This window comes from Burkholderia sp. 22PA0099 (genome assembly GCF_047497165.1).
Classification (GTDB): Bacteria; Pseudomonadota; Gammaproteobacteria; order Burkholderiales; family Burkholderiaceae; genus Burkholderia.
In genome coordinates this window covers 1,318,504-1,376,174 of record NZ_CP163164.1, presented here as the reverse complement: position 1 = coordinate 1,376,174, position 57,671 = coordinate 1,318,504, and the positions used below count along the sequence as shown (strand labels likewise).

Below are 57,671 nucleotides of genomic sequence, written 5' to 3'. Positions count from 1 at the left end.
GCCGGCTATCCGGCGGAACGAATCGCGCCCGCTCCGTTGACGCTTCACGTCAGCGGAATGACTTGCGGCGGCTGTGCCCGCCGTGTCGAGAAGGCACTCGCGCAAGTGCCGGGTGTGGCTCAGGCGACGGTCGATCTGGCCGCCTCGCAAGCCACGGTCGAACTGGCTCCCGGTGCTGAAACCGATATCCAAGCGCTGATCGATGCTGCAACCACGGCCGGCTATCCGGCGGAACGAATCGCGCCCGCTCCGTTGACGCTTCACGTCAGCGGAATGACTTGCGGCGGCTGTGCCCGCCGTGTCGAGAAGGCACTCGCGCAAGTACCGGGTGTGGCTCAGGCGACAGTCGATCTGGCTGCCTCGCAAGCCACGGTCGAACTGGCTCCCGGTGCTGAAACCGATATCCAAGCGCTGATCGACGCCGCAACCGCGGCCGGCTATCCGGCTGAACGAATCGACGCGGTCGGCGCGATCAAGGCAACGTCCGCCATCGAAGCCGAACCACCAAAGCCCGAACCCGCACCGGTTGCCGTCACGTTTGTACCGATGCCGAAACCGCGTCCGAAGAAGGTCGCGAACGTCGCACCGGAAGCCGAAGCACCTTCCACGAAGACAATCGAACTCGATATCGGCGGCATGACCTGCGCGTCCTGCTCCAGCCGCGTCGAGAAGGCGCTCGCGCAAGTACCCGGCGTGTCCCGCGCCTCGGTCAACCTCGCCACCGAACGCGCCAGCATCAGCGGCAACGCGTCGCTGTCGGCCGCGCAACTGGTCGCCGCCGTTGAAAAGGCCGGCTATCGCGCCACGCCCGACGAAACCGCCGAAGCGGCCCCAGGCACCGCCGCTGCACCTCAACCGATCGAACTCGATATCGGCGGCATGACCTGCGCGTCCTGCTCCAGCCGCGTCGAAAAGGCGCTCGCGCAAGTGCCCGGCGTGTCCCGCGCCTCGGTCAACCTCGCTACCGAACGCGCCAGCATCAGCGGCAACGCGTCGCTGTCGGCCGCGCAACTGATCGCCGCCGTCGAACAGGCCGGCTACCGCGCCACCGCGACGGCCGCCACCACGCCAGCCGACGCCCAGCCGTCGTCCGCGCCCCGCCCGAGTGGCGAAACACGCAAGGCCGCCGAGGCCCGCCGCGACCTGCTCCTGCTGATCGGCTCGGCCGTGCTGACCGCGCCGCTCGTCGCGCCGATGGTCGCGGCGCTGCTCGGCGCATCGCTGATGCTGCCCGCGCCGCTCGAATTCGCGCTCGCGGCGGTGGTGCAGTTCGGCTTCGGCGCGCGCTTCTACCGGGCCGCGTGGCACGCCGTGCGCGTCCGCGCCGGCAACATGGATTTGCTCGTCGCGCTCGGCACCTCGGCCGCGTTCGGCCTCAGCGTCTGGCAGCTCCTGCGCGCGCCGGGTCACGCCGAACATCTGTATTTCGAGGCGGCAGCGGTGATCGTCACGCTGGTGCGCTTCGGCAAATGGCTCGAAGCACGCGCGAAGCGCCAGACCACCGACGCGATCCGCGCCCTGAACGCGCTGCGCCCCGAGCGAGCACGGCTCGTCGAGCACGGCACGGAACGCGAGGTGCCGCTGGCCGCGCTGCGCGTCGGCTCGCGCGTCGCGGTGCGGCCCGGCGAGCGCTTCCCGGTGGACGGCACGATCGTCGAAGGCGCGTCACACGTGGACGAATCGCTGATCACGGGTGAAAGCCTGCCGGTCGCCAAATCGGCCGGCGACCGCGTGACGGCCGGCGCGATCAACGCCGAAGGCGCGCTGACGGTCGAAACCACGGCCGTGGGCGCGGAAACCACGCTGTCGCGCATCATCCGGCTGGTCGAATCGGCGCAGGCCGAAAAGGCGCCGATCCAGCGCCTGGTGGATCGCGTCAGCGCCGTGTTCGTGCCGACCATCCTCGCGCTCGCGCTGCTGACGTTCGCCGGCTGGCTGCTGGCCGGCGCGCCGGCCGAAACGGCGATCCTCAACGCCGTGGCGGTGCTGGTGATCGCCTGCCCGTGCGCGCTCGGGCTCGCCACGCCGGCCGCGATCATGGCCGGCACCGGCGTGGCCGCGAAGCACGGCGTGCTGATCCAGGACGCGCTCGCGCTCGAACTCGCGCAACGCATCGAGGTGGTGGCGTTCGACAAGACCGGCACACTGACCGAAGGCAAGCCGTCGGTCACCGCCTTCGAGGCGATCGGCACGGCGCGCGGCGACGCGCTCGCGATCGCCGCGGCGATCCAGCGGCGCAGCGATCATCCGCTGGCGCAAGCGCTGGTCGCGGCGTTCGACGCCGAAACGGCAACCGATCGCATCGACAACGCCGGCCACGTCAGCGACGCCAAAGCCGTGGCCGGACGCGGCGTCGAAGCCCGCGTCGACGGCACGCGCTACGCGATCGGCAGCGCACGCTGGCTGGCGGAACTGGAGATCGACGTGGCGGGCGCGGCCGGCGCACGCGCCGCCGAACTCGAAGCGGCCGGCAACACGGTGTCGTGGCTGATGCGGCTCGACGCGCCGCGCGCGGCGCTCGCGCTGATCGGTTTCGGCGACACGGTGAAGCCCGGCGCACGCGACGCGATCGCGCAGCTCCAGGCGCTCGGCATCCGCACGGTGCTGGTGACGGGCGACAACCGCGGCAGCGCGGCGGCCGTCGCGCGCGAACTCGGCATCGACGAAGTGCACAGCCAGGTGCTGCCGGACGACAAGGCGCGCGTGATCGGCGAACTGAAGGCCGCCACGCAGGGCGGCGTGGTGGCGATGGTGGGCGACGGCATCAACGACGCGCCGGCGCTGGCCGCCGCCGACATCGGCATCGCGATGGCCACCGGCACCGACGTGGCGATGAACACGGCCGGCATCACGCTGATGCGCGGCGATCCGGCGCTGGTGGCGGCCGCGATCGACATCTCGCGCCGCACCTATCGCAAGATCCGTCAGAACCTGTTCTGGGCGTTCGTCTACAACCTGGTGGGTGTGCCGCTCGCGGCGGCCGGGCTGCTGAACCCGATGATCGCGGGCGCGGCGATGGCGTTCTCGAGCGTGAGCGTGGTCACGAACGCGTTGCTGCTGAAGATGTGGAAGGGCGAAGCACGCTGAAACCGGCGCGCCGCCTGGCGCGCACCCATGCCAAGAAGCTCGCGCACCGTCATGCGGCGCGCGAGCTTCTTGGTTTTTCAGCGGGACGAATCGTGACGAATCGGGGACACGAATCGAACGTACGGCAGCAGGAATGCGGCGGAAATCAGCGGCGCAGCAGGCCGAAACGCGAGATGTGCGACTTGCGCTGACGCTCGGCTTCCGCGTGGCGGGCAGCGTACGAGTAGTCGCGATCGAGCGGCAGATGCGGCGAAACGAACAGATCGTCGATCTTTTGAAGCAGGGCGAAGATGAGGGTCATGTGCGGCTCCCGGCTGGGCAGTGGTGATCAGGGTTTTCCCTAGGAACGAATATTAAGGGTTTTCCCCAATCAAATCTAGTGCGCCGCAGCATTCTGTGCGGTAAACGCGACGCGACATGCCGACGCACAGCATGCCGCCCCGAATAAAAAAGCCGGCGCGTCGCAAGACGGCCGGCTTGATCATTTCAGGGTCGAAGCCCGTTGTACCTAGCGAGGACGGCGTTCGCGGCGGGCCGGTTGCGGGCGCAGAGCCACGGCGCTGCGATTGGTCAGGCGTTGCACCTGCACGCCGAGTTCGTCGGCACGCTGTTGCATCGCAGCAAGATTGGCCTGCTGGGTTTCCTGCGAGGAAGTCAGGCGATCGACCCGGCGTTGCAGTGCGTCGGCGTCGCGATGCGCGCTCGACAGCGCCGTCGTCTGCAGGCCCAGCGCCACGATCGCGATCAGCACCACCGCCGCGAGCGCGAGCAGCAGGCGGTTCACGCGACGCATCTCGCGGTCGGCCGCGCGGCGCAGGTCGACGGTTTCGAGCTGCAGCATGCGCAGGCGATCGGACAGCGGATTCAGTTGCGCGTCGAGATCGATAACAGGGGCCGCCTCGGCGGGCGTGGGCGCGGCTTCGGCGGCGAGGCTCGGGCTTGGATTCACGGCCGATGCCGGCTTGCGAATGGCCTCGGTGACCGGCGCGGGCGTCGCCGCGTTCGCGTCCACCGCCACGGCCGGCGCGGCCTTGCGCTTCGCCGCGCCCGATTCGGCGCGTCGGCCACCACCGCGCTTGCCGGCACCTGCCTTGGCTTGCGTGGCGGTGGCGTCGGGGGCCGAAGCGTCGGGGGCCGAAGCGCCCGAAGCCGCAACCACGTCGGCAGCCGCCAAACCCGCCACCGCCTCCTGCACCGCCGCGACCACTTCGGTCACATCGACGGCAGGTTCCGCTTCGTGCGCCATCGCCTCGGCAACGGCATCCGTATTCGCGATGGCTTGCGCGAGTGCGTCGCTCGCCGTCGACGAGGCGGTTGACGAAGCCGGCACAGCAACCGGAGCCGCCTGCCCCTCCACCGTCGCGGCTTCGGCAGGCAGATCGAAGCCATCGAAGCTGCCTTGCTGCGAACTCTGCGCCAAGGCCTCAACAGCCTCCATGGCGGCCTCGTGCTCGGCGGCCCCCGCCACCGCACTCCGCGCCTGCCCGTCGTGCCCACCGGCCGGCACTTCACCGAACAAGTCGATCGCGTGCTCGCTTTGCGCATCCGTCACCGCCGCCACCACCGTTTCATCCACCGCAGCAGACACGGAAGCCGGCACCGCCACGCCGTCACCCTCGACACGCAAGGTCGCGCGCGCGGGCGAATCGCCGCTCGCAGCCGCGGCGGCGCTGCGCCGGCGAGCCGGCTTCGTCGCACGGGAAGAGCGGGGGGAACGGGGACGGGATGGCACTCGGGATTCGATCATGGAGCAAGGGCCGCGGACATCGCGATCCGCGCCGCCCCGTCAGGCGCGACCACTCGATGTCGATCGCCTGCGAGCCGGCCCGGATGCCCGGCAACCAGCAGCCTCGGGGACGGAAAGGCCGCATTGTCGCACGGCCGCCCGCTCGTCCCGCGCGAAGTGCGGCGCGCCCGCAACGCGCCTTTGTTTCGCCTCATTCCGCGCCGGCCAAACCCTCCTGTTCCTTGAACAACTGCACGCCCGGCAGCTTGCGCAATTGCGTAGCGATCCGCTCGTATTCGAGCGACGAGACGCGCGCCAGCGAGATCGTCACGTCGTCGCATTCGGGCTGCTCCTCGCTCTGCTGCACGATGAATTGCTTGACGCGCGCGCTGTCGGTGCCGAGCGCCGCGTGCAGCGTCGAAAAGGTCAGCGAGCCGCGCTCGACCAGCAGCGCCATGTGCCGGCGCTGGCGCACGGTGATGTAGCGCTTTTCGAGCGGCTTGATGCCGGCCAGGATCACCAGCACGATCACGGTAGCCGCGATCGCGGCCACGTAGAGCCCGCCGCCCACTGCCAGCCCGACCGCCGCCACCGACCACAGGCTCGCGGCCGTGGTCAGGCCGCGCACGATCTCGCCGCGCATCAGGATCGAGCCCGCGCCGAGAAAGCCGATGCCCGACACGACCTGCGCGGCGATCCGCGACGGATCGAGCACGATCTGCGGCTTGCCGAGCACGTCGGCGAAACCGAACGCGGACACGATCATGATCAGCGCCGAGCCGACGCACACCAGCATGTGGGTGCGCAGGCCGGCGGCCCACGACAGCCGTTCGCGTTCGAAACCGACCACGCTGCCGAGTACGGCCGCGAGAACGAGCCGCATGATGAGTTCGAAGTTGTTGAGCATGCGTTCTCTCCTTCCTGTTATTGTGTCGGCGCAATGACGCCGGCCACGGGCGCTTCGCCCGGCCGCCGGCGCGCCGCCGCACCTTGATAGACCAACGAGTTTTGATGATGTCCGCTACCCGCCCCGCCATCGACCAGGCCGCCGACTTGCGCCGGCATTTCGCGGAAATCGTGCTGCCGCTGTGGCGCGGGCCAGGGTTCGACCCGTCGATGGGGCTTCCGTTCGAGGCCGTTGCGCCCGATACCCACGCCCCGCTGCCCGTCACGCGGTTCCGCGCGATGGCCTGCGCGCGCCAGTTGTTCGTGTTTGCGAACGCGGGCGACCTGGCTCATGCGGATACCCTGTTCGACGGATTGTGCCGGAACTTCCTCGATCGGCAACATGGCGGCTGGTACTACAGCGTCGATGCGCAAGGCGCGCCGCTCGACCGCAGCAAGGATCTCTACACCCACGCGTTCATCGTGTTCGCCTGCGCGGCGTATTTCGCCGCCACCGGCAATCGCGACGCGCGCCAGCGTGCCGAACACACCGCCGCGCTGATCGAGGATCGTTTCGCGCCTGCCCCCGGCGACGCCTGCCTCGACGCCGCGCGCGCCGAAAATTTCGCGCGACTCGACGGCCCGCCGCTGCAAAACCCGCTGATGCACCTGACCGAAGCATGGCTCGCGGCCGCCAGCGCGTTCGGCGACGCCGCCTTCGACGCGGCCCTGCTGCGCACGGCGCAGGCGGTCGAGCGGCGCTTCGTCGATCCGGGCACCGGCTGCGTCGCGGAACTGCCGCTGGGCAGCGCAGGCAACCGCTTCGAGCCGGGCCACCAGTTCGAATGGTTCTATCTGGTGCACGAGGCCGGCGCGCGGCTGGCCCCGACCGGGCTGGCCGACGCGCTCGAACGCGCGTACCGGTTCGCGGAGCGGCATGGCGTGGATACCGTCACGGGCGGCGTGTGCGCGGCCACCGACGCGCACGGCGCCTGCCTCGACGCCACCCAGCGGATCTGGGCGCAAACCGAATACCTGCGCGCGCTCGCCACGCGCGGCGCGCAACCCGGCTCGCCCGATCTGGCCGTGCAGACCGAACGCTTCGCGGCGCGCTTCCTGCATCCGCGCGGCTGGTTCGAATGCAAGACGGCCGACGGCGCGGTCGCGCGCGCCGACCTGCCGTCCACCACGCCCTACCACCTCGTCACCGCCTACGCGGCGCTGCCCGGCGCGCGTTGAGCGCGGGGCGCGCGTTGAGCGCGGGGCGCCCGTCAAGCAAGCCGCGTGCCGCGCGTGCGGTGCGGATAAGCGGCCATCGCGCCGCGAATCTCCTTGCGTATCGGCCGGGCGCTTCCTAGAGTGAAGCGCAAGCGCCGGCCCCCTGTCGGTTGCACGGGGCACGGCCCCGCCCACTGCCAAGGAAGGTCGATGACGGACATCGTGGATCACGCGCGCGGCGCGCTTCTCGCCCAGCCGTTCAGCATGCTGCTCGGTACGGAATTGATGACCATCGGCGGAGACGAAGTCGCGCTCAGCCTGTCGATCCGGGACGAGCTCAGGCAGCAGCACGGCTTCGTGCACGGCGGCGTGATCAGCTATCTGGCCGACAACGCCCTGACCTTCGCGGGCGCGCTCGCGCTCGGCCCGCGCGTGGTCACCGGCGAATACAAGATCAACTATCTGCGCCCGGCCACCAGCGGCCGCCTGCTGGCACGCGCGAAGCTGCTGCACGGCGGCCGCAATCAGGCCACCTGCCAATGTCATGTATTCGTGGTGAACGGCAAGGAGGAGCGGCTGGTGGCGGTGGCGCAGGGCACCATCAACCGGCTCGGGGACGACCGCGCCGAACTGGCGCAGGAAACGGCGGCCTGACACGCGGGCCGCACCGGATTCGGGCGGGGCGGGCAGCGCGCCCCGCGCCGTTCAAACATCGATCGACACCACTCAGAACACATCCCCCGGCACGCGCACCATGCCTTCCATCAGCACCCGCGCGCTGCGGCTCATGATCGCCTTGGTGACCACCCACTCGCCGCCATTCTGACTGGCCTGCGCGCCCACCCGCAGCGTGCCCGACGGATGCCCGAAGCGCACCGCCTCGCGCTCGCCGCCGCCGGCCGCCAGATTGACGAGCGTGCCCGGAATCGCGGCGGCGGTGCCGATCGCCACCGCCGCCGTGCCCATCATCGCGTGGTGCAGCTTGCCCATCGACATCGCGCGCACCAGCAGGTCCACATCCTTCGCGCCGACCGCCTTGCCGCTCGACGCCACGTAATCGGCCGGCGGCGCGACGAACGCGATCTTCGGCGTGTGCTGGCGTTGCGCGATCTCGTCGAGCGAGCGGATCAGGCCCATGCGCAGCGCGCCGTAGGCGCGGATCGTCTCGAAGCGCTGGAGCGCGGCGTCGTCGCCGTTGATCGCGCCCTGCAGTTCGGTGCCGGTGTAGCCGATCGCCTCGGCGTTGACGAAGATGGTCGGAATGCCGGCGTTGATCATGGTGGCCTTCAGCGTGCCGATGCCGGGCACCTCCAGGTCGTCCACCAGATGCCCGGTCGGGAACATCGCGCCGCCCGCGCCGTCTTCGTCGGCGGCCGGGTCCATGAATTCGAGCTGCACTTCGGCGGCCGGGAACGTCACGCCGTCGAGTTCGAAATCGCCGGTTTCCTGCACCTCGCCGTTCGTGATCGGCACATGCGCAACGATGGTCTTGCCGATGTTGGCCTGCCAGATGCGCACCACGGCCACGCCGTTTTCCGGCACCCGCGACGCCTCGACCAGCCCGCCGGAAATCGCGAACGGCCCGACCGCCGCCGACAGGTTGCCGCAGTTGCCGCTCCAGTCGATGAACGCCTTGTCGATCGCGACCTGGCCGAACAGGTAATCCACATCGTGACCGGGCCGCGTGCTGCGCGACACGATCACCGTCTTGCTGGTGCTGGAGGTGGCGCCGCCCATGCCGTCGGTCTGCTTGCCGTACGGGTCGGGGCTGCCGATCACGCGCAGCAGCAGCGCGTCGCGCGCCGCGCCGGGCGTGCGGGCGGCTTCCGGCAGGTCGTCCAGCCGGAAGAACACGCCCTTGCTGGTGCCGCCGCGCAAATAGGTGGCGGGAATCCGGATTTGGGGAACGTGGGCCATGGTGATGCTTCCTGAAATGACGAGGGCGGCGTGCGGGCCGCCCGAACGCGGAGCGGCCGCAGCCGCTCCGCCCGATGCAATGGGCCGACGCACGCGCCGGCCGCGACGCTCACGCCGCCTGCGACGATTCGAGGAAATCCTGCGCGAAGCGTTGCAGCACGCCGCCCGCCTCGTAGATCGACACTTCCTCGGCCGTGTCGAGCCGGCACGTGACCGGCACCTCCACGCGTGTGCCGTTGGCGCGGTGGATCACCAACGTCAGGTCGGCGCGCGGCTTGCGCTCGCCGATCACGTCGAAGGTTTCGGTGCCGTCGATGCCGAGCGTCAGGCGGTTCGCGTCGGGCTTGAATTCGAGCGGCAGCACGCCCATCCCGATCAGGTTGGTGCGGTGGATCCGCTCGAAGCCTTCCGCGACGATCGCCTCCACGCCCGCGAGCCGCACGCCCTTGGCCGCCCAGTCGCGCGACGAGCCCTGGCCGTAATCCGCGCCCGCCACCACGATCAGCGGCTGCTTGCGCGCCATGTAGGTTTCGATCGCCTCCCACATCCGCACCACTTTGCCTTCCGGCTCGATGCGCGCGAGCGAACCCTTCTTCACGGCGCCGTCCACCACCGCCATCTCGTTGACGAGCGTGGGGTTGGCGAACGTGGCGCGCTGCGCGGTCAGGTGATCGCCGCGATGGGTGGCGTAGGAATTGAAATCCTCCTCGGGCACGCCCATCTTCGCGAGATATTCGCCGGCCGCGCTATTGGCCATGATCGCGTTCGACGGCGACAGGTGATCGGTGGTGATGTTGTCGCCGAGCACGGCCAGCGCGCGCATCCCGGCCAGCGTGCGCTCGCCCGCCAGCGCGCCTTCCCAGTACGGCGGGCGGCGGATGTAGGTGCTTTGCGGCCGCCAGTCGTAGAGCGGCGCGACGCTGGCGCCCGCCTGCTCGGTGCGCGCGAACATCGGCTCGTACACCAGCCGGAACTGCTCGGGCTTGACGCTCGCGGCGACGATCGCGTCGATCTCGGCGTCGTCGGGCCAGATATCGGCGAGCTTGACCGGCTGGCCGCCGGCATCCTCGCCGAGCACGTCGTTCTCGATGTCGAAGCGGATCGTGCCGGCGATCGCGTAGGCCACCACCAGCGGCGGCGAGGCCAGGAACGCCTGCTTCGCGTACGGGTGGATGCGGCCGTCGAAGTTGCGGTTGCCGGACAGCACCGCCGTGGCGTACAGGTCGCGCGCGACGATTTCCTGCTGGATATCGGCGTCGAGCGCGCCCGACATGCCGTTGCAGGTGGTGCAGGCGAACGCGACGATGCCGAAACCGAGCGCTTCGAGATCGGCCAGCAGCCCCGCTTCCTTCAGGTAAAGCTCGACCGTTTTCGAGCCGGGCGCGAGCGAGCTTTTCACCCACGGCTTGCGGGCCAGGCCGCGCGCACGCGCGTTGCGCGCCAGCAGGCCGGCCGCGATCACGTTGCGCGGGTTGCTGGTGTTGGTGCAGCTCGTGATGGCGGCGATGATCACCGCGCCGTCGGGCATCTGCCCGGCGATGTCCTCGTGCGGCGCGGCGATGCCGCGCTCGGCCAGCTCGCGCGTCGGCAGCCGCTTGTGCGGGTTCGACGGGCCGGCCATGTTGCGCACCACCGTCGACAGGTCGAACGCGAGCGTGCGTTCGTACTGCGCGTTCGCGAGGCTGTCGGCCCACAGGCCGGCCGTCTTCGCGTAGGTTTCGACCAGCGCGACCTGCTCGTCGCTGCGGCCGGTCAGGCGCAGATAGTCGAGCGTGCGGCCATCGATGAAGAACATCGCGGCGGTGGCGCCGTATTCGGGCGCCATGTTCGAGATCGTCGCGCGGTCGCCGAGCGTCAGGCTGGCCGCGCCGGCGCCGCGGAATTCGAGGTACGCGCCCACCACCTTCTGCTGGCGCAGGAATTCCGTCAGCGCGAGCACGATGTCGGTGGCCGTGATGCCGGGCTGGCGCTCGCCGGTCAGCTCCACGCCGACGATGTCGGGCAGCCGCATCCACGACGCGCGGCCGAGCATCACGTTCTCGGCTTCGAGGCCGCCCACGCCGATCGCGATCACGCCGAGCGCATCCACGTGCGGCGTGTGGCTGTCGGTGCCGACGCAGGTATCGGGATAGGCCACGCCGTCCTGCGTGCCGATCACGGGCGACATCTTCTCCAGGTTGATCTGATGCATGATGCCGTTGCCGGGCGGGATCACGTCCACGTTCTCGAAGGCCGTCTTGGTCCAGTCGATGAAGTGGAAGCGATCCTCGTTGCGGCGATCCTCGATCGCGCGATTCTTGGCGAACGCATCGGGATCGAAGCCGCCGCATTCCACGGCCAGCGAGTGATCGACGATCAGTTGCACCGGCACCACCGGATTGACCTTGGCCGGATCGCCGCCGCCCGCCGCGATCGCGTCGCGCAGGCCGGCGAGATCGACCAGCGCGGTCTGGCCGAGGATGTCGTGGCAGACGACGCGCGCCGGGTACCACGGGAAGTCGCTGTCGCGGCGGCGTTCGATCAACTGGCGCAGCGCGTCGTCGAGCCGCGCGGGCTCGCAACGGCGCACCAGGTTCTCGGCCAGCACGCGCGAGGTGTAGGGCAGCGTGTCCCACGCGCCGGGCGCGAGGGCCTCGACGGCGGCGCGCGCGTCGAAATAATCCAGCCCGGTGCCGGGCAGCGGTTTGCGATTGGCGGTATTCATGTTCTGGGCTTGCGGGGAGTTCAACGAAGGGCGGCCCGTGGGCCGCCCAGGGCACGATCAGCGTTGCTCGATCGGCACGAACTTCAGGTCTTCCGGCCCGGTGTAGTTGGCGCTCGGTCGGATGATCTTGTTGTCGACGCGCTGCTCGATGATGTGCGCGCTCCAGCCGGAGGTGCGCGCGATCACGAACAGCGGCGTGAACATCGCGGTCGGCACGCCCATCTGGCGGTACGACACGGCGCTGAACCAGTCGAGGTTCGGGAACATCTTCTTGGCGTCCCACATGACCGATTCGAGCCGCTCGGCAATCTCGTACAGCCGCGTGTCGCCGGCCTCCTTCGACAGCTTGCGCGCCACTTCCTTGATGACCTTGTTGCGCGGGTCCGAGATCGTGTAGACCGGATGGCCGAAGCCGATCACGACTTCCTTGTTCTCGACGCGGCGGCGGATGTCGGCCTCGGCGTCGTCGGCGTCGCGGTAACGGCTCTGGATTTCGTACGCCACCTCGTTCGCGCCGCCGTGCTTCGGGCCGCGCAGCGCGCCGATCCCGCCGGTGATGGCCGAATAGATGTCGGAGCCGGTGCCCGCGATCACGCGCGCCGTGAACGTGGACGCGTTGAATTCGTGCTCGGCGTAGAGGATCAGCGAGATGTGCATCGCGTCGACCCACGCCTTCGACGGCGTCTTGCCGTGCAGCAGGTGCAGGAAGTGGCCGCCGATCGAATCGTCGTCGGTTTCGGTTTCGATGCGGCGGCCGTTGTGCGACCAGTGATACCAGTACAGCAGCATCGAGCCGAGCGAGGCCATCAGGCGGTCGGCGATGTCGCGCGCGCCGGGCAGGTTGTGATCGTCCTTCTCGGGCAGCACGGTGCCGAGCACCGACACGCCGGTGCGCATCACGTCCATCGGGTGCGCCGAGGCGGGAATCGCCTCCAGCGCCGTTTTCAGCGCGGACGGCAGGCCGCGCATCGCGCGCAGCTTGCTCTTGTAGGCGGCCAGTTCGGCCAGCGACGGCAGCTTTTCGTGCACCAGCAGGTAGGCGATTTCCTCGAACTCGCAGGTTTCGGCCACGTCGAGGATGTCGTAACCGCGATAGTGCAGATCGTTGCCGGTGCGGCCGACCGTGCACAGCGCGGTGTTGCCGGCGGTCACGCCCGACAGCGCCACCGATTTCTTCGGCTTGAAGCCGCCCGCTGCGGCCGGGGCCGCGTCTTTCGTCTCGCTCATCTGATGTACTCCTGATCCGGGTGGAGGGTCCGTTCTTGGTTTGCGTTGCCTGGCAACAGGCGGCTCGGGCGGCTCAGTGCCGGCCCTGGCTGAACAGTTCGTCGAGCTTGTCTTCGTAGGCGTGGTAGCCGAGGAAGTCGTACAGCTCCGCGCGCGTCTGCATGGTCGGGACGGCGGCCTTCTGGGTGCCGTCGCGGCGCACGGTCTCGTAGAAGTTCAACGCCGCCTTGTTCATCGCACGATACGCGCCGCAGCAGTAAAGCGCGATATCGACGTTCACGCCGCGCAGCTCGTCGAGCGTGAACATCGGCGTGGAGCCGAATTCCGTGAGGTTCGCGAGGATCGGCACCTGAACCGCCGCCTTGACGCGACGGTAATCGTCGAGCGTCTTCATCGCCTCGGGGAAGATCATGTCCGCGCCGGCCTCGACATAGGCCTGCGCGCGCTCGATCGCCGCGTCCAGCCCCTCGACGGCGGCCACATCGGTGCGGGCCATGATGACGAACTGCTCGTCGGTGCGCGCGTCGACCGCCGCCTTGATACGGTCGACCATCTCGGCGGTCGGCACGCATTCCTTGCCGGGCCGGTGGCCGCAGCGCTTCTGGCCGACCTGGTCTTCCAGGTGCACGGCCGCCACGCCGGCCTTGATGAACGAGCGGATGGTGCGCGCGATATTGAAGGCGCCGCCCCAGCCGGTGTCGATATCGACCAGCAGCGGCAGATCGGTGGCGTTGGTGATGCGGTTCGCGTCGATCAGCACGTCGTCCATGGTGCTGATGCCGAGATCGGGCATGCCGAGCGAATTGGCGGCCACGCCGCCGCCCGACAGGTAGACGGCCTTGAAGCCGCTGGCCTCGGCCATCTTGGCGGCGTAGGCGGTAATCGCGCCCACCACCTGCAGCGGCGATTCGGCGGCGACGGCGGCGCGGAATCTCGCGCCGGCGCTGGAAAGCGGGGAACTGCCCATCGAGTGTCTCCTGACATGTGTCGTTGCCGCTGGATAGTGCAAGACCCGGGCCAGCCTCGATGTTCGGCGCTAAGTGGCTGATTCGCAATCGAAATGCGATTCGGCACGGCAGAAATCGAGTTCATTATGGAAACCCGCGATTTCAAATTTGAAATGCAACGGCGATAATGCACGCCCGCCTCCGTCGATCGCCATCGATCCCAGCCGCCATGACGCCCGATCCCGCCCCGCCCCTTCGCCCGCGCATCTGGGCGGTCGGCATCAGCCGGCTGCGCGCGCTGTTTCGCGACCTGGCCGACGAATACGCCGCGCGCGCCGATCTGCGGATCGTGGTGAGCGGCTACGACGAGGCGATCGCCGCGCTGGCGACGGCCGGCACGGAGCGGCCCGACGCGATCGTCGCGGCCGGCTCGAACGGCATGTACCTGAAAACCCATGTGGACGTGCCGGTGGTGCTGGTCAGCCCCACCGGCCACGACCTGCTGCATGCGCTGGCGCGCGCCCGGCGCGACGCCGCCGCGCCCGTCGCGCTGGTCAGCTACGGCGACACGCCGGCCGACCTGCGCCGCTTCGCCGCCGCGTTCGGGCTGGACATCGTGTTCGCCAGCTACCAGTCGCGCCCGGAAGCCGAGGCGCGCGTGCGCGAACTGCAGGCGCGCGGCATCGATACCGTGGTCGGCCCCGGCCTCGTGACCGATCTCGCCAGCGCGGCCGGCATGAACACCGTGTTCCTCTATTCGCACGCGGCGGTGCGCGCGGCCGTGGATACCGCGCTCGAAGTGGCGCACGCCACGCACGCCGAGGGGCTGCGCCGCCAGCGCCTCGACAACCTGCTCCAGCACTTGCGCGACGGCGTGGTGGCGCTCGATGCGCGCGGCCGCGTGGAGGCCATCAACGCGCGGTTGGCGCTGGCGCTCGGCGTCGATCCGCAAGCGGCCGTGGGCCGCGTGCTCGACGACCTGACGCCCGAGCTGGCCGCGCTGCGCGGTGCCGACGGCGACACGCTGGCGACCGTGCGCGGCGTGCGCTACGTGGTGCATCGCGGTCCGCTGGCGGCCAGCGGCGCGGCCACCGGCAGCGTGCTGACGTTCCAGGAATCGCGCGCGGTGGAGCGGCTCGACCGCACGCTGCGTTCGCAGCCGCACGCGCAGCGCTTTTCGGCGCGCTACCGGCTCGACGACGTGATCGGCGAATCCGCGCCGATGGCGCGCGTGCGCGAGCTGGCGCGCCGCTATGCCAAATCGGACGCCACCGTGCTGGTCCTCGGCGAAAGCGGCACCGGCAAGGAAATGATCGCGCAGAGCCTGCACGCCCTGAGCGCGCGCCGCGCGTTCCCGTTCGTGGCGATGAATTGCGGCGCGTTTCCCGAGGCGCTGCTAGAAAGCGAGCTGTTCGGCTATGACGAGGGCGCGTTCACCGGCGCGCGGCGCGGCGGCAAGGCGGGCCTGTTCGAAGCCGCGCATCGCGGCACGCTGTTTCTCGACGAAATCGGCGAAATGCCGCTGTCGCTGCAAAGCCGGCTGCTGCGCGTGTTGCAGGAGCGCGAGGTGGTGCGGCTCGGCTCGACCGAACCGATCCGCATCGACGTGCGGATCGTGGCCGCCACGCACCGCACGCTGCTCGACGCGGTGGAGGCCGGCAGCTTCCGCGCCGATCTCTATTACCGGCTCAACATCCTCAACATCGCGCTGCCGCCGCTGCGCGAGCGGCCCGCCGATATCGCCGCGCTGGCCACCGAGCTGCTCGCGCAGGCGGCGCGGCGCGAGCCGCGGCTCGCCACGCGCGTGCGCGACGCCGGGGATGCGGCGCGCATCGTCGCGCCGGTGGCGGGCGCGCTGGCGCGGCACCGCTGGCCGGGCAACGTGCGCGAGTTGCAGAACGTGATCGAGCGGGTCGCGGTGGAATTGGCGGAAGACGAGAGCGAGAGCGGCGAGCATGGCGATGACGGCAGCGCGCCGTTGTCGCTCGATGCGCTGTACGCGATCGCGCCGGAGCTGTTCGTGCCGGGCGAGAGCGTCGGCACGGAGGCGCTCGCCGCACCGCAGGACGCCGCGCCGACACTCCACGAACGCCGCCGCCGCGTCGAAGCCGACGAAATCCGCGCCGTGCTCGACGCCTGCGATGGCGACCGCGAGCGCGCCTGCGCCGTGCTCGGCATCAGCAAGACGACGCTGTGGCGCAAGCTGGCCGCCACCGCCGCAGGCACCGGCACCCACGCCGTCAAGCCGAAACGCCCCCGCTGAGGCGGCGCGTCGGGCGGCCTCAGCGCCGCACCGGCTCCCCCGAAATCCCCGCAAAGGCCGCCCGGCGGGGCTTTCAAGCACGCCCCCGCCTTTGCCTGCCCCGCCTGTTGTCACATTCCGACATGAGAATTACTTTGAAGATGACAATGATTCGCATTTAATTTATAGTCGCGTCTCAATAAAAAGTGCCGTCCCGCTTCGTCCAAGCCTCGCAGGACCGATTGACGGAATGGCCGGCCCGCCCGGATTCCGAACGACGCCCTGGGACGGAGATTTCATCAATCCGTTAGTGCGTCCTATGTCATCCAGCCACCCTTCGCCCGCCTGGGCTCTTTCGCCGATCTCCTGGGCCTGCCTGTCGCTTGCGGCAGCCTGCGCCTTCCCTGCCGCCGCTTCGGCGCAAACCAGCACCGCCGCACCGGCCACCCCGGCCAGCACGTCCGCCGCGAGCGCCTCCGCCTCGCTGCCGACCGTCGCCGTCAAGGGCAAGGTCGAGGAGCTGCCCGGCGACCTGTCGCCGACCTTCGGCGGCGGCCAGGTGGCGCGCGGCACGGATTACGGCGTGCTCGGCAAGCAGCGCAACATCAACGTGCCGTTCAGCATGACCACCTACACGTCGAAGCTGATCGAAGACCAGCAGGCGCGTACGCTGGCGGACGTGCTCGATAACGATCCGGCGGTGCGCACCGCGTTCGGCTTCGGCAACTTCTCGCAGACCTTCGTGATTCGCGGCTTCACGCTGGCCGGCGACGACATCTCGATGAACGGCCTGTACGGCGTCACGCCGCGCCAGCTCGTGGCGACCGACGCGGTCGAGCGCATCGACGTGCTGAAGGGCGCCAACGCGTTCCTGAGCGGTGCGTCGCCGACCGGCTCGGCCGTGGGCGGCGGCATCAACATCCAGCTGAAGCGCGCCGACGACAAGCCGCTCACGCGCGTCACGCTCGACGGCAGCACCGGCGGCCAGGTGGGCGAGCACATCGACATCGGCCGCCGCTTCGGCAGCGAAGGCCAGTTCGGCATCCGCGCCAACCAGGCCACCAGCGGCGGCTCGACCGACATCGACGACGCCCACCACCGCGCCACCACGCAAGCGCTCGCGCTCGACTATCGCGGCGACAAGCTGCGCCTGTACGCCGATTTCCTGCATCAACGCGTGCGCGACGACGAAGGCCGCAACGTGGTGTACATCAGCGGCACGGGCGCACTGCCCGCGCCGCCGTCGGCCACCGGCAACTACTCGCAGCCGTGGGCGTTCAGCGATCTGGAAGACACCGTCGGCCAGTTGCGCGCCGAATACGATTTCGCGCCGGGCTGGACGGCCTACGTGGCGGGCGGCGCGCGTCACACCGACGAGCACGGCGAATACACCTCGCCCACCTACAACGCCGCCACCGGCGCGGTCACCATGAGCCGCCTCGGCGTGCCGCACAAGGAAGACGCGCAATCGGCCGAAGCCGGCGTGCGCGGCCACTTCACGACCGGCCCCGTCTCGCACATGGTGTCGTTCGGCGCCGCCTACACGCGCCTGAACTCGCAGTCGGCCTACACGTTCGCGAATTCGTTCTCGTCGTCGCTGGTCAACCCGGCGGCGGTGCCGTATCCGGCCACGGTCGGCTCCGGCGGCGATCTGTCCGATCCGGGCACCACCGCCATGACCTGGACGCGGTCCGTCGCCGTGTCGGACACGCTCGGCTTCCTGAACGACCGCGTGCTGTTCACGCTCGGCGCCCGCACCCAGTCGATCGCCACCACCAACTACGGTTACACGGGCTCGGTCAGCAGCGTCTACAACAAGTCGGTCACCTCGCCGGTGTTCGGCCTGGTGTTCAAGCCGACCAACGACTGGGCGATCTACGCGAACCGCAGCGAAGCGCTGACGGCCGGCGACGCCGCGCCGCAGAACGCGCGCAACTTCGGCGAAGTGCTCGCCCCGTACCGCTCGAAGCAGTATGAAGTCGGCACCAAGTACGACGCGGGCAGCTTCGGCGCCGCGTTCGCGCTGTTCCAGATCGAAAAGCCGATGTCGTACACCGACCTGACCACCGGGATCTTCTCGGCGAACGGCACGGAACGTCACCGCGGCGTGGAATTCTCGGTCAACGGCGAGCCGATGAAGGGCCTGCGCCTGATCGGCGGCGCCAGCTACCTGAACGCCACGCTGCAGGACACGGCCGGCGGCGCCACCGACGGCAACCGTCCGATCGGCGTGCCGAAGTTCACGTTCACCGCGAACGTCGAATACGACCTGCCGATGCTGCCGGGCGCAACGCTGACCGCACGCTGGATCCACACCAGTTCGGAATACGTCGACACGGCCAACACCATGACGATCCCGTCCTGGAACCGCTTCGATCTCGGCGCGCGCTACAAGACGCAACTGTTCAAGAAGGACACGACGTTCCGCATCACGGTGCGCAACGTGGCGAACAAGTCGTACTGGGCGGCGGCATCGAGCGGCGGTTACCTGACGCAAGGCGAACCGCGTTCGATCTGGCTGTCGATGACGACCGACTTCTGATGATGTGAAACCGGGCCGGTTCGCCGGCCCGGGCTGCGGTTCCCATTTGCGGTGCCGATCGTTGTATTTCTCGTTGTTCACGGCTTGCGGCGCGCGCCGGCCTCGATTGCGGGTCTCCTCCTCTCCTCGCATCGGGCCGGCGTTGCGCGCCGCTCTTCACGCCACACCTTTCCGCTGGGTCCAACGCGCCGCCCGGCCTCAGCCTGCCTCGAACGACGGGCCGCCCGTCTCGGCATTCGCCGGCTCGGCCAGCACGCGCCGGATCGCGTCGATCTCCACGAAATCGAGGCCGGAGACGGCCGCGAGAATCCGTTCGGGCGCGGTCGGGCGCCCCACCGCGTAACCCTGCACGTAATCCACGCCGATCGAGCGCAGCGCCTCGAAAGTCTTCACGTCCTCCACCCATTCGGCGATGGTGCGCATGCCGAGGTTCTTGGCGAGGTTGACGATGGATTCGACGATCGCGATGTCGGCCGGATGCTCGCACATGGTCTTCACGAACTCGCCGTCGATCTTCAGCGCATCGGCCGACAGCGCCTTCAAGTACTTGAACGACGTGTGCCCCGCGCCGAAATCGTCGAGCGCGATGCGGATGCCCATGTCGTGCGCGCGCGCGATGAAATGCTGGCTCGTCTTGAGGTCGTGCAGCGCCACCGTCTCGGTGATCTCCAGGCACAGGAAATGGACGATCGACGCATGCGCCTCGAGCCGCCGGAAGATCTCGGCCACCACGCGCTCGTCGTTCAGCGACGCGCCGCTCAAATTCACGCAGATGAAGCGCGTCTTGACCAGCGTGTGCCGGTTGGCCTCGATCCAGTCGAGCACCATCGACAGCACCCACAAATCGATCGCGCCGATCGTGCCGGAGCGCTCGAACGCATCGATGAAATCGACCGCGCTCAGGACCGTGCCGTCCTCGCGACGCAGCCGCAGCAGCACCTCGAAATCGAGCGCCTCGCTCGCATGCGTGACCGACACGATCGGCTGCATCGCCAGCAGCAGCCCGTCGGGGATGGTGTCTTCCTTGAGCGTGCCGATCAGCGCGATATCGCGCGAGCGGCGCTCGACGTCGAGCGCGTCGCTGCGGTAGACGATCACCTTGCCGTTGCCGTCGCGCTTCGATTCGCGGCAGGCGAGATCCGCGTGCGCCACCACGTCCTGCACCGACATGTTCGGCATGCACTCGACCACGCCGATCGAGGCTCGCACGCGGAACGCGCGGCTGCCGATCGGGTAGGGCAAGCCGCTGACCGCGCTTTCGAGGCGCAGGCACAGCGCGGCGGCCTCGTCGACGCTGGTGTTGGCGAATACGCAAACGAATTCGTCGCCGCCGATCCGGCCAATGACGCCGCGCCCGTCGAGGCAGGATTTCATGCGCACCACGAGCTGGCGCAGCACCTCGTCGCCGGAGGCGTGGCCGAACATGTCGTTGATCAGCTTGAAGCGGTCGAGATCGACATAGGCAACCGACCAGGGGGTGCGCGCCGCCAGCAGGCCTTCCATCACATGCTCGATGCCGCGCCGGTTCAGCGCGCGCGTCAGCGAATCGTGCTCGGCCAGGTAATGCAGCCGCGCGACGGCCTCGGCGCGCTCGGTGACTTCCTCCAGCGAGCCTTCGTAGGCGTTCTCGGAGAAGATCGCGCGCAGCGAGTAGCGGTGGTTCATGGTGTGCGCGTCGTGCGCACCGTTGATTTCGATCGCGCTCGCGCCGCCCCGCATGGCCAGCTCGCGCAGTTGGGTCCACGAGCCCTTGTCGAAGAAGTCGAGCCAGAGCCGCTGGCGGTAGGTATCGCGATCGAGGCCGAGCATCGACAGCAGCGCCGGGTTCGCGCGCGCGAAGCGGCCGTCGGGATCGAGCGTGAACAGGCCGATCGGCGTCAGTTCGTAGGTATTGCGCAGTTCGGTTTCGGATTTCTGGCGGCGGGCGCGGTCGGCGCGCATCTGCTCGGCGATCGCGAACGCGGCCATCATGCTCGACGCCAGCGAGGTAGCCACCGGGTTCAGCACGCCGAACAGCAGGCGCGTGCCGAGCGCGGCCGCGAACACTTCGGACAGGATCGAGAACAGCACCACCGACAGCGACGCCACGTACCAGATCACGGTGCGCGTGCGGGCGCGCAGCAGCATCTGCGCGAGCACGAACAGCAGCATCAGCATGCCGATGCCGGCCAGCGCCCACAGCGCGGGGATATACAGCCGGTACGGCAGCACCACGGCCAGCAGCAGCATCAGGCCGCCGCCCACCTGGACGATCTTCAGCAGCCACAGCAGCGACACCTGGCCGATCTCGCGGCGGAACAGCCGCCCGAACAGCGAGACCGTCACGATGTAATACACCGAGAACGTCAGTTGCCGGACGAAGTCGATCCAGTTCGGCGGGATCGTGTGGTCGAGCCAGATGTTGTCGAAGCCGAGCGCGTTGGCGGCCAGGCGCTGGTTGCCGACCAGCCACACCGCGAACACCACGTAGGTCCACTCGCGATTGATCACGGCCGTGACGAAGATGAAGATCGCCAGCGTCAGCAGGCCGCCGCAGATCAGCGAGGCGCTGCGCTCGAACTGCAGGCGCGTGGCCGACAGCGCGCGCCCGGTCAGGCGGCTCGCCGTGACGTAGGCCGGGCCGCTGTAGAAGCCGCGGCAGAGGATCGCCGCACCGTCGTTGGCCGCGTCGATACGCAGCGCGAAGCCGGCGGCGGCCGTCTGCATCGCGCCTTGCGTCGTGATGCGGTCGGCGCTGCCGATCAGCGCGAGCGTGTCGGCGTTCCAGCACGACAGCGATTTGGCATGCCGCGACGCGAAGGCGACGTAATTGTGGGTATCGGGTTGCGCGGCGGCCGGCTGGCCGTCGAGCCGCATCCAGACCGGATACTCCGACAGATGGGTGCCGAAGCGCAGGGTGAGCGGCGCGGCGTTCAGTTCGCGCGCGGCGTCGGCCCGCGAGGCCTGGCCGGTGCGATCGATATAGGCATGAAAGCCGAGCGGGACGGTGTCGATCGCCACATTTCCCGACGGCGACACGGAGAAGAACAGCGCCGTGGCAACGGCGAGCAGCGCGGGGACGAGATAGATGGAGAACAGATCGAAGCCGCGGTCGAAAAATCGCCCGCTGGTCAGCTGTCTGAATTCTGAAACCCACTCGGACAGCCGCATAACCCCTCTCCTCCTGTCGCACCCCGAAACGTTCCCGATTCTAATCGGCCTTCATGCAATCCGCTGCCTTTAAATGTGAAGGATGATGACCGAAAACGGCCCATGCGCCCGGCCCGAAGGCCGGGCGTGCCGGGCATCGCGAAACGCTGCGGCCCGGCCCGTGCATCAGGCCCGGCGCGGCGTCACGTCGATGTCCGGATGGTGCGTCTCGAACACATAGCCATACAGAGGATGCTGTACTTCCGCCCAGCGGCGCTGCGCCGCCGCAACCGGCTTGGCCAGCACCCGGTGCGGCATGCCGCCGACGTGCGCCATCGGGAAGAACTCGTTCGCGCCGAACACATCGTCGAACAACATCGACTGGTAATCACGATCGAGCGGCGAGCGTGCCGTGATCACCATCCAGTCGATTGCCGCTTCACGGCAGTACGTGAACAAGGCCTTGCATAGCGCGACTTTCACCGCGCGGCCGATCATGCCGCCGCGCACCGCCAGCCGGGTTGCTTCGGCGAGCCGGCAATCGGTCAGCCAATCGGGCAGCGCCACCGACGCTTGAAGCGGCAACGGCCCATGCGCGTTGGTCTGAATCCGCATGGTGCCGACCGGCTCGCGATCGAGACGCGATTCGGCCAGCAGCACGACCGTGTCGTGACGGCGGTCGATCGCCTCGACCGCCATCGTGTCGGCGAATTCCGGCGTGTGACGGCCATAGGCCGAGCGGCGCATGGCCACCACGCGCTCGAGATCCGCTTCGTCGTAGACGGCGCGGATCGTAAACGGCAGACGTTCGCTGCGCAGCGGCAGATCGACGGGCGGGATGATCGGGTCGACAAGCAGCGAACCGGTGGCGAGAAGGGAAGGATTAACGCGATCCATGGTGAGCTCCGTAGCATTTCGTGGAAAAGACGTCGTGCGATGCGCCCGCCATTCGGGCAAACCGCGACGCGAATCGAGATTCGCACGAAACAACTATCTGAAACGTCACGAAAGACCGCTTACCTACCTGGAATAATTGATGAATTTCCATTCCCGATTCATTGATAAGAATTGGGGGTCGGGAAACGGATCGGACAAGTCGCCCGGCATCGTGCCCGCCGATGCCGAATGGCACTTTGGAAAGCCTTGCCGGCGCTGGCTTTTCAGCAATTTCCCGGCAATTTACGGGGTTGGACTAATCGAGGTGCAACCCGGTTTCGAGGTGATTTCCTGAATAGCGCAACGATGATTTTTACGGGAGTTCTCCGGCTCTGTAATAAATCAGCGACCGCTGAAAAGGACGCGGGTGGCGAATTGAATCGGGGGCGGCCACGGCGCCCGATGCGGCGAAGCGCGGGAGAAGGTGCTGAAAAGCGCGGGGCGCACTTATTAGGTGCGCAAGCAACCATCCGTCGGCAGCAATGATTTCCGTGCGAATGCGCGGCCTGCTGCCACGCATTCGCACGAAGCGCCGATGGCGAATGTTTCGGCGTACTGCGGCGTGTTGCCGGATCTTTCCGGAGCCGACTCGGGGCCGCTGAACGGCTCGCCCGGTTCAGACAGCAGCGCGCGTCGTCTGACGTTGCTCGCCGAGGCCGGCGATCCCGAGACGCACCGTCTGGCCCGGCTTCAGATAGACGGGCGACGGCTTCACGCCCATCCCCACGCCGGGCGGCGTGCCGGTCGAGATCACGTCGCCGGGTTGCAGGCTCATGCAGCGCGACAGGTAGGCGATCACCTTTGCGACGCTGAAGATCATGGTGCGCGTGTTGCCGTTCTGGTAGCGATGGCCATCCACTTCGAGCCACAGGTCGAGCTGCTGCGGATCGGCCACCTCGTCGCGCGTGACGAGCCACGGGCCGATCGGGCCGAACGTGTCGAACCCCTTGCCCTTGTCCCATTGGCCGCCACGCTCGATCTGCCATTCGCGCTCGGACACATCGTTGATCACGCAGTAGCCGGCCACGTAGTCGAGCGCATCGGCTTCATCGACGTTCTTGCAGGCGCGCCCGATCACCACCCCCAGTTCCACTTCCCAATCGGTCTTGACCGAATCGCGCGGAATCTCGATGCCGTCGTCCGGCCCGCACACCGCGCTGGTCCATTTCGCGAACACCACTGGTTCGGTGGGCACGGCCAGCCCCGATTCCGCCGCGTGATCGGCATAGTTCAGACCAATGCAGACGAACTTGCCGATCTGGCCAACACACGCGCCGATGCGCGGCGCGCCGGGCACGAGCGGCAGCGCACCGACGTCGAGCGCACGCAGCCGCTCGAACGACACATCCGACAGCGCGTCGCCGGCGAGATCGGGGATCACCGCCGACAGATCGCGGATCTGGCCTTGCGCGTCGAGCAGACCGGGCTTTTCCTGGCCCACCGGGCCGTAACGCAACAGTTTCATGACGAGCTTCCTCCGGTTGAACCGCCGGACCGGCGGCGACGACCGATTGTGCCTGCGTTGCCACCCGCGCGCGGCGGCCGGAAATCTGCCGTTGCGCGTGCAGGCGCGTGCGATAAACGGACACGCGGCTGACGTAATGCTTAGTGAAATACGACGATTATCGGGTCACGATCGCATCGGATGTTGTCACATGACAACACGTTGACAACGCTCGGACACGACCACCACCACGAAGCGGCGGGCCTCTCGCCCGATCGAGGAAATTCGGCTCGAACCCCACCACTAAATTCGCTCGCCAACCGGGCGATATCATGCCTACGATCCATTCCTTTTCGTTTACCTCTTCTCGATAAACAGCGTCATCGATTCCCCCGCTCCTGGCGTTCGCTCGATGGCGGCGTAGCGCGTTCACTGCCAGACGCACTGTGCCGACTGCAATTCCTGTAAGCCCCGGCCGGGCACGCTCGCCGCTTCGTCGGCTCACGGGCGCCCGGCCATGCAATGACGAATCACCATGCCGATCACACCTGCAGCTTTCTCGAAACCCGCCACGCCCCCCTGCACCCTCGAGGAAGTCGAGCGTTACCGCGCACCGGCGCTCGACAAGGGGCTCGATATCCTCGAACTGCTTGCGGAGCAGAAAGAAGGCCTGACCCGCACCGAAATCACCAAGCAACTGAGCCGCAATGCGAGCGAGATCTACCGGATGCTCGAACGCCTGGTGGCACGCCAGTACGTCACGCGTTCGTCGGGAGGCGACCGCTACACGCTGAGCCTCAAGCTGTTCGCGCTCGCCCATCGCCATCCGCCGATGAGCCGCCTGATCGACGAGGCGCTGCCGCTGATGCAGCGTTTCGCCGACACGGCCGGCCAGTCCTGCCACTTGTCCGTCTACGATCGCGGCAGCCTGCTCGTGATCGCGCAGGTGGACGACCCGGGCGCGTGGGGCATCACCGTGCGCCTCGGCTCGCGCGTCGGCCTGGCCGACACCGCCTGCGGGCAATTGATGCTGGCGTTCCAGACCCGAGGCCAGCGCGAGCACATGGCCGGCCAACACGCGAAGCTGGCCGGCGCGGCGCCGTTCGACGCCGCCGCATTCGAAGCCACCGCCACGACCCTGCGCACCGACGGCTGTCTCCGCCAGGAATCGCGTCGCGCCTACGGCGTCACCGATCTGGCGTTCCCGGTGCTCGGGCCGTCGGGCCATGCCATCGCGGTACTGACCTGCCCGTACGTGCAGCGGATCGACGCGGCCGGCGGCCCGTCGCTCGACGACGTCACCGAACTGCTGCGCCGCACCGCAGGCGGGCTGTCGATGAGCGACCTGCACGCGGCTTGAGCCGGGCTTGAGCCGAGCCTGAGGCACGAGCGGGGCCGCGAGCGGACATCGAGCGGTGTTTCGCCCAGCGAATCCCTCGTGCGGCGCAACGGCGCGCAAGCCGCGAGAGGCCCGCCGGTGCTCGCTTGCACCGGCTCGCGACCGCCGCGCGAACCGGAAACGGCAAGCGCGTGCTGGATCGCATCGCCGCACGACGCTAAAATGGCGGCCCCTTCCGCAAACGACGCCCGCTTACCGAGCGGCGCGCTCACGATGACCCTCATGGCCAAACTTCTGACCGATCTCGAATTCCAGCGTTTCTCCGAACTTCAGCAGAAGCAGGCAAGCTTCACGATCACGCCCGAAGAGGCGGATGAACTGCGCGATATCGTTGCCCGCGCGCAGAAAAAGCGCGACGACCGCGCGGCCGCCATGCAGGCGATCGAGTCGTACATCACGCAATTCGATATCTCGCCCGACGAACTGTTTTCGCCCGAACAGATCGGCGACGCGGCTCGCACCTACGGCCTGATCTCGGCCAGCAAGAAGGAGCGCGTGCTGCCGCCGTCCATCACGTTCAACGGCAAGCCCTACCAGTGGACCAAGACGCTGCCCGACGACGTGCGCGCCGCCCTGTTCGACGCCTTCACGGGCGGCGAATCGGTGAAGCGCTTCATCGCCATGCCGAAGGACACGGCGCGCTCGGCCCTGACCATCGCCCGCCTCGAACGCGAAACCGGCACCGTCTATACCGAACCGCTGCTCGACGAGCTCGCGCTGTCGCGTGCACTGATCGACGACGCTGCCACCAAGCTCGCCGCGTAAATCGCGTGCGGCGCGGGCTTCGTGCCCGCCTGCGCCGGGGCTATGCTGCAGCAGCAACCGCATCGCGCGTCGCTGTATTGCCCCGGCGCCTCTTCCTGTAAAGCCTCACCTTCTCCCTCCCGAATCCCCTCACCTTCGTCGCATCTCCGGCAACGCGCTCACGCCTGCAGTTTCATGCGGAATGCAACCACACTCGGCTCCTCGCCCGACGACACCGTGAATCCCGCTGCCCGTGCAAGGCCGATCATCGCGCTGTTCTCGCGCAAGGCCTCGCCGATCAACCACCGGGTGCCGCGCGAACGCGCGTAATCAATGATCTGCGCCATCAGCAAACGGCCCAGGCCATTGCCCTTCTGATCGGGACGAATCGCGATCGCAAACTCGGCAGTTTCGTTATCGGGATCGGCCACGGCGCGCACCACGCCGAGCGTCTGCCGCTGCCCGCCCGCTACCTCGGCCGTGGCGATCAGCGCCATCTCGCGGTCGTAGTCGATCTGCGTCATTCGCGCGACCTGCGAGTGATCGAAGCTGCGGATCGAACCGAAGAAGCGCATGCGCAGATCGTCGGGCGTCATCGCGCCGAGCAACGCCGTATGCGCAGCCTCGTCCTCGGGGCGAATCGGCCTCACCGTCATCGTGGTGCCGCGCCAGTCGACGCGCTGCTCCAGCCGGCGCGGATACGGCATGATCGCCAGCCGCCCGCGCCCGGTGGCGAACCGCAGATGCACGTCGCCAATCTCGACGCGTTGCGTCAACACGCGCAACGCCAGCGACAGCCCGACCAACTCCCGCACCTCGCACACCGCCTGCGACAGCGCCATCAGGGCTTCGAGCAACGGCTCCGGCGCGGCCCGCTGCGCGTACGGCGAACGGCGCACCACCGCGCGCGCCAGCACGGTGTTGAACGGCGGCAAGGCATACACGACGAACGGTGAGGAAGCGCCATCGGCCGACGGCACCGAATAGCGGAACACCGGGCCGAAGTTCTGATCGTCCATCATCTCGACACCCACCGTGACGATCAGCGAATCGGCATCGGGCGCATCGTCGCGCGCGGCCCGCAAGCCGAAGTGCGCGAGCCAGTTCGCCGCCTCCTCGCCGCTCGACTCGACGGGGCCGCGCGCGGCGGCAGCGCGCGCTTCTTCCTGCGCCTGTGCGACCGAGGCCGGGGTTTCGGGCGGCAAGCCCTCCGGCGTCTGCATCAGCAATTCGCGGCCGAGACGGTAATCGACGAGGCGTGCATAAGCACGCGCCAACCGTTGCGGTGTGGTGTGCACGGGAATGCCGTTCGCGTGCAGCGCATCGCGCACGGCCGCATCGACACCGCCGAAAAAGCACGCGACGATACCGCGCGGAGCCATGCGCTGCGCCTCGATCAGCTCGCGTGCCACGGCATCCACGGGCGCGCTGTGAGAAGTTGCATGTACAACGAACAGCGTGCCGGCATGACCTTGTGCGCCGAGCGCACGTACCGCCGCGCCGAACGCCTCGGGCCGCGCATCGTCGCCGAGCAGCAGCGGGTTGCCGGCCTCGATCCCCCGCGGCATCGGCATCACGGCCGCCAATGCGGCCGTGGCGGCGGGCGACCACGGCGCGAGCGTCAGGTCGCCCGCTGCGCCGAGTGCATCCACGGCGAGCTTCGCCACGCCCGCATCGCTCGTGATCACGGTGGCCGCGTTGCTGGTGGCGATGCGGCCGATGCCGAGCGTTTCGATCTCGTCGAGCAGATCGTCGAGCGCCTCCACGCGCACCATGCCGGCACGCTGGAATGCCGCCGTATAGAGCGCATCGCCGGGATCGGCGCGGCCGGTACGCAAGGCCAGCACCGGCTTGTTGCGCGCGGCGGCGCGGGCGGCCGACATGAACTTGCGCGCCGATTTCACGCTGTCGAGTTCGAGCAGGATCGCTTTGGTGGACGGATCGCTCGCGAGGTAATCGAGCACGTCGCCCGCATCGACATCGGCCTCGTCGCCCAGCGCGACCGCGTGCGAGAAACCGAGCCCGCGCGCATGCGCCCAGCCGAGCGCGGCATTGGTGAGCGCGTTCGACTGCGATACCCAGGCCACGCCACCCGCCGTGGCGCGATAGGCCGGTGCGCCGAAATGCGCGTTCAGGCGCGGCGTGACGATGCCGAGGCTGCCGGGGCCGACGATGCGCAACAAGTACGGCTTCGCCGCTTCGAGCGCACGCTCGACCGAAGCGCGCTCGCCCGCCGTGCGAGCTTCGCCGACCAGAATCGCACCGCGCGCGCCCAGCGCGCCGAGCTGCTTGACGATGCCGGGCCAGGTGGCGGGCGGCGTGCAGACCACCGCCATCGACGGCGGCGCCGGCAACTGCGAGACACGCGCATACACGCGCAAGTCGCTCAGTTCGTCGTACTTGGGATTGACGGGCCACACCGGCCCGCCGAAGTCGCCATCGAGCACGCGGCGCCAGACGATCGCACCAATACTGCCTTCGCGGCGCGACGCGCCCACCACGGCGACTGACTTCGGCTGGAACAACGCATCGAGATTGCGAACGGTCACGGTGCCTCCTTCTCGGGTTGCCGCGTGAGACGCGACGGTGAGCCGTAGCATAGGCGAAGGCCCCGGGGCTGCCTATATGCCGAACGGCCGACTACCGCGGCGCGCCAATCCACATCACGATGTCTCTCGATCGCACGACGCGATGGCAGGCGGCAGGCCGGCATCCGTCATGCAAAGGTGAGCCAATGCGGGAGGCAAGGTGAGAACGTTCGGGATCGAGGGTGAGGAGATTCGGGAGTGCCTTCCAGGTGCGTGCCGCACGGCGCCGAGCGGCGCGTGGCGGCGAACCCGGTTCAACGTGCCAATGCGCGATGCCGATGCGCAAAATAGCCGAAATCACCGGTCATTATTGGTATTTAACCGGCAATCCACGCATCATTGCGTTGGATTGATTTCGGGAAACACAATTTCCGAATTGTTTCACACGAGCGTGAAACCGCAAAAACAAAACGGCGCGAACGACCTGCGGTCGATTCGCACCGTTGGAGAAAGCGCCAAAGGTGAGGTTTTTCGGGAATCACTCCTTGATCAGGAAGCGGTTCCGATTCTTGCCGAGCCAGGCCGGCGCGCGCCCGCGCCCGCTCCAGGTGTCGCCCGTCTTCACGTTCAGGTATTTGGCAGGGAGCGGCTTCTTCGGTTTGGCGGCAGTGGCAGCGTCGCGGAAACCAAGCTCTTCAGGCGTGATGTCGTATTCCGCGATTTTCGCCTTGATATCGGCAATCGCGTCGGTGGTGGCCTTTTCGCGTTCCTTGTCGATTTTCTGCTGCAGCTTCTCGAGCTGCACGGTCAGTTGCCTATAAGTCGCCATATCGGATCGCACTCCGTGTTTGGTTATTTGGACAGTATAGAAATCAAATTACGCGGGGTTGATATTTTTTCGTATTGCGTCCCGGCTGACCGACGAGACGCCACCGCTCAATTGGTGCTTTTGGCTTTACATGCGAACAGCAGCGTGCGGCTGCCGTTATCGACGGATTGCTGGATCGTATCGACATCGCCGCCGCAAATGCCGCGCGCATTCTCGAAACAGGTATCCCACGGGCCGCCGGCGGGGCAGGAAACCTGCGTCGTCGCGCGCCCATCGGAAGTAAATAACGGTGCACCGCCGCCGCAGCCTGCGAGGCTGGCGAACAGGGCAAATGCCAGGAAAAGTCGTGCGGTCGGCTTGCGTGCCGAGGGCACCGTCGCCAATCGATGTGTCATGGAGGGTTCCGGTCTGTGTGCTTTCGAGACGACGCGAGTATGCCATGCCATATGGCGTGGCAGTCGATTCGGCCGACCAGAAAACACGTCATTTTTGAGGCAAACGGTTCAACGGACAAACCCGTCGACCCAATGCGCGAGCCGGGTGCGGCATCCTCGTTTCGAAACAGGATAGGGAGCGGCTTTGCACCGCACGAAAGCACCAGCGGCAACATCAACCCGGCGCGGCGATTGCTGCGCGAACCACGGCTTACCGGCTGCCTGGCAGGACCTGACAAGTTCACGGCGACGGGCAGCATTCAGCCGTTAAACGCAAGCCGTGCGATCGCGCCGTATCGCCGACTTCGCATACCGAAGCCATATTCAAGGCCATACATCAGATTTATCTTGTTGAAACATGCTGAATATTCTTAAACATTCGATATACCGCCCGGTATATTCAGCCGTCGCCCGGTTTCGCAATCGTCACGCCGAAACGCACTCGGCGGCACGATTACGGAACTTGAAAAATAAACGCGATCGGGCCGCATCGGCCGATGCGGCGGTTTCAGGCCTCGATACCGAGCGCGGCGATCTTCTTGTAAAAGGTTGCGCGCCCGATGCCGATGCGGGCGGCGGCTTCGACAACGCGGCCGCCGCTCGCCGCCAGCGCTTCGTTGAGGAAGCGTCGTTCCCATTCGGCAAACGCCTCGGCGTAGGCGACGGTTGCCGCCGCAACGGTTTCGGGGGCGGCATCGGGCTCGGCGGCAGCCGGCGTCGCCTCCCGCACGATATCCGTCGCACGCGAGCCCATCGCGCCCGCCGCCGTGCCCGCGCCCACGAACGGCGCCAGCACCTCGGCGTCGATCAGCGCGCTGTCCGACAACATCAACGCGCGTTCGAGCGTGTTGCGCAGCTCGCGCACGTTGCCGGGCCAGGTTTGCGCGGCGAGCAGGCGCAAGGCGTCGGCGGTCAGGGTGCAGTGCGCGGCGTGCCCGTGCTGCGCGGCCAGTTCTTCCAGCGTCGCGTAAACAAGCGCCTCGATATCCGAGGCGCGCTCCCGCAACGGCGGCAAGTTCAGCGTCAGCACGTTGAGCCGGTAATAGAGATCGGCGCGAAAGCGGCCGGTTGCGACCAGCGCCGGCAGATCGGCCGAGGTCGCCGCGATGATCCGCACGTCGGCGCGCACGATCCGGTTCGAGCCCACCGGCTCGAACTCCTTGTCCTGCAGCACGCGCAGCAGCTTGCCCTGCAGCGGCAGCGGCATGTCGCCGATCTCGTCGAGCAGCAGCGTGCCGCCATCGGCCAGCTCGAACTTGCCGATACGGCCCTTGCGGTCCGCGCCGGTATAGGCGCCCGGCGCCGCGCCGAAGAATTCGGTTTCGAGCAGGGCATCGGGAATCGCCGCCACGTTGACGGTCACGAGCGGCTTCGAGGCGCGCGCGGACGCCGCGTGGATCGCATGCGCGAGCAGTTCCTTGCCGGTGCCGGTTTCGCCGAGCAGCAGCACCGGTGCATCCACGAGCGCGGCACGGCGCGCTTGCCGCTTGGTTTCCAGGCTCGCCGCGCTGGTGCCGACGAAGCTCGCGAACGTGTATTTCGGCCGGCGCGCCTGCGCCAGCGAACGCTGCGCGGCAAGCAACTCCTGCTGCACCTGCATATAGCGCGCGAACAGCGGCGTGAGCGTCTTCAGTTCGTCGAACAGGGCGAAGCCGATCGCGCCAACCGTCTCGCCGGCCTCGTCGAGCAGCGGCAGCCGCGTGACAACGAGCGGCTCGCGGCCGGTTTCCATGATGTCGAGCAGAGTGGGCCTCCCGGTCGCCACCACCTCGCGCATCAGGCTGTGCGGGATCACCGCCTCGCAATCGAGCCCGATTGCCCGCTGCGGATCGGCGAAGCCGAAGCGCGCCGCATAACGGGAATTGATCCACACCACGCGCGCATCGCGGTCGACGATCAGCGTACCGGCGCTCGAATGCTCGAAGGTGCGGAACAGCGATTCGGCGGCCCGCGCCAGCACATCGCCGTAGCCTGCCGGCAGGTTCGACCAGTCGTTCATCATGGTGTCGTCGTCTCCGTTTATCGTCGGAGCATGCGTGTCGTCTCCGAATCGGGACGGATTATCTCATTGCGTAGACACACGCCCAAAACCGGCTTGGCCTTGCCCGGACGACGTTCGATGTCGTTTTCCGGCACCACGCAACAGGCTTTGTCCTGGAATCGGGACAGCTTCGGTAGAATCGATCGCGACAATCGCACCGCACGCGGCAAAATCCCGAACAAATCGCCATGTATCGGCCGAGAGCCGAGGCAGCAAGCGCGCTGGCATGGAACCTGCGTTACAGCGTCGTTCTGCAAATCGGGCAGCACACGCCCGGGCAGCACGTGTGGACGGGCACACACCGGCCACATCGAAAGAATCAATAAATAGGAGACTCACTTGTCATTCATCATCGTCCTTGCTGCGCTGGCGTTCCTGATGTTCGCCGCCTACCGCGGCTACAGCGTGATCCTGTTCGCGCCGATCGCCGCACTGGGCGCCGTGCTGCTCACCGATCCCGCTGCCGTCGCCCCCGTCTTCTCGGGCATCTTCATGGAGAAGATGGTCGGCTTCGTCAAACTGTACTTCCCCGTGTTCCTGCTCGGCGCCGTGTTCGGCAAGGTGATCGAGCTGTCCGGCTTCTCCGAGTCGATCGTCGCCGCCGCGATCCGCTATATCGGGCGCTCGCGCGCCAATGCGGTGATCGTCGCGGTCTGCGCGCTGCTGACCTACGGCGGCGTGTCGCTGTTCGTGGTGGTGTTCGCCGTCTATCCGTTCGCGGCCGAACTCTATCGCCAGAGCAACATTCCGAAGCGGCTGATGCCGGGCGCGATCGCCCTCGGCGCGTTCTCGTTCACGATGGATTCGCTGCCGGGCACGCCGCAGATCCAGAACATCATCCCGTCCACGTTCTTCAAGACCACCGCATGGGCCGCGCCCGTGCTCGGCACGATCGGCTCGGTGTTCATCATCATCGTGGGCCTGACCTACCTCGAATGGCGTCGCCGCGCCGCGATGGCCAAGGGCGAGGGCTACGGCACGTCGCTGGTCAACGAGCCGGAACGCGTCGAAACCAGCTCGCTGCCGAACCCGATACTCGCCGTTGCGCCGCTGGTGCTGGTGGGCGTGGCGAACTTCCTGCTGACCAAGTGGATCCCGCAGTGGTACAGCGGCGCGAGCTACACGGTGCCCCCCGAAGTGCTGCCGGGCCTGCACGCGCCGGTCACCACGCCGATCAAGACGGTGGTGGCGATCTGGTCGGTGGAGGCCGCGCTGCTGCTCGGCATCCTGCTGGTGGTGATCACGGCGTTCCCGCGCGTCAGCGCGCGTTTCGCGACGGGCACCAAGACGGCCGTCGGCGGTGCGTTGCTGGCCGCCATGAACACCGCGTCGGAATACGGTTTCGGTGGGGTGATCGCCGCGCTGCCGGGCTTCCTGGTGGTGAGCGACGCGCTCAAGAGCATCCCGAATCCGCTCGTCAACGCGGCCGTGTCGGTCAGCTCGCTGGCCGGCATCACCGGCTCCGCCTCGGGCGGCATGAGCATCGCGCTCGCCGCCATGTCGGATACCTTCATCAAGGGCGCGGAAGCCGCGCACATTCCGATGGAAGTCCTGCACCGCGTGGTGGCGATGGCCAGCGGCGGCATGGATACGTTGCCGCACAACGGCGCGGTGATCACGCTGCTGGCCGTGACCGGCCTCACACACCGCGAGTCGTATCGCGACATCTTCGCGGTCACCGTGATCAAGACGCTCGCCGTGTTCTTCGTGATCGCCTTCTACTACGCAACCGGCCTGGTCTGACGGATCGCGCGGCGCGCCGGCCGACATGGCGGCGCGCGCAACACCTTGGTGCATGGCGGCGTGGCGCCACGCCGCGCAGCCCGTTCGCTGCCCAGGCCGCCGCATCCCCTCTTCTCCAAATCAAAAAAGCCGTACCGCCGGCCGCCCCGATCGGCATCGATTTTCCGCGTCGCCGCGCCACCTTGGCCGGCCGTTCCGGGCCGTCCCAATGGTCAATTCGATGAACGCGATATGTCAGACCAGCCGTCCGTTTTGCGGCGTCTCGAATCTCGAAATTGTCGTTGCAACTGACCGGTTCGCGTTACACTGCGCTGGAGCAGTTCGCAAGACAACATCTTCCATTGACACGATACGAGGACTTGTTCGATGCGCACGACCGGTGCTTCCGGGGCGATGGCCCTCCTGAGCGAACTGGATTCGGCCGATGGCCGCGAGCTGCGCTCGCTGCGGCTCGAAGCCACCGACGACGGTAAAAGCGTGTTGCTGATCGAGGTCGACGAGCGCAAGCCCGGCATCCATCGCGAAGTGCGCTACGAAATCACGCCGGCCGAGCTGATCGCCGCGATCCGTTCTCATGGCGCGGAGCTGCCCGGCGAATCGCACGTTGCCGCCACCTTCTCCCGCACGCCCTCCTGATTCCCTGTCGTTACGGTGAGCAAGCGCCGCTCGCTTCGCTCACCGCTTCATCCGGTCGCCCGACCTACGCTCAGTTGACTTGAAAAAGGCCGATAATCGGTCCATCTGCGTTGCTTCCACTCATCGCCTCTTTTTCGCGCCACGTTCGCCATGCTGCATGATCTCGTCGTCCGCTACGGACCGCTCATCGTGTTCGTCAATGTGCTGGCAGCCGCGCTCGGCCTGCCCGTGCCCGCGATGCCGACGCTCATCCTGTTCGGCGCGATGGCCACCCTGCACCCCGACATGATCGGCATGCAATTGCTGCCGGTGCTGCTGCTCGCCGTGGCGGCTGCGGTGCTCGGCGATTCCGCCTGGTATCTGGCCGGGCGCCGTTTCGGCGGCCGCACGCTCAAGACGCTCTGCCGGCTGTCGCTGTCACGCGACAGTTGCGTGAAAAAAACCGAGCAGTTCTTCGGTCGCTGGGGGGTGCGCGTGCTGGCGATCGCGCGCTTCGTGCCGGGCCTCTCGCTGGTTTCGGTGCCGATGGCCGGCGCGCTCGGCACGCCTTACCGCACGTTCCTCGGCTACGACGCGCTTGGCGCGTTGTTGTGGGCCGCGGTCGGCCTGCTGGTCGGGTTGCTGTTCGCCGAGCAGATCGACTGGCTGTTTACCGGTGCGAGCCAGTTCGGCCAGGCGGCGCTGGTGCTGATCGGCCTGCTGCTCCTGCTGTATGCGAGCGTGCGCTGGTCGCGTCGCCGCGCGCTGCTGCGTACGCTCGCCAATGCGCGCATCGACGTGGCCGAACTCGAACGGATGATGCTCGCCGACCCGTCGGCGCTGCCGGTGGTGGTGGACGTGCGCTCGCCCGAACATCGCCGCCTCGATCCGTTCTCGATTCCGGGCGCGGTGTTCGCCGACGAACGCAACGTGCGCGAATTCTCGCTGCGCTATCCGCTCGGGCAGAAGTTCGTCGTGTATTGCTCGTGTCCGAACGAGGTGTCGGCCGCGTTGATGGCCAAGCGCCTGTCGGACGCCGGCTTCACCGACGCCCTCACGCTGCGCGGCGGCCTCGACGCGTGGCGCGACACGGGCCACACCTTGGCCGGCATCGCCGGCATCGAACCGGCCGGCATCGCGCCCGCACCGAAAACGGCCTGACGCGGGCAGCAGCCGCTCAGAACACCGACACCGGCAGGTTCACAACCAATCGGTATTCCTGATTGGTGCTGTCCGAGTAGTGCGCCGAGCCGACGTGCCACATCGCGATGAAGGTGATCTTCGTATCCTTGAGGCGGCCGCTCTGGATCGTGTACGAAGGGATGAAACCGAACTCGTGGTGGCGGCCCTGCACCGGCAGGCCGTCCTTCCAGTAGATGCCGGCGTGCGTCGGATCGTTCGCGGCGCCCGCCGAACCGTCCGCGCCCCAGCCCGTCAACCCCCACACCATTGCCTTGAAGCCGGGCAGCCCGGCATCCTTGCCGTAGAACGTGTAGCGCAACTGCAGCGATTTTTCGTGCGGCGCGTTGTAGTCCACGTCCATCGAATCGACCAGGAAGATGCCGTTGGTTTCGTTCAGGTAATCGAAGTATTGATCGCCGAGCACTTGCTGAAACCCGAGCAGCAATTCATGCGGGCCATGCTGCGCGGCGAGCGACAGGCTGTACGCGTTGTTGTCGATCTTGCCTTGCCGCGCGTCGCCCGTATCGTGTGTCGAATAGACGTTGCCGAAGCCCGTCCACTTCACGCCGCTCGGCGCGCCGTAGCTCTGCCGCACCGACGCGTAATACTGGTTCCACACGTTCTCGGCCTGGTTCGCGTAGAGCGCGACGGAGCCGGTGGGCGAGTAATCCCAGGTGCCGCCCGCATACGTGAGCCGATCGATCCGCGTGCCGCCGTATTGCGAGGTCAGATCGACCAAGGTCGAACGGCCGCGTGCATCGGTCTTCGTGAAGCTGCCCGCTTCGAGCATCACGTTGCGGAATTCGTTGCTGACGATGGTTGCGCCGAGAAAGGTCGGCGGCAGTGCACGATTGTCGTGCGGCTCCATGAACGGGTTGTCGACGATCTGCAGACCGTACTTGATCACCGTGTTCGAGATTCGCGCCTTCACGTCGTACACGCCGGGGTAGGCCCAGCCGAGCTGATTCGACCCACCGCCGCCCTTCGCGACGTGCACCATGTTGCCGCCGCCCGCGCCGCCGTCGAGCTTCAATGCTGCGTACACCGAAGCATCCACGCCGAAGCCGATCAGCCCGCCGGTATAGCCCGACTCGAAATTCGCCATCACCGCCTGAATCCACGCATGACGATGCGGGCCGCCCTTCGCGTCGAGCGCGTCCGAGTAGTTGCGGAACATCAATTCGAGGTGGCTGTCCTGCACGAAGCCACGCGATTTCGATTGCGCGGAAGCGTCGATGCTCGGCACGGGCGACGGCGCCTGGTTCGCTTCGGCATCGATCACGGCATTCGGCGTGGTGGCTTGTGCCAGCGAAGGCGCGGCGGATGCGGCAGGCGCGTCGTCGGCATGCGCAGGTGCGGCGGCGATCCCGGCCAGCACGGGAAGCATCCAGGCGAGGCGCGACGCACGGCGCGTACGCCGCGGGGTGGCGGTTCGATTCATCGTTATGGTGTCTCTCAGGTTTGGCCTGCACCGCCGCGCGAGCGCATCGTCAAGGCGCACGCTTGCCACCGGCCGCAAACGTCGAACACGGCAGGCGCGCGCGAGCGCTGCCCTCGCGGCCTTGGCAACGGCGCGATAGGCATGACGATGAAAAGCGGAAAAGCCGACGGCGCAGCGAACGGTGGGCGCTGCGTGTTTTTGATGTGGCTAGGAGAAGCGCGGGGGGCTGTGCGACGTGACGATCATGTCGTTATCCTGATTATCTCCGAAGGGCCACCCCGTTCGGAGGAACGGCAGATGACCCGGTTTTTAGAAGAGTCGCGGCGTACCGACCCAGACCACCACCGACTCCTGCTTCGCGGTGTTGACCCAGCTATGCGGCACGGTCGACAGGTAATGCGCGCTGTCGCCGGCCTGCACGACAAACGTCTTGCCTTCCAGCGTCAACGATACTTCGCCCTCGATCACGTACAGGAATTCCTCCCCTGCATGCGTCGTGACTTCCGAGCGCTTCTGCCCCGGCGGCATGCGCACGAGAATCGCTTCAAGCTGCCGGCCGGCCGACACGTTCGTCAGTCGTCCGAACAGATTGGTCGAGTCGGCGAAGCTGAAAAAGCGCAATTGCTCGCCACGGCACACCGAGCGTTCCTCGCTCGGCGTCTCGACGAAATACTGCACGTTCACGCCGAGCGCCTGCGCAATGCCGGCCAACGAGGTGATGGACGGCGAAGCCAGGCCACGCTCGACCTGGGACAAAAACGGCTTTGAAATACCTGCGGCAGTGGCCGTATCGTCAAGCGTGCGCTTCAGGCGCTGCCTGAGCGCACGAATCTTTCCGCCCAGCTCCAGCGCCGCACTTCGGGGCTGCGTATTTTCAGTGGAAGCAACCATAGCAGGCCGAAATCCGATCGTCAAAAAAAGTTTGATGGAAAGTAACGAAGTTTGATCGATATGGCTTAATCTTCGTCTTCATGACCGTGTCAACGAGACGGCCTGCGCCTTGGCGCACCCCGCGCAACGCTGCTGCGAGGCGTCATCTTGCCAGATCGCTCGTGCAATTCGTGCTCGATTCGCAGCATTCCTGATGGAAGAGTTTGCGCAGCGTGCCATCGCGGTCACGGAAAAACGGGTTGTCGCCGCATCGGTCGCGGGATTTCCCGAAGTGACGGACGGCAACCGCGTCATGACAATCGCGGCCGCACCGAAGCGCGACCACCTCGCGTCCGGCCCATCGTCATGGCCGGCACCAGCCCACCGGCTGCCTGCCGCCCCGTTTTACGCGCCCCTATCCGGTCGCCCCGAGGTTCATCCAACATGAATGCCGTTCCAAACCCCGCGCACGCAATGCGTGCCCACGCCGCCGCAACCCCTCGCGCCGCACGGCCGCGATGCAAACGTTGTCGTCATCACGCGAGCACCGCCCCACCCGCCTGAGCATCGCCCCTCTTGCCGACGCGCCGCCTTCCGGCGCCGCGACATTCCGAATCCGCAGCATCCGTCACGCACGATGCCGCGCTAAAAACGATATTCGAGGACAACGATGCCCGTCTCAACACCTGTTTCCAAAACGCGATCATTCGCAACGGTCTTTCTGATCGAAATGTGGGAGCGCTTCGGCTATTACGGCATGGTCGCGCTGATGGTGCTGTTCATGGTCGAGAAGCTCGGCTTCGACGACAGCAACGCGAACCTGATCTGGGGCGCCTTCGTGGCGCTGATCTACGCGGCGCCGTCGGTTGGCGGCTGGATCGGCGATCACGTGCTCGGCACGCGCCGCACGATGCTGATCGGCGCCGCCGTGCTCGGCCTCGGCTACCTGATGCTCGCGATGCCGAACGACAATCTTCAGTTCCTCTACGCATCGCTCGGCGTGATGGTGGTGGGCAACGGCCTGTTCAAGGCCAATGCCGCGAACCTCGTGCGGCGCATCTACGAAGGTGACGACGCGCGCCTCGACAGCGCGTTCACGATCTACTACATGGCGGTCAATATCGGCTCGACCATCTCGATGCTGGTCACGCCGTGGATCAAGGATCGCTGGGGCTGGCATCCGGCCTTCGCGGTGTGCTGCGCCGGGATGCTGGTGGGCCTCGTCAACTACACGCTGATGCAGCGCACGCTCAGGCATGTCGGCTCGCAGCCCGACGACGCGCCGATTCGCTGGGGCCGCGCGGCGGCCGTGGCGGGCGGCGGCGTGGTGCTCGCGCTGGTCACCACGTTCCTGCTCGGCCACAAGGCGCTGGCGGTCGCGGCCGTCTGGACCGCCGCGTTCGTGGTGCTGGCGATCTTCGTCTACATGATCGCGAAGGCCAACCGCTCGGAGCGCTCGGGCCTGATCGCCGCGCTGGTGCTGATCGCGCAGGTGATCCTGTTCTTCATCTTCTATCAGCAAATGTCCACCTCGCTGACCTTGTTCGCATTCCGTAACGTCGACCCGGGTTTCACGCTGTTCGGCACCACGCTGTTCACCTGGAGCGCTGGCCAGTTCCAGGCGCTCAATCCGATCTGGATCATGCTGTTGAGCCCGGTGCTCGTGTGGATCTACAACTCGCTGGCGAACCGTGGCGTGAACGTGCCGGTGGCGCTCAAGTACATGCTCGGCTTCGCCGTGGTGGCGGCCGGCTTCTTCGTGTTCGCGGCGAGCGGGCGCTTCGCGGTGGACGGCCGCGTGTCGTCGTGGTTCATGGTTGGCGGCTACGGCCTCTACTCGCTCGGCGAGCTGCTCGTCAGCGGCCTCGGCCTCGCGATGATCGCGCGCTACGTGCCGGCGCGCATGGGCGGCTTCATGATGGGCGCGTACTTCGTCGCCACCGGCATTTCGCAGTATCTGGGCAGCGTGGTCGCGAACCTCGCGAAGATGCCGTCGCACGACCTGCCCGCCACGGCGTCGCTGCCGCTGTACGTGCACCTGTTCTCGACGCTCGGCTGGGTGGCGGTGGGCGGCACGCTCGTGTCGTGCCTGCTGCTGCCGCTGATGGCGAAGCTTTCGCGCGCGCATCAGAGCCACGCGCAGGCGCGCGAGCAAGAGAGCGCCGCCCTGCACGCAAACGGCGCGGCCACTCAGTAATATCCCTCGGCGCGCGGCTCGCGCGCCACAGTCGGCCGGCGAAGCGCGCCACGGCGTCCTACACTGAAAGCAGCCCGCACCCGGGCCTGCTGGAGAGTGAGATGAACAAAAGGACGATGCGGATCGTGCGCACGCTGGCCGACATCCGTCGTGCGCAACGCTGCACCGCGCTGCGCGCCGCGCGGGCGGCGGCCGAAGCGGATGCCGAACTGGCTCGCGCCGCCGAACCGTCGGACACCGCCGACGAAGCCGACAGCGACGACGCCGCCACCCCTGAATCCGCCTCCCGTATTCGCTCACCTTCGCGGTGAGCGAAGCGGGCCGGAACGAAAAAAGCGCCGAAACCCGGCGCTTTACCTCGTTGCTCGATCGCGTTGCGCCCTACGCGGGCGCACGCCGCATGCGCTGCCACCAGCCGCCCGAACTCGCGAGCGTCAACAGGCAACCGAGCGCGATCGTGTCGGCCGCCAGACCCACGCCGAACGGCGAGAAGCGCGGGCTCATCGCCGCGTGGTGCATCAGCGAATCGAGCGTGAGCGAGATCGCGGTGCCCACCACATAGCACACCAGCCCACGCTGCCCCACGGCCACCACCGGCTGCACCGCACGCGCGAGCTTGCCCACCCAGCCCGAACGCACGAGGTCGGCCATCAACCACGCTACCGCCAGGAAACTGAGCACGCGCGGCCACGCCAGGTCGCGCTTCATCAAGCCTTCGGGCAACGGCAGCCCCGAGAACAGCTTGTAGTACGCGCACACCAGCACGATGCCGAGCGCCACGCCGGTCAGCACCGCGCCGTAGCGCCCGGCCGCGAGGCCGCGATAGATCGGCTGGCAGCGCACCAGCGCGCCGAGCACGAACATCAGTTGCCACGCAAATGGGTTGAAGCTCCACTTGAACGAGGGCGTATCGAGCAGTTGCGTGCCGAGCCACCCTGACGCGAGCCACGCGGCGAAACTGCCGGCGAACAACCACACCGGCCAGCGGCGTGCGAGCGGCACGATGGCCGGCACGGCCAGCGCGAACAGCACGTACATCGGCAGCACCGACGCCAGATACGGCTGGCGCTGGAACGTCAGCACTTCGATCAGGCCGGTCAGCGGCGTGGCCAGCATCACGCTGACATCGTCGAGGGCGAGGTTCGGCGATTCGATGCCGTAATGATCGAGCACGGCGGACACCACCAGCATCAACGTGGTGGTGGCCAGGAACGCGCGATAGATCTGCACCGCGCGCCGCATGAAGCGCCGGCGCGCGACATCGGCGCCATAGCGCTCCGACATCGAGACGAACGCGCTCGCCGCCGCGAAACCGCCGAGGAACACGAACACCTCGGCCGCATCGCACAGCGCGAACGAATGCAGCGTGAACTTCGACACGATGCTGCCGCCGATATGGTCGACGACGATCATCAACAGCACGATGCCGCGAAAGAAGTCGATTTCGATCACGCGGCCCGAGCGCGCCGGCGCGGCCGCGTTGCGCGCGTCGGTCACTGCCATGACGCACGCTCGGAACAAAGCGGCGCGCGAGCGGAAGCCCGACCGGGCATCGAGAGCAAAGCGAAGGACTGCGTAGCGAGGAGCGACGACAAGCGCGCGGCGAGACACGTATGCCTGACTCGCGTGCGCCGGAGCGCCGAGGCGAAGACTGGACCGTTCATCGGAAAGGGACCGCATACGGAAGTGGGACGGTCCAGAAAGTCTATACGTCGCTACGGGCATACCCTAAGTAACAAAATGCAACCAATTCTTCCGATCCGTGACTGTCAGCCTTGCCAGACAAGCGTCAGCGATCCGTCATCGATTTTTGCCAGTTTTGATCGCAGAACGAAACAATCGAAATGACACGCCTGGAATTCACTGCGTGATCCGAAAGAAAATGCGGGAAGGGGCGCGGCGCGCACAGGCGAGGTGCAAGCAGCCTAGCGGGGTCAGTGCGCCTGCACGCGCCGCATGATCAGATAGCTGTGCCAGGCCGTCAGGGCGACGGCGATCCAGATCGGGCCGTAGGTGCCGAGTTGCTGCGCGCTCAGCGATTCGCCGAGCAGCAGCACGGCGGCCGCGACGATCAACACCGGCTCCACGTAGCCGAGGATGCCGAATAGCGCCATCGGCAACATCCGGCTCGATTTCAGATAACAGCCGAGCGCGAGCGTCGACAGCACCCCGAGGCCCGGCAGCCACACCGACAGCAGCATCGCATGGCCGCCGACCGGCGTGCCGATCGTGACGAGCGTGAGCACCGCCACCGGCAGCAGCGCGAGCATTTCGACGGCGAACAGCGTGAGCGGCTCGACATCCATGCGCCGGCGCAGCATGAAGTACGGCGGATAACCGATCGCCACCACCAGCGTCGGCCACGCGAACGCGCCCGTCACCCACAGCTCGTGCAACACGCCGAGCGCCGCGAACGCGATCGCGCACCATTGCAGCAGCGACAGCGATTCGCGATAGACGAAGCGCCCCACCAGCACCATCGTCAGCGGCAGCAGGAAATAGCCGAGCGACACTTCGAGCATGCGCCCGTGCAGCGGCGCCCACAGAAACAGCCACAGCTGCATGCCGAGCAACGCCGCGCCGCCGATCACGGCCAGCGCGACGCGACGGCTGCCGAGCATGCGCCGCAGCAGCGCGGCGAGTTCGCCGAAGCGGCCTCGCAACGCCACCAGCGCGAGCGCGCCGGGCAAGGTCCAGACGATGCGCCACGCGAAGATGTCGAGGCCCGTCAGGGGCGCGAGCAGCTTCGCATAAACCGACATCAGCGCGAACAGCGCCGACGCGGCCACCGACAGCGCGAGGCCGCGCCGTGCTTCCGGAAATTCCTGAATCATCGCTCCCGCCGGCCCCGATCAGTTTTGCTGGAACCGCTCGAAGCGCTTGTCGGTCTGGCGTTCCTCGAACTCCACCTCGCTCACGCGCGCGGCGGGCGGGCCGTGACGCAGCCAGGCGAGCATCCGGTCGATGTCGGCGGCCGGGCCCTGGATCATCGCCTCGACCGAGCCGTCCTCGAGATTGGAGACCCAGCCGCGCAGCCTCAGCGCATGGGCCTCGCGCACGGTGGCATGACGAAAGCCGACACCCTGCACCACGCCGCGCACGCGCACGTAGAGGGTTTCCACCCGTTCGTCGAGATCCTTGCCGCTCATGTCGCTCCTCATCCGTTTGCATCAAAGCCCCGCATTGTAGTCGCGCCGCATGGCGCGCGCCGGACGCCCGCGCCATGCGCAGCACGTACAATCGCGCATCACGCATAACCGCCGCGCACCGCGTTCGAACCGCGCGACATCAAGGAATGGCATGACTGATACACAACGCGATCTCGTACTCGTGACCGGTGCGTCCGGCTTCGTCGGCTCGTCGGTGGCGCGCATCGCGCAGGCCCAGGGCTATCGGGTGCGCGTGCTGGTGCGCGCCTCCAGCCCGCGCACCAACGTCGCCGGGCTCGACGCCGAAATCGTCACCGGCGACATGCGCGACGAGGCCTCGATGCGCCAGGCGCTGCGCGGCGTGCGCTACCTGCTGCACGTGGCCGCCGATTACCGGCTGTGGGCGCCCGATCCGCTCGAGATCGAGCGCGCCAACCTCGAAGGTGCCGTCGCGACGATGCGCGCGGCGCTGGCCGAAGGCGTCGAGCGCATCGTCTATACCAGCAGCGTGGCCACGTTGAAGGTGACCAGCTCGGGCCAGTCCACCGACGAAACCTCGCCGCTCACGCCCGAGCAGGCGATCGGCGTCTACAAGCGCAGCAAGGTGCTGGCCGAGCGCGCCGTCGAACGGATGATCGCCGAGGACGGGCTGCCGGCCGTGATCGTCAACCCGTCCACGCCGATCGGCCCGCGCGACGTGAAGCCCACGCCGACCGGCCGCATCATCGTCGAGGCGGCCACCGGCAAGATCCCGGCCTTCGTCGATACGGGGCTGAACCTGGTTCATGTGGACGACGTCGCGCACGGCCACTTCCTCGCGCTCGAGAAAGGCCGCATCGGCGAGCGCTACATCCTGGGTGGCGAGAACCTGCCGCTGCAACAGATGCTGGCCGACATCGCCCAGATGGTCGGCCGCAAGCCGCCGACCATCGCGCTGCCGCGCGGGCCGCTCTACCCGATCGCGTACGCCGCCGAGGTGGTCGCGAAGTTCACCAAGCGCGAGCCGTTCGTGACCGTCGACGGGCTGAAGATGTCGAAGAACAAGATGTATTTCACGTCGGCCAAGGCCGAACGCGAACTCGGCTATCGCGCACGGCCCTACCGCGAAGGTCTCGCCGACGCGCTCGGCTGGTTCCGCGGGGCGGGCTATTTGACGCGCTAGCGCGTCAGCGCCGCGCGGCGGGCGTGCATCGCCGCCCTACCAGCACTTTGTTACACGTCAAGGTCGAACCGGGGGCGATGCACCGGTTAAAATCGCGGGTCCTACGTAGAGAAGGCACGCATGAACCTGAACGACCAGATCGAAGCGCTCGGTGCGGGCATCGATCAGCTCATCCACACCGCGCAAACGGTCGCGGGCGCCGCGAAGGCCGCGATCGAATCCGCGGCTGCCGATCGGGCTGCCGCCCAAGCCGCCGGTGAGGAAGCGAGCGCCGCACGCGCCAGCGCCGAACAGTTTTCCGCCGGGCAAGCGGCGGCCCACCTCGCCGCCAAGCAGGCCAGCGCCGATCGCGCGGCCACCGAAGCCCTCCATGAACAGATGCGCGCCGTGCAGGCCGCCGCCGAAGCGGCTGCCGCACAGGCCGTCACCGACAAAACCTCGGCCGAAGCGCTGGCCGCGCGCGTCGGGATCGATCGCGAAGCGGCCGATGCCGCGCTCACGCAGGCCACCGCGCAGCGCGAAGCTGCGGAAGCCGCAACCAAGCGAGCCGCACATGAGCGAGACAACGCAGAACGCGCAATAAGGCAGGCGCAGACGGAACGCGAAGCGGCCGACCTCGCCATCAAGCAGGCCACCACCGAACGCGACGCCGCCGAGCTGGCCACTCAGCAGGCCGCCAGCGAATGCGCCACGGCCAAGGCCGCGATTTCGCAGGCGCTGGCCGAGCGCGAAGCCGCGCATGCCGTGGCCCGGCAAGCCGCCGAGGATCACGAAGCCGCGCAAGCGGCCGCGAAACAGGCGGCCGAGGATCGCGCCGCCGCCGAGGCGATCAGGCAGCAAGCCGCGGCCGACCGCGCGGCTGCCGAAGCGGCGGCCGCGCAGGCGGCAGCCGATCGCGACGCGGCACACGCCGCGCGCCGCGAGGCCGAGAACACGCAAGCGGCGAGCGCCGCCGTGGCCGTCGCGTCTGCGCAAGCCATCGGCGATACCGCCGCCACCAACCTCGCCACCCAGCAAGCCGCAGGCGACCGTGAAGCCGCCGATGCGCTGATGCAGCAGGCCGCCGCCGATCTCGACGCGGCCGAAGCCGCCCATCGTCAGGCCCGCGCCGAGCGCGACGCCGCGCAGGAAGCCGCAACGCAAGCCGCGCGCGACCGCGAAGCGGCCGATACGCTCGCCGCGCAAACGCGCGCGGAACGCGCCGCGCTGGCCGACGCCTCCGCGCAGTTCGAAGCGGAGCGCGCGGCCGCGCAGGCCACGGCCGCACTCGCCTCGGCCGACAAGGCCGCCGCCGAATTGCTCGCCGCCCAAGCCGCCTCCGACAAGGCAGTGGCCGAAGCGGCGCTGCGCGAAGCCACGGCGAAGGAAGCCGCGCTCGAACAGGCCGTTGCGGCCGCCGAAACAACGGCCACCGAAACCGCCAGCGCACCGGCGCCGCAGGCCGTCGAAACCGGCGCCGACGCAAAACTCGTCGTCGCCCGCCCGTCGCTGGACGCCGTGACGCTCGCGATCGGCACGAACCAGGTGCCGTTCCCGCCGTCGCAATTGAGCCAGTTGATCGAGGAACTCGCACACGCGCGCGCCTCGATGACGACCGAGCAGCCCAAGGGGCTGCCGGCCGGCTGGCGCTTCGTGTCGACCCGCAATCCGATGATGGCGGTGCAGAAGCAGTCGAACGGCGATCGCCTGCTGGTCGCGCGTCACACCGGCTACGGGTGGGTGCCGTTCACGTTCTCGCCGGACACGGTGATCCAGATGTACATGCTGCTGACGCAGTAAGGGCGGCAGGCCGGAACGGCCTCAAAGGCAAAACGGCACACGATCGCGAGATCGATGTGCCGTTTTCCATTGAAGCATGCGCGATGCAAGACGCGGAGGATTGTCAGACTTGAGCACGCCGATGGACCCCGCCACGTGCGAATTCGTCTGGGCCGTCATGTCCGAATTTTTCGTCGACAACGAGATCGACTACGACGCCGAAGCGGCCAGACTCGCGCGCTTTCCGTTCGACGCACTGCGCACGATCTTCTTCGAGGATGTCGCGCCCGTCTGCGGCCCCAACCTGCTGACGCCGGTTCCGCCGGTCTGGCTCGGCTTCGACACGAGCACGCTGGTGGCCGAAATCCGCGCGCGGCGAGCCAGACGTGAGCGCTCGCTCACGCACCGGCTGCGCCACCGGGCGGCGGTGCTGTATTACCGGCTCGCGCTCGCCGACACCTGGAAGACGGTGGCCGCGGCGCTCGAGCGGGCGCAAGCGCTGCCGCCGTCCGCGCCTTAACGCTCTTAACGCTCCACCGGCGCCTGCACCCGCGCCTTCCACTGCCCGCCCTTGCCCCGCCAGTAACGCCACGCCGACGCGAACGTCGCGCCGTTGTAGAACAGCGCGACCAGCGGCAACGCGGGCGCCCACAGCAGCGAACGCCGGTAATAGGCCAGCATCGGCGCGTAGGAGGCGCTCATCGCCGCCCACGCGAGCCAGGCCGGCCAGGCCTGCGCACCGTACGCGAGCGCCGCGACGGGCGGCAGCAGATAGATGATCGACATGCCGAGCAGCGTGCCGGCCAGCAGCAACGGCGAGTAGCGCAACTGCGTGAACGCGGTGCGCGCGATCATGTTCCAGATGTCGCGCCAGCTGTCGTACGGGCGCAGCGATACGCTGCGATCGGCCAGGTCGAGCCGGATCGGATGATGCCGGCCGCCGCGGTGCTTGATCTGCGCGGCGAGGCTGCAGTCGTCGATCAGCGCGCCGCGAATCGATTCGATGCCGCCCGCTTCCTCCAGCGCCGCGCGCCGCACCAGCATGCAGCCACCGGCCGCGCCGGCCGTCTTGCGGCGCGTGTCGTTGATCCACGAGAACGGGTAGAGCTTGGCGAAGAAGAACACGAACGCCGGAATCAGCGCCTTTTCCCAGAACGAATCGCAGCGCAGGCGCACCATCAGCGAGACCAGATCGCGGCCCTCGGCCTGCGCGCGCGTCACCAGTTGGGCCACGGCGTCGGCCGGATGGCCGATGTCGGCATCGGTCAGCAACAGGTAATCGGCCGGCAAGCCGAGCGTGCGGACCGCCGCGATGCCCTGCGATTGCGCCCAGACCTTGCCCGACCACCCGGCCGGCAACGGCTGCGCGGCGAGCACCGTGAGGCGATCGGCGTGCCGGGCAGCCAGTGCGGCCGCGCGCGCGGCGTCGGCGGTGCCGTCGGTGCTGTGGTCGTCGACCACGATCACGTGGAAGGCGCCCGGATAATCCTGCCGCACCAGCGACGTGACGGCCTCGCCGATCACGTCCACTTCGTTGCGCGCCGGCACCACCACGGCCACTGCCGGCCATTCGCCGGCCGCGCGCGCCGGGGCAGGCAGCGGCGCAGGCGGGTTGGCACGCCAGAAACCGCCGCGCGCGAACAACAGCACGCACCAGATAATCAGGGACAGACAAGACAGGCCAAAAACGATCTGGAGCGTCATACCCCGCCCTCCGCCGCACCGTTTTCCGACCACCCGCGCACGCGCTGCAGCAGCGCCAGATACGGGGACACACCCTTGAGTTGGACTTCCATCCGGATCGCCTGTGAGGCCCGCGCGGCCAAGCTCCGCCGCAGGGCGCATTCAAAACCGCGTAGTTTATCCGGGTTCGGCGGCCCGGGTTGCGACGGCGAATTCGGTTGCGCCGCAACACCTTCGAGCTCATACAAAGCACGACCGGGCCGATAGCGTTAAAATGCGCGATTAATCTGGCGGTCGGTGCATGCGAACCGGTCGCCATAACATCGAGTTGGGGCGATCGGGCCGGCCTGCCGGCCGTCTCAAACCCCGCGTAGTCGTCGGAGTTCGCCCTTTATGCGTGTCATTCTTGCCCAACCCCGGGGCTTCTGTGCCGGTGTAGTCCGCGCGATCGAGATCGTCGATCGTGCGCTGCTCCAGCACGGCGCGCCTGTCTACGTCCGGCACGAAATCGTTCACAACCGCCACGTCGTCGACAACCTGCGCAACAAAGGGGCGAAGTTCGTCGAGGAACTCGACGAGGTGCCGCACGGCGCCGTCGCGATCTTCAGCGCCCATGGCGTGGCGCAAACGGTCGAGAAGGATGCCGAGGCGCGCGGGCTGGATGTGCTCGACGCCACCTGCCCGCTCGTCACGAAAGTGCACGTGCAGGGCCGCCAGTATGTCGCGGGCGGCCGCCGCCTGATCCTGATCGGGCATGCCGGCCACCCGGAAGTCGAAGGCACGATCGGCCAGATTCCCGGCGAAGTCACCCTCGTGCAGAGCGAAGCCGAGGTTGCCACGCTGTCCCTGCCGGTCGATACGCCGGTTGCCTACGTGACGCAGACCACGCTGTCCGTCGACGACACGCGCGGCATCATCGAAGCACTGACGCGCAGGTTCACCGACATCGTCGGCCCGGACACGCGCGACATCTGTTATGCAACACAAAACCGCCAGGCCGCCGTGCGCGAGCTGAGCAGCCAGGTGGACGTACTGATCGTCGTCGGCGCGACGAACAGTTCGAACTCGAACCGTCTGCGCGAGATCGGCACCGAAAGCGGTGTGCCGAGCTATCTCGTGGCCGATGGTTCGGAAGTGCGCGCCGAATGGCTCGCGAACGCGCAAACCATCGGCCTCACGGCCGGTGCGTCGGCGCCCGAGGAAATGGTCGAGGACGTGATTGCCGCGCTGCGTGCGCTGGGCCCCGTCGACGTCGTCACCATGACCGGCCGCGAGGAAAAAGTCGAATTCAAGTTGCCGGCGAAGCTTCTGCAAGCTGTCGCCCGCGAAGTCTAAGGAGGACATCAATTGTCTATTCCGCTGCTCCAGCAAGTCCGGGTCGGCGCATACATCATGCGCAACCACCTGTCCGGCAACAAACGCTACCCGCTCGCGCTGATGCTCGAGCCACTGTTCCGCTGCAACCTGGCCTGTAATGGCTGCGGCAAGATCGACTATCCGGATCCGATCCTGAACCAGCGTCTTTCCGTCGAGGAATGCCTGGGCGCGGTCGATGAAGCCGGCGCGCCGATCGTCTCGATCGCGGGCGGCGAGCCGCTGCTGCACCGCGACATGCCGGAAATCGTCAAGGGCATCATGAAGCGCAAGAAGTTCGTGTACCTGTGCACGAACGCGCTGCTGATGGAAAAGAAGATGGACGACTACGAGCCGAGCCCGTATTTCGTCTGGTCGGTCCACCTCGACGGCGATCGCGAAGCGCACGATCATTCCGTGTCGCAGGAAGGCACGTACGACAAGGCCGTGGCCGCGATCAAGGAAGCCAAGCGTCGCGGCTTCCGCGTCAACATCAACTGCACGCTGTTCAATGATGCGATCCCCGAGCGCGTGGCGAAGTTCTTCGACACGCTCGAGCCGATGGGCGTCGACGGCATCACCGTGTCGCCGGGCTACGCCTACGAGCGCGCGCCGGATCAGCAGCACTTCCTGAACCGCGACAAGACCAAGACCCTGTTCCGCGAGATCTTCAAGCGCGGCGAGGGCGGCAAGCGCTGGTCGTTCAGCCAGTCGTCGCTGTTCCTCGACTTCCTGGCCGGCAACCAGACCTACAAGTGCACGCCGTGGGGCAACCCGGCGCGTACCGTGTTCGGCTGGCAGAAGCCGTGCTATCTGGTCGGCGAAGGCTACGTGAAGACCTTCAAGGAACTGATGGAAACGACGGAGTGGGACAACTACGGCGTCGGCAACTACGAGAAGTGCGCGGACTGCATGGTCCACTGCGGCTTCGAAGCCACGGCCGTGGTCGACACCATCACGCATCCGCTGAAGGCGTTCGCACTGAGCCGCAAGGGCATCAAGACCGACGGCGCGTTCGCACCGGATATCCCGATCGACAAGCAACGTCCGGCCGAGTACGTGTTCTCGCGCCACGTCGAGATCAAGCTCGAGGAAATCACGATCGCCGGCAAGGGCAAGCTGCAGAAGCCGGCCAAGGCCGCCAGCGCGGTTTGAGGTTGACGGCCGGCTAGTTCGTAGCCCGGCCTGCGACGATCGAAACAAGGGCGCCCCGGAGTCGATCCGGGGCGCCCTTGTGTTTTGGCGCGGCCCGACTCCCGCTAGTAGGCCAGCAGAAACCACGCCATGAATTCGATCGGCGGCAGCACCATCACCAGACACAACACGATCAACGTCCGATGCGTTCGATCGCGAACCGCCAGCCCGGCGGCAATCAAGATCGTCAGGCACCACCCGGCCAGACAGTATCCCGACGCAAGCAGGCCGGGCGATATCCGGCTCGATATTTCCGGGTAATCGATCTCCGCCCAGTGCAGCCGGCGCAGCAGCGCCGACACGGCAATCAGCAACGCCTGGCCGCAACCGAGCGCGACATAGCCGAGCTTCGACACGTTATCGCTCCCTGGGATAGGAATGGGTCATAGCCAGGCGCTTCGATTTTCTCAGGACGCTCAATAGCTCGCGATGGCAACCATCTCGGGTCATGTTCGAACCCAATTGCCGCGCTCGCCATCACCATGCCACCGGTGGCTGTCGAATCGCCGTCCCGTATTACCGTCTTCGCCATGGAGTCTTCCGCCATTTCAATGTTCGAATTGGCGTCGACACTATCTCTGGCGGCATTGCACCGCCATGCGATTATTCCGAAACTGGCTGCGATATTTCGACAGACTTGGACACGCCCTCATGACCGCCCCCACCCTCGCCTGCCTCCAAACCGCCCGCGCCCTCGTCGATCGAGCCTGGGCCAACCAGGCCGCCTACGACGACACGCTGCGCGAAGCCGCCGCGCTGCTCGATGCGGAACGCCTGCGCCACCCGCACGACGTGGCCGTGCTGACCTGTCTCGGCGCGGTTCTGTGCGATCTCCAGCAGCACGCCCAGGCGCGCGAGTATCTCGAACAGGCCGTCGCCGAATGCGCAACGGACCGCAACACGCACTTCAACCTGTTCGTCGCCCTGCTCGGCTGCGCGGCGCAGGCCAAGGCGCAGGCCGCGCTGAAACGGGTGGAAGGGCTCGAAGCGAACCCCGCCACCTGGCAGGCCTACTTCGACCCGCACGCGCGATGACGATGCGGCGCGGCTCATGCCCGACGCACACCTACCGCCCCTCGCTCACCGCATTCCCGGCCTCACCGCGCGCCGCCGACTGCCGGCTCAACACCACCGTCAACACCGCCGACAACGCCAGGCTCGCGCCCACCACATACAAGCCCGCCGCATAACTGCCCGTCACGCCCTTGAGCCAGCCGATCGCGAACGGCCCGACGAAGCCGCCCAGGTTGCCGATCGAGTTGATCATCGCGATCCCGGCCGCCGCGCCGGAGCCGGACAGGAACAGGCTCGGCATGGCCCACAGCGGCGCCTTCGCGGCGCTGATGCCGATGTTGACGATCACCAGCGCGGCAATCACCCCGACGATGGTGCTCGCGCCGCCCGCGAACACGAAGCCGACGCACGCCAGCGCGCACGGAATCACCACGTGCCAGGTGCGCTCGCCGCTGCGATCGGAATGCCGCGCCCAGAGGATCATCGCCACCACCGCGAGCACGCTCGGAATCGCGTTGAGCAGGCCCGTCTGCAAGGCGTCGAAGCCGTACTGCCGGATGATCAGCGGCGCCCACAGCCCGAGCGTATACAGCCCGGCCGAGGTGCCGAAATAGATCAGCGCGAGCGCCAGCACACGCATGTCGCGCAGCGCGGCGATCGGCCCGATGGTGTGGCCGACGCGCGCGTGCCGCGCCTCGGCTTCCGATTTCAGCTTGGCGATCAGCCAGTCGCGCTCGTCGGCGGCAAGCCAGCGTGCGTCGGCCGGCTTGTCGGTCAGCGCACGCAGCACCACGAAGCCGAGAATCACGGCCGGCACGGCCTCGATCACGTAGAGCATCTGCCAGTCGCGCAAGCCGAACACCGACGGCAACTGCATGATCGCGCCGGACATCGGCGAGCCGATCGCGGTCGAGATCGGCGCGGCGGCCATGAACCACGCGGCGGCCACGGCGCGCTGGCGCGTCGGGAACCACTGCGCGAGGTAATAGATGATGCCGGGGAAGAAACCGGCCTCGGCCACGCCGAGCAGGAAGCGCACCGAATAGAAGCTGGCCGGCCCGGTGACGAGCGCCGCGGCGGCCGAGACGATGCCCCACGAGATCATCACGCGCGCGATCCAGATGCGCGCGCCGACCTTGCTGAGGATCAGGTTCGACGGCACCTCGAACAGGAAGTAGCCGATGAAGAACAACCCGCCGCCGAAGCCGAACGCGGTGGGCGTGAGGCCCAGATCGGCGTTCATGGTCAGCGCGGCGAAGCCCACGTTGACGCGGTCGAGAAAGCTGACGAAGTAAAGCAGCATCACGAACGGAATGATCCGCCACATGAGCTTGCGCGTGACGCGGCGCTCGAGATCGGTGTGCATGCGTGTCTCCTGCGGCCTCCCGGCGCGATGCCGCGCGACGAAGCCGAATATCGTGATCGACGGGCTTCTACGGCCCCGTTCGATGGCGCGCCGCCCGAATGACGCGCGGCGCAACGTGATGCATGTCGTACAGAACAACCCGCGGCGGCGGGCTCGCGGCCCGCGCGCCGCCGCACCTCAGGCCGCGACGGCCGCGCGCTGCGCCAGCCGCTCGCACACCGCCGCCGTGACCTGCTCGGTGGTGGCGTTGCCGCCGAGGTCGCCGGTGTGCAGCGCCGGGTTCGCCGTGGCCGCTTCCACGGCCTGCATGACGCGCGCGGCGGCCTCGTGCTCGCCCAGGTGTTCGAGCAGCATCACCACCGACCAGAACGTGCCGATCGGGTTTGCGACGCCCTTGCCCATGATGTCGAACGCCGAGCCGTGGATCGGCTCGAACATCGACGGGTAGCGGCGCTCGGGATCGATGTTGCCGGTCGGCGCGATGCCGAGGCTGCCGGCCAGCGCGGCGGCCAGGTCGCTGAGGATGTCGGCGTGCAGGTTGGTGGCGACGATCGTGTCGAGCGAGGCCGGCCGGTTGATCATGCGCGCGGTGGAGGCGTCGACCAGTTCCTTGTCCCACTTCACGTCCGGGAATTCCTTGGCGATCTGGTTGGCGATCTCGTCCCACATCACCATCGCGTGACGCTGCGCGTTGCTCTTGGTGATCACCGTCAGCAGCTTGCGCGGGCGCGACTGCGCCAGCCGGAACGCGAAGCGCATGATCCGCTCGACGCCGGCACGCGTCATCATCGACACGTCGGTGGCGGCCTCGATCGGATGGCCCTGATGCACGCGGCCGCCCACGCCCGCGTATTCGCCCTCGGAGTTCTCGCGCACGATCACCCAATCCATGTCCTTCGGGCCGCAGCGCTTGAGCGGCGCGTCGATGCCGGGCAGGATGCGGGTCGGGCGCACGTTCGCGTATTGATCGAAGCCCTGGCAGATCTTCAGGCGCAGGCCCCACAGCGTGATGTGGTCGGGCACGTCGGGGTCGCCGGCCGAGCCGAACAGGATCGCGTCCTTGTCGCGCAGCGCGTCCAGCCCGTCGGCCGGCATCATCACGCCGTGCTGGCGGTAGTAATCGGCGCCCCAGTCGAAATCCTCGAAATCGAACCCGAAGCCCGCGCCCGAAGCGGCCAGCGTTTCGAGCACGCGGCGGCCGGCCGGGATCACTTCCTTGCCGATGCCGTCGCCGGGAATGGTGGCGATGCGATAGGTCTTCATGCAGTTGTCTCCGTTTGGCTGTCTGTCAGTGCAATGACGGTAACGCGGCAGCCGGTATAAAAACCGGTGCTAGACTCAAAGCATCTTTAACTTTGATTCACAAGTGGCCGTCATGACCGATGCCGTGCAGCCCGCCGACCTGGCATTCTTCTCGACGCTCGCCGCCTCGGGCAGCCTCAGCGCCGCCGCACGCGAGCTGGGCCTCACGCCGGCCGCGGTCAGCAAGCGGCTTGCGCAGATGGAGCAGCGCGCGGGCGTGGCGCTCGTCAACCGCACCACGCGCCGGATGGCGCTGACGCCCGAGGGCGATGTCTACCTGGAGCGCGCGCGGAAGATCCTCGACGAGATCCAGCAACTGGGCGATCTGCTGTCGAACGCCAACGGCCAGCCGCGCGGCCTGCTGCGCGTGAACGCCACGCTCGGCTTCGGCCGCAGCGCGGTCGGCCCGGCCATCTCGCGCTATGCGCGCCGCTATCCCGAGGTGGACGTGCAGTTGCAGTTGTCGGTCACGCCGCCGCCGTTGACCGACGACAGCTTCGACATCTGCATCCGCTTCGGCGAGCCGCCCGACACGCGCGTGGTGGCGCGCCAGCTCGCGTCGAACCGTCGGCTGCTGTGCGCGTCGCCGGCCTATCTGGCCGAGCGTGGCATGCCGCGCAAGCCGGCCGACCTGGCACGCCACAACTGCATCGGCATCCGCCAGGGCGACGAAGCCTATGGCGTCTGGAGGCTCACGCACGGCCGCGGCAGCGCGCGCGCCACCGAGGCGGTGCGGATCGGCGGCAGCCTGACCACCAACGACGGCGAGATCGCCGTCAAATGGGCGCTCGACGGGCACGGCATCCTGATGCGCGCGGAATGGGACGTGCTCGACTATCTGGCCGACGGGCGGCTGGTGCTGGTGCTGCCCGATTGCGAGACGCCGGCTGCGGACATTTATGCCGTGTATCCGCGTCGGCTGCAGATGTCGGCGCGCGTGCGCAGCTTCGTCGATTTCATCGCGGCGGAGTTCGCGCAGCCGCGGGTGGGGGCCGGCGGGTCGGTGGGAAGTGCGGTCGGAAGCACTGTCGGAAGCGCTGCGCCACCACCGGCGGCCGAAACCGCGCCGGCCAATCGGCGGGCGAAGCGCGGGCGTTGATTGCGTTTCGACGCGGGTCGATGCGAACCGGCGCGAACCGATGCAGTCGCATGCTTATCGACAGCTCCACGCCGCCCTGCCCGCCCGTAACCCGCCGTAACGCGCGCCACCTGGCTCCACGCGCACGAAACCGCGCCACCCGCGCCCGTGCGGATTGCGGCTGCGCGCGCCGCAGTGCTATCGTCGCCCGGTGCGGCGCCGGAGACAGCCGCGCCCCCGTCACGCTCCGAACCCCGATGACACCCACCACCCCCGACTCGAAACGGCCCACCACGGCCGGCCTGTTCCTGATCTTTTCGCGCATCGGCCTGACCAGCTTCGGCGGCGGCCTGAGCGGCTGGTTCATGCGCGAATTCGTCGAAACGCGCGGCTGGCTGACCGAGGAGGAATTCCTCGACGGCCTCGCGCTGTCGCAGGCGCTGCCCGGCGTCAACGTCAAGAACCTGGCGATCTGGATCGGCTACCGGCTGTGCGGCTGGCCCGGCGTGTTCGCGGGCTTTTGCGGGATCATCTTTCCGCCCGCCGTGGTGATCGTGCTGCTCGGCTTGCTGTTCGCCGAGATCACGCGCTTCCCCATAGCGCACATCGCGCTGGCCGGTGCGGCGGCGGCGGCGATCGGCTTGTCGCTGTCGATGGCGATCACGGCCGCGCGGCGGCTGCCGCGCCGCGTGGTGCCCTACGGCGTGTTCGCGGCCACCTTCGTGGCGGTCGCGGTGTTCAAGGTGCCGGTGCTGTGGACGGTGCTGACGGCCGGCGTGCTCAACGTCGCCTACGAATACTGGCTGCTCACGCGCGGCCGCCGCACCTGAGGCCCCGCCATGTCACGCACGCTCGTCGCCCTGTTCGCGCTGTTTGCGCCGCTGTCCGTGGCCACCGTCGGCGGCGGCCAGACCATCATTGCCGACATGCAGCGGCAGGTGGTGGACGTCCACCACTGGATGACGCACGCGCAATTCGTCAACGATTTCGCGGTCGCGCGGCTCGCGCCCGGCCCCGGCTCGCTGCTCGCCACGCTGGTCGGCTTCCAGGTGGGCGGCCTCGCCGGCGCGCTGGTGGCCACGCTCTCGCTGTTCGGCCCGACCGCGTTCGTGATGGTCGCCGTCACGCACCTGACGGCCCGCCATCGCGACGCGCCCTGGCAGCTCGCGCTGCAATCGGGGCTGCGGCCGGTGGCGGCGGGGCTGATCCTCGCGGCGGTCTATACGCTGCTGCAGGGCCTCGATGGCGGCTGGATCGCGATCGCCACGGCGCTCGTCTCCACCGCGCTCGTGATGCGCACGCGCATCAACGCGCTGGTGCTGATCGCGGGCGGTGCGGCGCTGTTCGCGATGCTGCATGCGATCGGCGTGCTGTGAAGCGGCGGCATGCCGGCGTGACGAGTCCCGACGACGACGACGCATCGAAGCCGATACCCCAAAGCCACCGCAGGCCAACACGACACGCCGCGACGCGCATCCGACATGTTGCCGGCATGCGCCTAAAAATAAGACTTGGCCGATATCCAAACCGGAGCCGATCGGACAGAATGGGTTCGTTGGGCGTCGCACCTGGGCGTCCAACCTAGAGAGTTGAGACGATTGGCCGCTCCTTGAGAGCGGTCTTTTTTTGTGTGCCGCGTTCACAATTTTCCCGCTGCCTTTCGTCGCCCTCCGCATGCCCCCTCCGTCACGTTACGCACACGTAACATCCCGGGTCACATCACCCCTCGCGCAATACCTGAACCCTTGATTTCATGGGAGTTTTCACGCTGGCAAGCTTATTGCTGAGATACCTGCAACCCATCTCAACCCCACGCTCGTGGAGCTTCACATGGATATCGCAGGCGTCGCACACTCGCTGCTGGACATCAACGAATTCGACGTGATCGACGGCGACACGCTGATCCGCGAATCGCGCAACGCATCGCCGGTTCGCAGCAGCGGCCCCTCGGTCATCGACGCGCCGCCGCTGACGCTGTACGGCGCTTATCGCCAGGGCGTGGCCGACTATTTCGCGCGCCGCCCGAACCCGTACCGCAACGGCAGCCGGCTCTCGGACGTCTGGCACGAAGGCCGTCTCGAAGCAGCCACGCGCACCGCGCGCAAGGCCCACTGAACACGGCGCGCGCGGCGCGCATTCACCCCGCCTCGCGTGCTTACAACACGCCGCCGCGCGCCCTGCCCGGCAGTCAACGCATTCAATCCGGCATCGACCAATCGAACAGCGCCGCCTTCAGGCGCGTCACCGCATCGTCCGTCATCGTCTCGTTGGCCACGTGATGGAGCCAGGCCGGCGACGCGTCGCTTTGCTCGCCCACGCCGCGCACGATGCCCGTCAACGTCAGTGCCTCGACATGGCCGGTTTCGGTGGCTACCGGCAGCGCGACGGCAAGCGTTTCGCCAACGGCGGCCAGCGCACGGTCGGCCGCGATCGAAAAGCCGCTCGGGCTGACGTCGAGCACCAGCCCCACACCTTGCGCATCGCCGGCCGTGTAGCGCGCGGCGAGCCGCACCGGCACGCGCGCATCGCGACGTTCGCGCACGCGCTTCAGGTTGGCCGGCGTCGACAGGATCAGATACGGCGCC

Annotated in this window: 47 protein-coding genes (2 of these 47 only partly in view); 23 read left to right on the top strand and 24 right to left on the bottom strand. The window is 67.6% G+C overall.

The window, feature by feature from the left end; genetic code table 11:
* Positions 1-3,087, top strand: partial view of a heavy metal translocating P-type ATPase gene (locus AB4851_RS05975; protein ID WP_414448849.1) — the 3' portion only. The gene continues 459 nt to the left of window position 1, outside the view; the window shows 3,087 of its 3,546 coding nt (coding positions 460-3,546); its start codon lies off the left edge, out of view; the stop codon is at positions 3,085-3,087.
* 145 nt (positions 3,088-3,232) lie between these two features.
* Here the strand turns inward: AB4851_RS05975 and AB4851_RS05970 are convergent, their stop codons facing one another.
* From AB4851_RS05970 to AB4851_RS05960, 3 genes are all read right to left on the bottom strand, one after another.
* Positions 3,233-3,388 (bottom strand): hypothetical protein, encoded by a 156-nt coding sequence (locus AB4851_RS05970; RefSeq protein WP_414440493.1) that lies wholly within the window; start codon positions 3,386-3,388, stop codon positions 3,233-3,235.
* Positions 3,389-3,595: 207 nt separating this feature from the next.
* Positions 3,596-4,714, bottom strand: a complete 1,119-nt coding sequence (locus tag AB4851_RS05965; RefSeq protein ID WP_414448848.1) for a hypothetical protein — start codon at positions 4,712-4,714, stop codon at positions 3,596-3,598.
* Positions 4,715-5,024: 310 nt separating this feature from the next.
* Positions 5,025-5,720: an MgtC/SapB family protein gene (locus AB4851_RS05960; RefSeq protein ID WP_414448847.1), complete on the bottom strand. Its 696-nt coding sequence runs from the start codon at positions 5,718-5,720 to the stop codon at positions 5,025-5,027.
* Positions 5,721-5,827: 107 nt separating this feature from the next.
* Between AB4851_RS05960 and AB4851_RS05955 the strand changes: the two genes are divergently transcribed.
* The gene (locus AB4851_RS05955; RefSeq protein ID WP_414449141.1) at positions 5,828-6,937 is read left to right on the top strand and encodes an AGE family epimerase/isomerase; all 1,110 of its coding nucleotides are present in this window, start codon (positions 5,828-5,830) and stop codon (positions 6,935-6,937) included.
* 189 nt (positions 6,938-7,126) lie between these two features.
* Positions 7,127-7,570 carry a PaaI family thioesterase gene (locus AB4851_RS05950; RefSeq protein ID WP_414448846.1) on the top strand — a complete coding sequence of 148 codons (444 nt, stop codon included), beginning with the start codon at positions 7,127-7,129 and terminating at the stop codon, positions 7,568-7,570.
* 72 nt (positions 7,571-7,642) lie between these two features.
* Here the strand turns inward: AB4851_RS05950 and prpF are convergent, their stop codons facing one another.
* From prpF to prpB, 4 genes are all read right to left on the bottom strand, one after another.
* Complete coding sequence (gene prpF / locus AB4851_RS05945; RefSeq protein ID WP_414448845.1) at positions 7,643-8,833, bottom strand: 2-methylaconitate cis-trans isomerase PrpF; 1,191 nt, start codon at positions 8,831-8,833, stop codon at positions 7,643-7,645.
* 109 nt (positions 8,834-8,942) lie between these two features.
* Complete coding sequence (acnD, locus tag AB4851_RS05940) at positions 8,943-11,537, bottom strand: Fe/S-dependent 2-methylisocitrate dehydratase AcnD (RefSeq protein WP_414448844.1); 2,595 nt, start codon at positions 11,535-11,537, stop codon at positions 8,943-8,945.
* A gap of 57 nt (positions 11,538-11,594) precedes the next feature.
* Positions 11,595-12,764: a 2-methylcitrate synthase gene (gene prpC, locus AB4851_RS05935; protein ID WP_414448843.1), complete on the bottom strand. Its 1,170-nt coding sequence runs from the start codon at positions 12,762-12,764 to the stop codon at positions 11,595-11,597.
* Positions 12,765-12,837: 73 nt separating this feature from the next.
* On the bottom strand, positions 12,838-13,731 hold the full coding sequence (prpB, locus tag AB4851_RS05930; protein WP_414448842.1) for a methylisocitrate lyase: 894 nt from the start codon (positions 13,729-13,731) through the stop codon (positions 12,838-12,840).
* 209 nt (positions 13,732-13,940) lie between these two features.
* Between prpB and prpR the strand changes: the two genes are divergently transcribed.
* Positions 13,941-15,974 carry a propionate catabolism operon regulatory protein PrpR gene (prpR, locus tag AB4851_RS05925; protein ID WP_414448841.1) on the top strand — a complete coding sequence of 678 codons (2,034 nt, stop codon included), beginning with the start codon at positions 13,941-13,943 and terminating at the stop codon, positions 15,972-15,974.
* A gap of 298 nt (positions 15,975-16,272) precedes the next feature.
* Positions 16,273-18,495 (top strand): TonB-dependent receptor, encoded by a 2,223-nt coding sequence (locus AB4851_RS05920; protein WP_414448840.1) that lies wholly within the window; start codon positions 16,273-16,275, stop codon positions 18,493-18,495.
* Between the two features lie 198 nt (positions 18,496-18,693).
* Here AB4851_RS05920 and AB4851_RS05915 read toward each other — a convergent pair whose 3' ends face one another.
* Positions 18,694-21,645: a putative bifunctional diguanylate cyclase/phosphodiesterase gene (locus AB4851_RS05915; RefSeq protein ID WP_414448839.1), complete on the bottom strand. Its 2,952-nt coding sequence runs from the start codon at positions 21,643-21,645 to the stop codon at positions 18,694-18,696.
* 165 nt (positions 21,646-21,810) lie between these two features.
* On the bottom strand, positions 21,811-22,521 hold the full coding sequence (locus AB4851_RS05910) for an N-acyl amino acid synthase FeeM domain-containing protein (RefSeq protein ID WP_414448838.1): 711 nt from the start codon (positions 22,519-22,521) through the stop codon (positions 21,811-21,813).
* A 139-nt stretch (positions 22,522-22,660) separates the two neighbouring features.
* Here AB4851_RS05910 and AB4851_RS05905 point away from each other — a divergent pair, with 139 nt between their 5' ends.
* The gene (locus AB4851_RS05905) at positions 22,661-22,855 is read left to right on the top strand and encodes a hypothetical protein (protein WP_414448837.1); all 195 of its coding nucleotides are present in this window, start codon (positions 22,661-22,663) and stop codon (positions 22,853-22,855) included.
* Between the two features lie 321 nt (positions 22,856-23,176).
* Here the strand turns inward: AB4851_RS05905 and AB4851_RS05900 are convergent, their stop codons facing one another.
* Positions 23,177-24,025, bottom strand: coding sequence for an ureidoglycolate lyase (locus AB4851_RS05900; protein WP_414448836.1), 849 nt, complete (start codon positions 24,023-24,025; stop codon positions 23,177-23,179).
* A gap of 514 nt (positions 24,026-24,539) precedes the next feature.
* On the opposite strand from AB4851_RS05900, the gene AB4851_RS05895 reads away from it, so the two are divergent.
* Both AB4851_RS05895 and AB4851_RS05890 read left to right on the top strand, forming a co-directional pair.
* On the top strand, positions 24,540-25,364 hold the full coding sequence (locus AB4851_RS05895; RefSeq protein WP_414448835.1) for an IclR family transcriptional regulator: 825 nt from the start codon (positions 24,540-24,542) through the stop codon (positions 25,362-25,364).
* Between the two features lie 252 nt (positions 25,365-25,616).
* Positions 25,617-26,168 (top strand): hypothetical protein, encoded by a 552-nt coding sequence (locus tag AB4851_RS05890; protein ID WP_414448834.1) that lies wholly within the window; start codon positions 25,617-25,619, stop codon positions 26,166-26,168.
* A 158-nt stretch (positions 26,169-26,326) separates the two neighbouring features.
* Here AB4851_RS05890 and AB4851_RS05885 read toward each other — a convergent pair whose 3' ends face one another.
* The 4 genes from AB4851_RS05885 to AB4851_RS05870 all read right to left on the bottom strand — a co-directional run bounded on the left by AB4851_RS05885 (position 26,327) and on the right by AB4851_RS05870 (position 31,940).
* Entirely contained in the window at positions 26,327-28,696 is a 2,370-nt protein-coding gene (locus tag AB4851_RS05885; protein ID WP_414448833.1) for a GNAT family N-acetyltransferase, read from the bottom strand.
* Between the two features lie 517 nt (positions 28,697-29,213).
* Positions 29,214-29,504, bottom strand: coding sequence for an H-NS family nucleoid-associated regulatory protein (locus tag AB4851_RS05880; protein WP_414442033.1), 291 nt, complete (start codon positions 29,502-29,504; stop codon positions 29,214-29,216).
* A gap of 107 nt (positions 29,505-29,611) precedes the next feature.
* Positions 29,612-29,899 carry a hypothetical protein gene (locus AB4851_RS05875; RefSeq protein ID WP_414448832.1) on the bottom strand — a complete coding sequence of 96 codons (288 nt, stop codon included), beginning with the start codon at positions 29,897-29,899 and terminating at the stop codon, positions 29,612-29,614.
* Between the two features lie 547 nt (positions 29,900-30,446).
* Positions 30,447-31,940, bottom strand: a complete 1,494-nt coding sequence (locus AB4851_RS05870) for a sigma-54 interaction domain-containing protein (RefSeq protein WP_414448831.1) — start codon at positions 31,938-31,940, stop codon at positions 30,447-30,449.
* A 378-nt stretch (positions 31,941-32,318) separates the two neighbouring features.
* Between AB4851_RS05870 and AB4851_RS05865 the strand changes: the two genes are divergently transcribed.
* From AB4851_RS05865 to AB4851_RS05855, 3 genes are all read left to right on the top strand, one after another.
* Positions 32,319-33,722, top strand: coding sequence for a GntP family permease (locus AB4851_RS05865; RefSeq protein ID WP_414440512.1), 1,404 nt, complete (start codon positions 32,319-32,321; stop codon positions 33,720-33,722).
* 366 nt (positions 33,723-34,088) lie between these two features.
* Entirely contained in the window at positions 34,089-34,358 is a 270-nt protein-coding gene (locus AB4851_RS05860) for a hypothetical protein (RefSeq protein WP_414448830.1), read from the top strand.
* Between the two features lie 150 nt (positions 34,359-34,508).
* Positions 34,509-35,498, top strand: coding sequence for a DedA family protein/thiosulfate sulfurtransferase GlpE (locus AB4851_RS05855; protein WP_414448829.1), 990 nt, complete (start codon positions 34,509-34,511; stop codon positions 35,496-35,498).
* Between the two features lie 16 nt (positions 35,499-35,514).
* Here AB4851_RS05855 and AB4851_RS05850 read toward each other — a convergent pair whose 3' ends face one another.
* Positions 35,515-36,960: an OprD family porin gene (locus AB4851_RS05850; protein ID WP_414448828.1), complete on the bottom strand. Its 1,446-nt coding sequence runs from the start codon at positions 36,958-36,960 to the stop codon at positions 35,515-35,517.
* Between the two features lie 309 nt (positions 36,961-37,269).
* A complete protein-coding gene (locus AB4851_RS05845) occupies positions 37,270-37,851 on the bottom strand; it encodes a cupin domain-containing protein (protein WP_414442034.1) in 582 nt (193 codons plus the stop codon).
* Between the two features lie 649 nt (positions 37,852-38,500).
* Here AB4851_RS05845 and AB4851_RS05840 point away from each other — a divergent pair.
* Positions 38,501-40,027, top strand: a complete 1,527-nt coding sequence (locus AB4851_RS05840; RefSeq protein ID WP_414448827.1) for a peptide MFS transporter — start codon at positions 38,501-38,503, stop codon at positions 40,025-40,027.
* Positions 40,028-40,128: 101 nt separating this feature from the next.
* Entirely contained in the window at positions 40,129-40,338 is a 210-nt protein-coding gene (locus AB4851_RS05835; protein WP_414448826.1) for a hypothetical protein, read from the top strand.
* A 70-nt stretch (positions 40,339-40,408) separates the two neighbouring features.
* Here AB4851_RS05835 and AB4851_RS05830 read toward each other — a convergent pair whose 3' ends face one another.
* The 3 genes from AB4851_RS05830 to AB4851_RS05820 all read right to left on the bottom strand — a co-directional run bounded on the left by AB4851_RS05830 (position 40,409) and on the right by AB4851_RS05820 (position 43,176).
* Complete coding sequence (locus AB4851_RS05830) at positions 40,409-41,530, bottom strand: OpgC domain-containing protein (protein ID WP_414448825.1); 1,122 nt, start codon at positions 41,528-41,530, stop codon at positions 40,409-40,411.
* A gap of 431 nt (positions 41,531-41,961) precedes the next feature.
* Positions 41,962-42,861 carry an EamA family transporter RarD gene (gene rarD, locus AB4851_RS05825; RefSeq protein ID WP_414448824.1) on the bottom strand — a complete coding sequence of 300 codons (900 nt, stop codon included), beginning with the start codon at positions 42,859-42,861 and terminating at the stop codon, positions 41,962-41,964.
* Positions 42,862-42,879: 18 nt separating this feature from the next.
* Entirely contained in the window at positions 42,880-43,176 is a 297-nt protein-coding gene (locus AB4851_RS05820; RefSeq protein ID WP_414440520.1) for an acylphosphatase, read from the bottom strand.
* A 151-nt stretch (positions 43,177-43,327) separates the two neighbouring features.
* On the opposite strand from AB4851_RS05820, the gene hpnA reads away from it, so the two are divergent.
* From hpnA to AB4851_RS05805, 3 genes are all read left to right on the top strand, one after another.
* Positions 43,328-44,338 carry a hopanoid-associated sugar epimerase gene (hpnA, locus tag AB4851_RS05815; protein ID WP_414448823.1) on the top strand — a complete coding sequence of 337 codons (1,011 nt, stop codon included), beginning with the start codon at positions 43,328-43,330 and terminating at the stop codon, positions 44,336-44,338.
* A gap of 120 nt (positions 44,339-44,458) precedes the next feature.
* Positions 44,459-46,117, top strand: coding sequence for a hypothetical protein (locus tag AB4851_RS05810; protein WP_414448822.1), 1,659 nt, complete (start codon positions 44,459-44,461; stop codon positions 46,115-46,117).
* A gap of 109 nt (positions 46,118-46,226) precedes the next feature.
* Entirely contained in the window at positions 46,227-46,616 is a 390-nt protein-coding gene (locus AB4851_RS05805; protein ID WP_414448821.1) for a hypothetical protein, read from the top strand.
* A 5-nt stretch (positions 46,617-46,621) separates the two neighbouring features.
* Here AB4851_RS05805 and AB4851_RS05800 read toward each other — a convergent pair whose 3' ends face one another.
* Entirely contained in the window at positions 46,622-47,800 is a 1,179-nt protein-coding gene (locus tag AB4851_RS05800; protein WP_414448820.1) for a glycosyltransferase, read from the bottom strand.
* A 372-nt stretch (positions 47,801-48,172) separates the two neighbouring features.
* Here AB4851_RS05800 and ispH point away from each other — a divergent pair, with 372 nt between their 5' ends.
* Together ispH and hpnH are read left to right on the top strand one after the other, a co-directional pair.
* Entirely contained in the window at positions 48,173-49,114 is a 942-nt protein-coding gene (gene ispH, locus AB4851_RS05795) for a 4-hydroxy-3-methylbut-2-enyl diphosphate reductase (RefSeq protein WP_414440525.1), read from the top strand.
* A 12-nt stretch (positions 49,115-49,126) separates the two neighbouring features.
* On the top strand, positions 49,127-50,287 hold the full coding sequence (hpnH, locus tag AB4851_RS05790) for an adenosyl-hopene transferase HpnH (protein WP_414448819.1): 1,161 nt from the start codon (positions 49,127-49,129) through the stop codon (positions 50,285-50,287).
* A 104-nt stretch (positions 50,288-50,391) separates the two neighbouring features.
* Here hpnH and AB4851_RS05785 read toward each other — a convergent pair whose 3' ends face one another.
* Positions 50,392-50,682 (bottom strand): hypothetical protein, encoded by a 291-nt coding sequence (locus tag AB4851_RS05785; RefSeq protein ID WP_414448818.1) that lies wholly within the window; start codon positions 50,680-50,682, stop codon positions 50,392-50,394.
* Positions 50,683-50,977: 295 nt separating this feature from the next.
* On the opposite strand from AB4851_RS05785, the gene AB4851_RS05780 reads away from it, so the two are divergent.
* A complete protein-coding gene (locus AB4851_RS05780; RefSeq protein ID WP_414448817.1) occupies positions 50,978-51,361 on the top strand; it encodes a hypothetical protein in 384 nt (127 codons plus the stop codon).
* Positions 51,362-51,392: 31 nt separating this feature from the next.
* Here AB4851_RS05780 and AB4851_RS05775 read toward each other — a convergent pair whose 3' ends face one another.
* Positions 51,393-52,706: an MFS transporter gene (locus AB4851_RS05775; protein ID WP_414448816.1), complete on the bottom strand. Its 1,314-nt coding sequence runs from the start codon at positions 52,704-52,706 to the stop codon at positions 51,393-51,395.
* Positions 52,707-52,883: 177 nt separating this feature from the next.
* Entirely contained in the window at positions 52,884-53,969 is a 1,086-nt protein-coding gene (locus AB4851_RS05770; RefSeq protein WP_414448815.1) for a tartrate dehydrogenase, read from the bottom strand.
* A gap of 112 nt (positions 53,970-54,081) precedes the next feature.
* Here AB4851_RS05770 and AB4851_RS05765 point away from each other — a divergent pair, with 112 nt between their 5' ends.
* From AB4851_RS05765 to AB4851_RS05750, 4 genes are all read left to right on the top strand, one after another.
* A complete protein-coding gene (locus AB4851_RS05765) occupies positions 54,082-55,107 on the top strand; it encodes a LysR substrate-binding domain-containing protein (protein ID WP_414448814.1) in 1,026 nt (341 codons plus the stop codon).
* A 236-nt stretch (positions 55,108-55,343) separates the two neighbouring features.
* Positions 55,344-55,916 carry a chromate transporter gene (locus tag AB4851_RS05760; protein ID WP_414449140.1) on the top strand — a complete coding sequence of 191 codons (573 nt, stop codon included), beginning with the start codon at positions 55,344-55,346 and terminating at the stop codon, positions 55,914-55,916.
* A gap of 9 nt (positions 55,917-55,925) precedes the next feature.
* Positions 55,926-56,462 (top strand): chromate transporter, encoded by a 537-nt coding sequence (locus AB4851_RS05755; RefSeq protein WP_414440531.1) that lies wholly within the window; start codon positions 55,926-55,928, stop codon positions 56,460-56,462.
* A 454-nt stretch (positions 56,463-56,916) separates the two neighbouring features.
* Positions 56,917-57,201 carry a hypothetical protein gene (locus tag AB4851_RS05750; RefSeq protein ID WP_414448813.1) on the top strand — a complete coding sequence of 95 codons (285 nt, stop codon included), beginning with the start codon at positions 56,917-56,919 and terminating at the stop codon, positions 57,199-57,201.
* 82 nt (positions 57,202-57,283) lie between these two features.
* On the opposite strand, the gene AB4851_RS05745 is transcribed toward AB4851_RS05750, so the two are convergent.
* On the bottom strand, positions 57,284-57,671 hold the end of the coding sequence (locus AB4851_RS05745) for a PilZ domain-containing protein (RefSeq protein WP_414448812.1). Its footprint extends 512 nt past the window's final position; 388 of the gene's 900 nt are visible here — the last part of the coding sequence; its start codon lies off the right edge, out of view; it ends in the stop codon at positions 57,284-57,286.

Excerpts from the sequence above, each read along its gene's own strand:
- AB4851_RS05895 (WP_414448835.1), top strand. The coding sequence starts at position 24,540 with ATGCCGATCACACCTGCAGCTTTCTCGAAACCCGCCACGCCCCCCTGC.
- AB4851_RS05810 (WP_414448822.1), top strand. The coding sequence starts at position 44,459 with ATGAACCTGAACGACCAGATCGAAGCGCTCGGTGCGGGCATCGATCAG.
- prpF (WP_414448845.1), bottom strand. The coding sequence starts at position 8,833 with ATGGCCCACGTTCCCCAAATCCGGATTCCCGCCACCTATTTGCGCGGC.
- AB4851_RS05910 (WP_414448838.1), bottom strand. The coding sequence starts at position 22,521 with ATGGATCGCGTTAATCCTTCCCTTCTCGCCACCGGTTCGCTGCTTGTC.
- AB4851_RS05770 (WP_414448815.1), bottom strand. The coding sequence starts at position 53,969 with ATGAAGACCTATCGCATCGCCACCATTCCCGGCGACGGCATCGGCAAG.
- AB4851_RS05840 (WP_414448827.1), top strand. The coding sequence starts at position 38,501 with ATGCCCGTCTCAACACCTGTTTCCAAAACGCGATCATTCGCAACGGTC.
- AB4851_RS05760 (WP_414449140.1), top strand. The coding sequence starts at position 55,344 with ATGACACCCACCACCCCCGACTCGAAACGGCCCACCACGGCCGGCCTG.
- AB4851_RS05880 (WP_414442033.1), bottom strand. The coding sequence starts at position 29,504 with ATGGCGACTTATAGGCAACTGACCGTGCAGCTCGAGAAGCTGCAGCAG.
- AB4851_RS05755 (WP_414440531.1), top strand. The coding sequence starts at position 55,926 with ATGTCACGCACGCTCGTCGCCCTGTTCGCGCTGTTTGCGCCGCTGTCC.
- AB4851_RS05920 (WP_414448840.1), top strand. The coding sequence starts at position 16,273 with ATGTCATCCAGCCACCCTTCGCCCGCCTGGGCTCTTTCGCCGATCTCC.
- AB4851_RS05900 (WP_414448836.1), bottom strand. The coding sequence starts at position 24,025 with ATGAAACTGTTGCGTTACGGCCCGGTGGGCCAGGAAAAGCCCGGTCTG.
- AB4851_RS05800 (WP_414448820.1), bottom strand. The coding sequence starts at position 47,800 with ATGACGCTCCAGATCGTTTTTGGCCTGTCTTGTCTGTCCCTGATTATC.
- acnD (WP_414448844.1), bottom strand. The coding sequence starts at position 11,537 with ATGAATACCGCCAATCGCAAACCGCTGCCCGGCACCGGGCTGGATTAT.
- AB4851_RS05830 (WP_414448825.1), bottom strand. The coding sequence starts at position 41,530 with ATGGCAGTGACCGACGCGCGCAACGCGGCCGCGCCGGCGCGCTCGGGC.
- AB4851_RS05870 (WP_414448831.1), bottom strand. The coding sequence starts at position 31,940 with ATGATGAACGACTGGTCGAACCTGCCGGCAGGCTACGGCGATGTGCTG.
- prpR (WP_414448841.1), top strand. The coding sequence starts at position 13,941 with ATGACGCCCGATCCCGCCCCGCCCCTTCGCCCGCGCATCTGGGCGGTC.
- AB4851_RS05905 (WP_414448837.1), top strand. The coding sequence starts at position 22,661 with ATGAATTTCCATTCCCGATTCATTGATAAGAATTGGGGGTCGGGAAAC.
- prpB (WP_414448842.1), bottom strand. The coding sequence starts at position 13,731 with ATGGGCAGTTCCCCGCTTTCCAGCGCCGGCGCGAGATTCCGCGCCGCC.
- AB4851_RS05875 (WP_414448832.1), bottom strand. The coding sequence starts at position 29,899 with ATGACACATCGATTGGCGACGGTGCCCTCGGCACGCAAGCCGACCGCA.
- AB4851_RS05960 (WP_414448847.1), bottom strand. The coding sequence starts at position 5,720 with ATGCTCAACAACTTCGAACTCATCATGCGGCTCGTTCTCGCGGCCGTA.
- AB4851_RS05855 (WP_414448829.1), top strand. The coding sequence starts at position 34,509 with ATGCTGCATGATCTCGTCGTCCGCTACGGACCGCTCATCGTGTTCGTC.
- AB4851_RS05970 (WP_414440493.1), bottom strand. The coding sequence starts at position 3,388 with ATGACCCTCATCTTCGCCCTGCTTCAAAAGATCGACGATCTGTTCGTT.
- AB4851_RS05955 (WP_414449141.1), top strand. The coding sequence starts at position 5,828 with ATGTCCGCTACCCGCCCCGCCATCGACCAGGCCGCCGACTTGCGCCGG.
- AB4851_RS05860 (WP_414448830.1), top strand. The coding sequence starts at position 34,089 with ATGCGCACGACCGGTGCTTCCGGGGCGATGGCCCTCCTGAGCGAACTG.
- AB4851_RS05820 (WP_414440520.1), bottom strand. The coding sequence starts at position 43,176 with ATGAGCGGCAAGGATCTCGACGAACGGGTGGAAACCCTCTACGTGCGC.
- AB4851_RS05775 (WP_414448816.1), bottom strand. The coding sequence starts at position 52,706 with ATGCACACCGATCTCGAGCGCCGCGTCACGCGCAAGCTCATGTGGCGG.
- hpnA (WP_414448823.1), top strand. The coding sequence starts at position 43,328 with ATGACTGATACACAACGCGATCTCGTACTCGTGACCGGTGCGTCCGGC.
- AB4851_RS05845 (WP_414442034.1), bottom strand. The coding sequence starts at position 37,851 with ATGGTTGCTTCCACTGAAAATACGCAGCCCCGAAGTGCGGCGCTGGAG.
- rarD (WP_414448824.1), bottom strand. The coding sequence starts at position 42,861 with ATGATTCAGGAATTTCCGGAAGCACGGCGCGGCCTCGCGCTGTCGGTG.
- AB4851_RS05915 (WP_414448839.1), bottom strand. The coding sequence starts at position 21,645 with ATGCGGCTGTCCGAGTGGGTTTCAGAATTCAGACAGCTGACCAGCGGG.
- ispH (WP_414440525.1), top strand. The coding sequence starts at position 48,173 with ATGCGTGTCATTCTTGCCCAACCCCGGGGCTTCTGTGCCGGTGTAGTC.
- AB4851_RS05835 (WP_414448826.1), top strand. The coding sequence starts at position 40,129 with ATGAACAAAAGGACGATGCGGATCGTGCGCACGCTGGCCGACATCCGT.
- AB4851_RS05950 (WP_414448846.1), top strand. The coding sequence starts at position 7,127 with ATGACGGACATCGTGGATCACGCGCGCGGCGCGCTTCTCGCCCAGCCG.
- AB4851_RS05890 (WP_414448834.1), top strand. The coding sequence starts at position 25,617 with ATGACCCTCATGGCCAAACTTCTGACCGATCTCGAATTCCAGCGTTTC.
- AB4851_RS05780 (WP_414448817.1), top strand. The coding sequence starts at position 50,978 with ATGACCGCCCCCACCCTCGCCTGCCTCCAAACCGCCCGCGCCCTCGTC.
- prpC (WP_414448843.1), bottom strand. The coding sequence starts at position 12,764 with ATGAGCGAGACGAAAGACGCGGCCCCGGCCGCAGCGGGCGGCTTCAAG.
- AB4851_RS05765 (WP_414448814.1), top strand. The coding sequence starts at position 54,082 with ATGACCGATGCCGTGCAGCCCGCCGACCTGGCATTCTTCTCGACGCTC.
- AB4851_RS05750 (WP_414448813.1), top strand. The coding sequence starts at position 56,917 with ATGGATATCGCAGGCGTCGCACACTCGCTGCTGGACATCAACGAATTC.
- AB4851_RS05850 (WP_414448828.1), bottom strand. The coding sequence starts at position 36,960 with ATGAATCGAACCGCCACCCCGCGGCGTACGCGCCGTGCGTCGCGCCTC.